The following is a 56820-nucleotide window of genomic DNA, read 5'->3' as shown; positions in this document are numbered from 1 at the left end:
TCTGTTCCGCAGGTCCTCCTGTTTTCGCTGCCGGATTCCCTTCGTATTTCTTTGAGCCAGATCCTCGTCCTTCTCACGGGTCATGATGACAAGGGCTCCCTGCTCCTGCAAATAGTCGCGGACTTTCAATGAAACGGAAAGGGCAATTTCCTTTTCCATTACCTCTTGTACATTCGCTCCGCCATCCATTCCTCCATGACCGGCATCAAGGACGATTACCTTACCTGCCAGGGGAAGGTTCCAGGAGTCCCATGAATCATCTTCAACAAATTTAAACGTTACAATTAAAAAAAGGACAAACAAACCCATGGCGATACCCGTATATTTCAGCTTTCTACGCATGACCGTTCCCCTTCCATGATCCCTATAATAATAAGGTATGGGACAAACCATGGAATTAGAACAATTAGTGCAATTTCATTTTATAACGTTTTTCACCAGTCTTGAAGCCATCCAGCCACCACTCGCCGACAAACCCCTCACAGCAATAAAATAATCCCTCATCGAAGGCGTTATTCGCTGTAACCTCCCGCCAATACAAAATAAAGTTGAACAGGGTATCGATCAAGAACTTTTCTTCCTTAAAGCATCTTGCCCTTACATCATCCTCCGACTCACCGTAATACCCAAACTTGCTGTAATTCGCCCCTAATAAAAAGGCTTCGATGGCAACATCAAAGTAGCCTTCCTCCAAAACTTCCATAAAATCCTGGCCGAAGTAGCGCTGGATCCGCCCCTTCATGTCTTCGATTGAAAGCTCCCTTAGTAACCTGCGCTCGAACTTCAATTGCCTTTCCCTCTGCATCTCCTGTAAACCCAATATTACAGCCATATTTCACCTCCGGGGCTTATCCCCTTATCCCAAATTATTTCCCAAGACATAATTTAGTTTTTGCGTTCTTAATCGAACCATTCATTGATTCCATTGGCAAAAATTAATGAGGATAATTTACTAACGCAGAGAATCGACATTCATGAATACTTATTGGCAAATGACTTAATTGCATCTTGTCCATAAGTTGCTCCCTACCGCCTTTATGCGGGACTAAAGATAAACTGTTCAGTCTCTTTTGTAAGGAAGCTTCATTCGGACAGGAAGCTGCCCAGGGCGCCAAGGACCACCTCGAGAAGCAAACCAATCAGCTTGCACCGGCATCCATCCCTATCTAATAAAGTGATGGAAACGGAATGCCCCCCCAATCCCATTTAAGCTTCTCTCCCGGACCGCCCCTTGAAAAACGATCAAAGTCAAACAATCTCAAACTGTGGGCAATTGGAGCTGTATTTTAATTCTTACGAAAAGATCGAGACTTCCGCTTATATATAAGTTCAGAAGACCCCAGATGCATGAGTTGGCCAATTTATTCCCGGGTTGTTTAGAAAACAGCGTAAAAAACGAGTCGAGCGCTAAATATGCGAGTAATGTGCTGAAGCTTGCGAGCAAAGCAGCTATACTCACGAGTAAGGAACTCACGCTCAGTCGCAAAGCTTGAAGGACGGACCAGCTCTGGATAAGGGGAAGCTCATAAACTGCGGGCAATATAATTAGATTTACCTACAGAAAAAAGCGCAGTCAAGATGACTGCGCTTCTTATCATGATCTGTTATATCAGAGGACAAGCTCAGGGAGCTTCCCGAGCTTGTCCTTTGTTCCATTCATTTTAAAAAGGTGTTTGTTTCCCCCTCTTATATCTGTCTCGCTCTCTGCTTTATGCGTCCTGCAAGCGGCACGACGATGATACCGGCCAGGACGACCTGCATCACGTTACCTGGGATGGAGCCAAAAGGCTGAATCCAGTTGCCATAGAGGATGACTTCGACGAAGTAGTAGCCGACGATTTTAATGATGAGTGCAACGGCAACGGCCAAAGTGTATACGACCACTCTTTTGCCCGGTACTTTTTCGGCTATGAAGCCGGCTAGAAACCCCATAGTACCGACAATGATGAATGTGAATGGCGCCCACGCTGCCCAGCCGGAGAAAAGATCGAAGAGGGCCATCCCGAAGGCTCCTGCTATCGCCCCGGTTTTTTTGCCGTAAACGAGTGCCGCTATAAACAGCGGAACGTTACCAAGGTGGATAAGGCCGCCGTTACCCATTATCGGGAGCTTAATATTGATGAACATTGTAGCTACAAGCGTCAATGCGATGAAAAGTGCGTTGATGACCAAGGTCCTTGTTTTAGTCGTTTCTACCGATGAGTATGCTGAATTCATGTGAAGTCCTCTTTCTGTTTTTTAAGTATTATCATACTCCTAAACAGAAAGTTAATAAATATGGATTTTACAAATAATTCAGTTTTACACAAATAAACTCAGGTGTAAACATATGGATTATGAAGATCGCCACCATCTGAACCGCGACAGCAGCAGCAAATTTAAATATCATAAGTGGCACATTTTTTAAGATTTGGTTTTGGGATGTATATTATTTTGGATTTACGCAGAGCAGGAAGCAATTGTCGATTTCGCTTTTGTTTTCGCGATAATTAACTCCATTTCAGCAAGATTATCTACTTTTTAATATTTCTGCACCGCACATTTCCGGGCAAAAAAAGACCCCCAACCAAAATGGCTGAGAGTCTTTTGAAACGGTAATGGAATTAACGTTTTGAGAACTGAGGTGCACGACGTGCGCCTTTAAGACCGTATTTTTTACGCTCTTTCATACGTGGGTCACGAGTTAGTAAACCAGCAGTTTTAAGAGACGGACGGTATTCTGGATCAACTTGAAGCAATGCACGAGCGATACCGTGACGGATTGCTCCAGCTTGACCAGTGTATCCTCCACCGCTAACATTTACTAGAATGTCGTAATTTCCAGTAGTTTCAGTTGCAACTAGTGGTTGGTTAACAACTTCACGCAATGCTGCGAAAGGAATATATTCATTAATGTCACGACCGTTAATAACGATGCGACCTTCGCCTGGTACTAAACGTACACGAGCTACTGAGCTCTTACGGCGACCAGTACCATAATATTGAACTTGTGCCAAGATAGTAACCTCCTTAGTAATTATCCGCGTAATTCGTATACTTCTGGTTGTTGAGCAGCGTGTGGGTGCTCAGCTCCAGCGTATACGTGTAATTTTTTGTAGATTTGACGTCCAAGAGAATTCTTTGGAAGCATACCTTTGATAGCAAGTTCAAGCATTCTCTCAGGGTAGTTTGTACGCATTTCAAGAGCAGTTCTAGTTTTAAGACCGCCTGGATGCATAGTGTGACGGTAATAAATTTTGTCAGTCAATTTTTTACCAGTCAGGTGGATTTTTTCAACATTGATTAAAATTACATGATCACCAGTGTCAATGTTCGGTGTAAAAGTTGGTTTATGTTTACCACGTAAGATGGATGCTACTTCAGTAGAAAGGCGACCCAAAGTTTTGCCTTCAGCGTCAATCACATACCATTTACGTTCTACTTCATTAGCTTTCGCCATAAATGTCGTACGCATGGTTAACCTCCTAAAAAACTTTTTAATTTTTTATATTTATTTTCAATCACAATAAACTTCCGGGGCTTATCGTGGGATTAAAATACATACCATATTATATTAACTTCTCCCAGATTCATTGTCAAGGGGATGTTACACTAGGATAAGTTGTCTATAAAACATTCGCTGCAACTCGATGAAAAGGACAATAAGGCGCAAAGCCGCTGCCATTACTGAGTTTCTCGGATTTGCCAGTTGTAAACAAACTGGAATTACATCAAAAATATTTTATTTGTAAAAAACTTTCCATAAATACAACCCTTGGGCTGGAGCCGTTTTCCCTGCAAAGCTGCGGTCTTTTTGGTTCAATATCCCGATTATATCCTGAGGGTCAATCTTGCCGCTGCCGACATCCAGGAGCGTCCCAACCAAAATACGCACCATATTATACAAAAAGCCTTCCCCGACGAAGCGAAAAACCAAGTAGCACCCGTTCTCTTCAAAATCGATTTCATCTATGGTCCGGACTTTATCGACCACTTCCGTCTTTGCCGAACAAAAACTCGTGAAGTCATGTGTCCCGATTAGATGGGAAGCTGCTTCCTTCATCTTCAGCTCATCCAAGGAATAAGGAAAATGATAGGCGTAGTTCCGCTTAAACGGATCCCGCAGTTTGGAGCGATCTATGATGTAACGGTATTCTTTCCCCGTCGTATGGAACCTCGCATGAAAATCGTCGGGAACGATATCGACTTTGAGCACGACAATGTCGTTCGGGAGCAGGGCGCTGAACGCTTTTACCCAATTTTCAGTAGGGAACGTAAGGGGTGAATCAAAATGAATGACCTGCCCCTTTGCATGGACCCCTGAATCTGTCCTGCCCGAAGCAGTCACTTTTATCATTGTACCTTTGTGCATTTGCGCTAAGACGGCCTCGAATTCACTTTGAATCGTGCGCTTCTCAGGCTGTACCTGATAGCCGGCGAATTCCGTGCCGTCATACGCAAGCACGCATTTATATTTTGGCATTGTTCTCTTCCTTATTATGAACGTAATAAAACCAACATAACCGTAAGAAGTCCTAGCGAGACCATCAAAAGGCTATCACTTGTCTTCCAACTCAATTGGCGGTATTTCGTGCGCCCTTCCCCGCCGCGGTATCCCCTGGATTCCATGGCGGTTGCCAATTCCTCAGCCCTCTTGAACGAACTCACAAATAAAGGAACAAGCAGCGGTACGATCGATTTAACCCTTTCCTTGATTGGACCTGAAGAAAAATCGACGCCCCTTGCCGTTTGGGCCTTCATGATTTTTTCCGTCTCCTCCATCAGCGTTGGGATGAAGCGAAGGGCAATGGACATCATCAATGCCAGCTCATGAACCGGCATTTTCCACTTTTTCAAAGGCCCCAACAGCTCCTCCATCCCATCGGTGATTGATATCGGTGTTGTCGTCAGCGTTAATAATGACGTAACAAGGATCAGTAAAGTAAATCTTATCGATATGAACAAACCTTGAATCAGACCGCCTTCATAGATTTCAAACCATCCGTATTCAAACAGCAATTCTCCTTCTTTCGTAAACAGGATATGAAGCAGGAATGTGAATACGATCAAGAAGAAGATGGGCTTCAACCCATTATACAGATAGCGGAGCGGGATCTTCGAAATGCTGATCAACAGGATGGTGAATACTGCAAGCAGGCCATAGGAAAAGAAATTATTAGCCAAAAACACGACACAGACAAACAGGAAGACGAGGAGCAATTTAGCCCGGGGATCCATCTTGTGCAACAGGGAATTGGCAGGGACATAACGCCCGATGATCATTTTATCAAGCATCAGCGGTTCCCCCGTTTCATCGCTTTATCTATTTCAATCGCCAAATCGCCAATATTAAGACAAGGATGATCAAACCGGACTCCGAGTTCTTTCTGAAGCTTCAGCTGAAAACGGACGGTATCCGGCACATCAAGGCCAAGGTCGAGCAGTTGCTCCGGATCGGAGAAGATCTCCTGTGGAGTGCCCTTTTTGAATACTGTGCCTTGGTGCATGATGATGATGTCATCGGCATACTTGGCGGCATCCTCCATGCTATGTGTGACGAGAATGGTCGAGATGCCCTCACGCTTATGAAGCTCATAAAACATGTCCATGATTTCTTTGCGTCCTCGCGGGTCTAATCCCGCCGTTGGTTCATCCAGCACCAATACCTCTGGCTCCATTGCAAGTACACCCGCTATGGCCACACGGCGCATCTGGCCACCAGATAAGTCAAAGGGTGACTTATCAAGGATTTCCTCACTCAAACCAACCTGCCCAATGGCCTTCCTTGCCAGTTGTTTCGCGTCGTTTTCGGACACGCCAAAATTCATTGGCCCGAAGCATATATCCTTTTCCACCGTTTCATCGAAAAGCTGATGTTCCGGGAACTGAAAAACGATTCCAACCTTTTGTCTGATCGGACGCAATGCCTTTTCTTTCTTTCCGGCCTCGATCGTACGGTCCCCGATTATAACCCGCCCCTTCGTCGGTTTTAAAAGGGCGTTCAAATGCTGAAGGAGCGTCGATTTACCGGAACCTGTATGCCCGATGATTGCGGTATAGGTACCCTGCTCCATAGAAATATTGACATCATGTAGGGCCAGATGTTCAAAAGGAGTATTCACCTGATAGCGATATTCTACATCATCGAGTGTAATTCGCATAAATCCTTCACCAACTCTTCCTCTGTCAAATGCCCATCAACCACACGGACACCATTCTTTTGTAACTCTTTCGTCAGCTTCACTGAAAAGGGAATATCGAGACCAAGGGCAATCAATTCTTCCTCTAATTCAAAAATATCCTGAGGTGTTCCTTCACGATATAACCGGCCTTGGTTCATGACGATCATTCGATCAGCTTTGGCAGCTTCCTCAAGATCATGGGTGATTGATATGACGGTAATTTCATTTTCCTGCTTTAATTCCCTGACTGTTTCAAGCACTTCTTCACGGCCTCTTGGGTCAAGCATGGAGGTTGCTTCATCTAAGATGATGATATCTGGCTGCAGGGCTATTACACCTGCTATGGCCACCCTTTGCTTTTGACCGCCGGATAGATGGTGCGGCTCTTGATTAAGAAAGGCATTCATTTTAACCTTATTTAACGCACCATGAACACGCTCCACCATAACCTGCTGAGAAACACCAGCGTTTTCTAAACCAAAAGCCACATCATCCTGAACTGTCGTGCCTACAAATTGATTATCTGGATTTTGAAAAACCATGCCGATCTTCCGGCGTACATCCCATACCGATTCTTCAGTCAATAGTTGATCATTGATTGTAATCGTACCAGAGTTAGCGAACTGAAGACCATTCAATAGTTTCGCTAATGTCGACTTGCCGGAACCATTATGTCCGACAATCGCAAGCCACTCCCCCTGATGAATATCAAATGAAACATCATCCAAGGCATTTCGAGACTGACCCTCATATTTAAAAATGATATTCCTTAAAGAAACCAGCTTCTTCCTCATGTGGCCCTCCTCATACTCGACTGCACTCATCTAAACTAAACTCTGCAAAATCAACGATAACAAGCGTTGACAAACACAGTCAATACTTCTGAAAATATAAAAAAACGCTGCACCCCTTCCACCGAAAGAATTTTCGGTAAATTAAGAGCAGCTTAGTGCGGGCCTGTTACGAAAAACAGGGTATCTTATAATCGCTTATCATAAGCGGGAAGGGATGCTTGAGCTAGACGTGAAGGCTCCCTTCATAAAAGGTTCCGCCAGCCATCGTAACACTCAATGCGAATTTCTAAAAAACAGAATTTCTATTATAAATAAAGAAAAAGGGCATAGAACAAGTGAGTATATTCATTTGTCCCGCCCTTTTTCATCGTTGTTATTAAACTAATTCAATAACCACGACTGGTGCACCGTCACCGCGGCGTGGACCAACTTTCATGATACGAGTGTATCCACCTTGACGTTCTTCATAACGTGGAGCAACGTCACTGAATAATTTTTGAAGGGCATCTGTGCCTTTCTCAGCGTCAGCGATTTCGTTACGGATGAATGCTGCAGCTTGACGGCGTGCATGCAAGTCACCACGTTTACCAAGAGTGATCATTTTATCTACTACAGAACGTAATTCCTTTGCACGTGCTTCAGTAGTTTCAATGCGCTCATGGATAATAAGATCCGTAGCTAAATCACGAAGTAATGCTTTACGTTGTGCGCTAGTGCGTCCTAACTTTCTGTAACCCATTAGAGATTCCCTCCTTTGTTGAAGTTCTATATTGTGTGTCTAAAACAAGGCTCACAACATAATGGATGATTCCGCCATGTTATCAGTCGTCTTTACGAAGACCTAAGCCTAATTCCTCTAGCTTCGCTTTCACTTCTTCAAGTGATTTGCGTCCTAGATTACGTACTTTCATCATATCTTCTTCCGTTTTATGAGCTAGCTCTTGAACGGTATTGATTCCAGCACGCTTCAAGCAGTTGTAAGAACGAACAGAAAGGTCTAATTCTTCGATCGTCATCTCAAGAACTTTTTCTTTTTGATCTTCTTCTTTTTCAACCATGATTTCAGCATTTTGAGCTTCATCGGTCAAACCGACAAAAATATTCAAATGCTCTGTTAAAATCTTAGCTCCAAGTGCTACCGCTTCTTGCGGACCAGTACTGCCATCAGTCCAAACATCGAACGTTAACTTGTCAAAGTTAGACAACTGTCCTACACGTGTATTTTCAACTTGGAAAGATACGCGTGAAACCGGAGTGTAAAGAGCATCGATTGGAATGACACCAATTGGCTGATCTTCTCTCTTGTTTTGAACAGCAGGAGTGTAGCCGCGGCCGCGACGTGCAGATAAACGCATACGCATATGACCGTTTTTACCAATTGTAGCAATATATAAATCCGGATTAAGAATTTCTACATCACTATCATGAGTGATATCAGCAGCCGTGATGACCCCGTCACCTTGAACGTCAATTTCCAGCGTCTTCTCTTCATCAGAGTAAATCTTAAGAGCTAGTTTCTTCACATTAAGAATGATAGATGTTACATCTTCCACGACGCCTTCAATTGTTGAGAACTCATGTAGCACTCCATCAATTTGTATAGCTGTGACAGCAGCACCTGGGAGTGAGGATAAAAGAATACGACGTAAGGAGTTACCCAATGTAGTACCATACCCACGCTCTAGTGGCTCTACGACGAATTTACCGAATTTGGTATCGTCGTTGATTTCAACCGTTTCGATTTTTGGTTTTTCTATTTCGATCATCAATAAACCCTCCTTCAAAACGTCAAAACCCCGGCAAGTAAACTAAGTCACTTAAGCCGAAATTCCCCATGTATACGTTCCCGCTGTGCGCAACAACTGAAAATTAATCCTCTGTAAGAACGCAAACTCAGTATTATATCCCATTATTGACAGGAATACAAAATCTATACAGAAAAATTAAACACGGCGACGTTTTGGTGGACGGCATCCGTTATGTGGAACTGGAGTTACATCTTTAATTGCAGTTACTTCTAGGCCAGCAGCTTGAAGCGCACGAATAGCAGCCTCACGTCCAGCACCAGGTCCTTTAACTGTAACTTCAAGAGTTTTCATACCATGTTCAATTGATGTTTTAGCAGCCGTTTCAGCAGCCATCTGTGCAGCGAATGGAGTGGATTTACGAGATCCACGGAATCCTAGAGCTCCAGCACTTGACCATGAAATAGCATTACCATGAGAGTCAGTGATCGTAACGATAGTGTTATTGAAAGTTGAACGAATATGTGCAATACCAGTTTCTATATTCTTTTTCACACGACGTTTACGTGTATTAGTTTTACGTGCCATGAAAAGTAACCTCCTTTACTAATTATTTTTTCTTGTTAGCTACTGTACGACGAGGTCCTTTACGCGTACGAGCATTGTTTTTTGTGTTTTGACCGCGAACAGGAAGACCACGACGGTGACGTAAACCACGGTAAGAACCGATTTCCATTAAACGTTTGATGTTTAGGGAGATTTCACGACGAAGGTCGCCTTCTACTTTAAGCTTGTCAATGATATCACGAATTTTGTTCAATTCGTCTTCCGTTAAGTCACGAACGCGAGTTTCTTCAGAAACGCCTGCTTCTGCAAGAACTTTCATCGCTGTTTGTTTTCCAATACCATATATATATGTTAATGAGATAACAATACGTTTGTCACGGGGAATATCTACTCCAGCAATACGTGCCATGCTTGAGTGCACCTCCTTCTATTTAGCCTTGTTTTTGTTTATGTTTAGGGTTTTCGCAAATAACCATAACTTTACCTTTTCTGCGGATAACTTTACACTTTTCGCAGATTGGTTTGACTGATGGTCTGACTTTCATTGCTATCTAACCTCCTTATACAGATCGGAGCGTAACCGGGATCATTTGAACCGGTATGTGATTCTGCCGCGAGTTAGATCATACGGGGAAAGCTCAACCGTAACTTTATCTCCAGGCAAAATGCGAATAAAGTGCATACGAATTTTACCGGATACATGAGCTAAAACAGTATGACCATTTTCTAATTCTACCTTAAACATTGCATTTGGCAAAGTCTCTTGTACTGTGCCTTCTACTTCAATTACATCATCTTTCGCCATTAAAGTGATTCTCCCTTCTCTATGCGTGAACCTATAAAAGGTACACATCTTTCCGTCAACATTACTACAGTCCAATTATCCTCATAAGTCTTAAAATTCTGCATCAAGTATTCACCATTTTGTAGAACCAGGCTTTAACTGAGGACCTTATCAGTTGGACCGAAATGAGGGTTTTATGCGTCCTCATGTAAGTCTTGACCGATTCCGTGACCGACATACTCTCGAAATAGAGAAGCAATTAGTCTCGACATAGGTTTGAATAGCATGGGAGATGTTTGAAAGGCGCACGCCTGACATAGCTTCTTTCAACTCTCTATATCACGACTCTTTAGGAATCCCAATAGAGTCACTGCATTTCTTCATCAATTTTGCCGACCGGATATGTCCGTGAAGATCACTTAAAAAGTAATCGCCCAATTCAGGGAATACCAAGTACAAGAACCTGATTAATAAATGTGCGAATGCTCTCGCGAAATCCATTATACCCTTTGTAATAAAGGAATGCACCAAGTTTAGATAGTAAGTTGTAAAATTGGTATGAATTTCTTAAATCAATCCAGACGATTAATTTTGCAAAGCACCAAGTAACACATCAATGTTTTCAAATACCTTATTAATATCTTGCTGTCCGTTAATGTTGACCAAGTATCCTTTTTCTCCGTAGAAATCAAGAAGTGGCTTGGTTTGTTTCAAATTCACATCTAAGCGATTTTGAACCGTTGCTTCATTATCGTCGGCACGTTGATATAATTCTCCGCCGCAGCGGTCGCATACATCATCTTTTGCTGGAGGATTGAATACAAGGTGATATGTCGCACCACAAGACTTGCAAATACGACGGCCTGTCAATCTTTCCATCAAGATGCTTTTATCCACATCGATATTAATGACAAAATTTATTTTGCGATCTAAATCAGTAAGGATGCCCTCAAGTGCCTCTGCTTGGGCCACGGTACGTGGAAATCCGTCAAGCAAAAATCCCTTAAGGCAGTCCTCCTTGCTTAAACGCTCACGTACAATGCCAATGGTAACTTCATCAGGTACCAATTCGCCTTTGTCCATGAATGATTTCGCCTTCAGACCTAATTCTGTTCCATCTTTTATAGCTGTTCGGAACATATCTCCAGTAGAGATATGAGGGATATTATATTTTTCTACGATTTGTTCAGCTTGAGTGCCCTTACCAGCACCCGGCAGACCCATTAAAACTAGATTCAAAATTTTCTTCCCCCTCAAACTCTATAATGGGTAAAGGGAACAAGTCGTTCCCAAAACTCATTACTTTATAAAGCCTTTATAGTGTCTCTTCACAAGCTGTGATTCAAGCTGCTTCATCGTATCAAGGGCAACCCCGACGACGATCAGCAAACTTGTGCCGCCAATCTGTGCAGATTGAGGCAGGTCAGCGAGCTTGATGAAGAATACCGGCAGAACGGCTATGATGGCTAAGAATATAGAGCCTACAAACGTTAAACGGTATAAAACACGTGTTAAATATTCTTGAGTACTCTTACCTGGACGAATCCCCGGCACATAGCCGCCTTGCTTTTTCAAATTCTCAGCCATTTGTTCAGGATTGACCTGAATGAATGCATAAAAATACGCAAAAGCAATGATAAGAGCGACATATATAACCATTCCAACAGGATGGGTATATGTCAGGTTTTCTGTAATCCAGCTAGTCACGCTGTTCTTTCCAAAGAAAGAAGCGATTGTAGTTGGAGTGATCAGAAATGCCATTGCAAAGATTACCGGAATAACCCCCGCAGCATTTACTTTCAATGGTAAATGAGTAGACTGGCCACCCATTTGTGTACGACCTGCCGCAGCACGTTTTGCATACTGAATAGGTATTTTACGTAATGCCTGCTGAATGAAGATGACAGCAACCACGATTGCTAATACTGCTAATACAATGAGGACAATCGATATGATTCGTAAGAATAATTGATCTCCGGCATTTTCGAATTGCTGTGCGTAAATCTGGTTTGCCGTATTTGGCAAGCTAGCAACGATACCAGCAAAGATTATGATGGAAATCCCATTACCCACACCCTTAGCAGTGATCAGCTCCCCTAACCACAAAAGAAAAGCTGTTCCTGCCGTCAAGACAGTTGCAATAAGCAAGTATGTTGCAATTCCAGGATTTTCAATCAACTGGTTATTTGACATATTATTGAACCCGTAAGACATACCCAAAGCTTGGATGAATCCTAGGATAATAGTGAAATAACGAGTGAATTGAGCTAATTTACGGCGCCCTGCTTCCCCTTGCTTAGACCATTCAGCGAACTTAGGAACGACGTCCATCTGTAATAGCTGAACGATGATGGATGCCGTGATATAAGGCATGATCCCCATCGCTAAGATTGAAAAGTTTTGCAGCGCCCCGCCGCCAAAGGTATTTAGAAGACCGATGACGCTCAGCTGGTCCTGTTGAGCAAGAAAATCGGCATTCACATGCGGTACAGGTATAAATGTACCGATGCGATAGACGATTAACATGAGAAGGGTAAAAATAATCTTGTTCCTTATTTCACCCACGCGCATAAAATTGGAGATCGTGCGAAACATTAGATCACCTCTGTTTTACCGCCAGCAGCTTCGATAGCTTCTTTTGCAGTAGAAGAGAATTTGTGAGCTTTAACAGTAAGCTTTTTCTCAATGTTTCCTTTGGCAAGAATTTTGATTCCTGCTTTTTCTTTACTTACAACTCCAGACTCAAGTAAAAGAGCTGGTGTTACTTCAGTACCGTCTTCGAAAAGATTTAACGTATCAAGATTCACGATAGCATAGTCTTTACGGTTAACGTTGGTAAATCCACGTTTAGGCAAACGTCTGAATAGAGGAGTTTGACCCCCTTCAAATCCAAGGCGTACACCGCCGCCTGAGCGAGCGTTTTGTCCTTTGTGTCCTTTACCTGCTGTTTTACCGTTACCAGATCCAATACCGCGACCTTTACGTTTACGTTCTTTACGAGAACCTTCTGCAGCTTTTAACTCATGAAGTTTCATGTTGGCACCTCCTTGTTAAGATAAAAATTATTTTATTGTTCTTTTACAGTAACAAGATGAGCAACTTTGGTAATCATACCGCGAATCGCAGGGTTATCTTCATGAATAACCGTTTGATGCATTTTGCGTAAACCCAAAGTGTTAACTGTAACACGTTGATCTTCAGGACGACCAATCAAGCTGCGAGTGAGGGTAATTTCTAATTTATTAGCCATAATTCGATTTCCCTCCTTATCCTAACAGTTCTTGTACTGATTTACCACGTAACTTAGCTACGTCTTCAGCACGTTTCAATTGCTTCAATCCTTCGATTGTTGCGCGAACCATATTAATAGGTGTATTAGTACCTAATGATTTAGACAAGATATCGCTAACTCCGCCTAATTCAAGTACCGCACGAACAGGACCACCAGCAATTACTCCTGTACCTTCAGAAGCTGGTTTCAATAGAATGTGACCTGCGCCATAGCGACCGTTCACAAGGTGAGGAATTGTAGTTCCAACCATTGGTACAGTAATTAGATTTTTCTTAGCATCCTCAATAGCTTTACGGATTGCATCCGGAACTTCTTGAGCTTTACCAGTACCAAATCCAACATGACCATTTTTATCACCAACAACAACTAGTGCAGTGAAACGGAAACGACGTCCGCCTTTAACAACTTTAGCTACACGATTTACTGTAACTACGCGTTCTTCAAGTTCTAATTTATTAGGATCAATGCTACGCATCTGTTATGTCCCTCCTTATCCATTAAAATTCTAAGCCGTTTTCACGAGCAGCGTCAGCCAATGCTTTAACACGACCATGGAAGAGGTAACCACCGCGGTCAAATACCACAGCTTTGAAACCTTTTTCAACAGCACGTTTCGCAATAAGTTCGCCAACTTTTTGAGCTGCTTCAGCATTGCTACTAGCTTCTATACTGATCTCTTTATCAAGAGTTGAAGCACTTGCTAATGTTACGCCTTTTGCATCGTCAATTAATTGTGCGTAAATGTGTTTGTTTGAACGAAACACATTTAAACGAGGACGAGCTTCTGTTCCAGAAAGCTTAGCACGTACACGTGCATGTCTTTTCTGACGAGTAGCATTTTTATCAAGCTTCGTAATCATTTACGTCACTCCTTTCGTTTACTTATGCGGCATTACTTACCAGTTTTACCTTCTTTACGACGAACGAATTCGCCTTCGTAACGGATCCCTTTACCTTTATACGGCTCAGGTGGGCGAACATCACGGATATTAGCTGCAAGAGCTCCTACACGTTCTTTGCTTGCACCTTTGATGATTACTTTCGTATTAGAAGGAACTTCGACTTCAACGCCAGCTTCTGGCTCTATTTCTACAGGGTGTGAGTATCCTACGTTAAGGATAAGCTTGTTACCTTGCTTTTGTGCACGGTACCCGACCCCGATAAGTTCAAGTGATTTTACGAAACCTGTAGATACACCTTCAACCATGTTGGAGATTAATGCGCGAGTAGTACCGTGTAAAGAACGGTGAGCCTTCTCGTCAGACGGACGTGTTACAGTCAACACGTTCTCCTCAACAGCGATTGTAAGGTCAGGACTGAATGATCTAGTTAATTCACCTTTAGGTCCTTTAACAGTTACATCACTTCCGTTAATAGTAACTGTTACGCCTGCAGGGATTTCAATAGGTTTTTTACCTATACGAGACATATTGTGCACCTCCATTCTTGTGAAAATGTATTACCAAACGTATGCTAAAACTTCTCCGCCAACTTGTTTAGAGCGAGCTTCCTTGTCTGTTAAAACTCCGTGAGAAGTAGAAACAATTGCGATACCTAAACCATTTAGAACGCGTGGAACCTCTCCAGTTTTTGCATATACACGCAAACCAGGTTTGCTGATACGTTTCAGACCAGTGATAACACGTTCGTTGTTTGCACCGTATTTTAAGAAGATACGGATGATACCTTGTTTGTTGTCTTCGATTAATTCAAAGTCACGTACGAAGCCTTCACGCTTTAAGATCTCAGCAATTTCTTGTTTGATCTTTGAAGCAGGAACTTCTAGTTTTTCGTGACGAACCATATTCGCATTACGGATGCGAGTAAGCATATCTGCAATAGGATCTGTCATGACCATTTTATTTTACCTCCTTCCCAAACTCGGGTTTTACCAGCTAGCTTTTTTAACGCCAGGAATTTGTCCTTTATATGCAAGTTCGCGGAAACAAATACGACAAAGTTTAAATTTACGTAATACTGAATGTGGACGTCCGCAACGTTCGCAACGTGTATATTCTTGTACTTTAAACTTCTGTTCGCGTTTTTGCTTTACGATCATAGACTTTTTAGCCACGATTTCGCCTCCCTTTATTTAGAGATTACTTTACTTTTGGAACGGCATTCCAACTTGAGTAAGTAGTTCACGAGCTTCTTCGTCAGTGTTGGCAGTCGTTACGATAACGATATCCATACCACGAACTTTGCTCACTTTATCGTAATCAATCTCAGGGAAGATAAGTTGTTCTTTAACACCTAATGTATAGTTCCCACGTCCGTCAAAGGATTTCTTTGAAACGCCGCGGAAATCACGTACACGTGGTAAAGATACAGATACTAGCTTATCAAGGAATTGATACATACGCTCTCCACGTAATGTAACTTTCGCTCCGATAGGCATACCTTCACGCAAACGGAAGCCTGCGATTGATTTTTTTGCTTTTGTTACAACAGGTTTTTGACCAGTGATCAATGTAAGCTCTTCAACAGCTGTATCTAAAGCTTTAGAGTTAGATACTGCGTCACCCACACCCATGTTAATAACGATTTTCTCAATGTTTGGTACTTGCATTACTGATTGATAGTTGAATTTACCCATCAACGATGGTGTAATTTCACTTTTGAATTTTTCTTTAAGGCGGCTCATTGCTTAGTGTACCTCCCTTCATTTATGACTTATTTATCTAAAGATTCACCTGATATTTTAGCTACGCGTACTTTTTTACCATTTTCGATCTTATATCCAACACGAGTCGGTTTACCTGATTTTGGATCAAGTGGCATAACATTGGATACGTGAATAGCAGCTTCTCTGCTGATAATTCCACCTTGTGGATTAAGTTGAGATGGCTTGGAATGCTTTTTCACGATGTTAATTCCTTCAACAAGCACACGATTTTGTTTCGGATATGCTGCAAGAATTGTTCCTTGTTTGCCTTTGTCCTTACCAGAGATGACTACGACTTTGTCACCTTTTTTAACATGCATTAGCTTGGCACCTCCTTGAAAGGCTTTATACAAATTTTACATATTATAGAACTTCTGGAGCAAGAGAAACGATCTTCATGAAGCTATTGTCACGTAATTCACGAGCAACAGGTCCAAAAATACGAGTTCCACGTGGGCTCTTATCGTCACGGATAATTACACATGCGTTTTCATCAAAACGAATGTAAGAACCGTCAGGACGACGCATACCACGTTTTGTACGGACAACAACAGCCTTAACGACTTCACCTTTTTTAACAACGCCTCCTGGTGTTGCCTGTTTAACTGTACAAACGATGATATCACCGATGTTTGCAGTTTTACGGCCAGAACCACCTAGGACTTTAATTGTTAGCACTTCACGAGCACCTGAATTGTCAGCGACTTTTAAACGAGATTCTTGTTGAATCATGTACGGTACCTCCCTTCGGAATTAGCTTAATCCGAACTATATTAAATGATTACTGCTTTTTCTACTACTTCTACAAGACGGAAGCGTTTCGTAGCTGAAAGTGGACGAGTTTCCATGATACGTACTACGTCGCCTGCTTTAGCTTCGTTTAGCTCGTCATGAGCTTTTAACTTTTTAGAGTATTTCACGCGTTTACCGTATAAAGAATGCTTTTTATAGGTTTCTACAACAACTGTAACTGTTTTATCCATTTTATCGGATACTACGCGGCCAGTGTAGATTTTGCGTTGGTTGCGTTCGCTCATTCTGCAAACCTCCATTCATTATCGATTAGTGACACCGATCTCTCTTTGACGAACAACTGTTTTCATACGAGCAATCGATTTGCGAACTTCACGGATGCGAGCTGTATTTTCAAGTTGTCCAGTAGCTAACTGGAAACGAAGATTAAATAGTTCTTCTTTAAGAGATTTTAGTTTTTGTTCAATTTCAGCAGTGGTTAGATCTTTGATTTCATTAGCTTTCATTTGTTTCACCACCAATTTCCTCTCTTTTTACAAACTTACATTTGATTGGAAGTTTGTGTGCTGCAAGGCGCAATGCTTCTCTTGCCACCTCTTCAGATACACCAGAGATTTCAAACAATACTTTGCCCGGTTTAACAACTGCTACCCAACCTTCAGGAGCACCTTTACCGGAACCCATCCGTACTTCTAGCGGCTTAGCTGTGTAAGGTTTGCTTGGGAAGATCTTGATCCAAACTTTTCCTCCACGTTTCATATAACGAGTCATCGCAATACGAGCTGCTTCGATTTGGCGGTTAGTGATCCAGGAAGCTTCTTGAGCTTGAAGTCCAAATTCTCCGAAGTGAACTTCAGTGCCGCCCTTAGCCATCCCTCTCATCTTACCGCGGTGTTCACGACGGTATTTTACGCGTTTTGGCAATAACATATTATTTTCCTCCTTCCTCAGATTTCTTCTTAGTAGGAAGAACTTCTCCACGGTAGATCCAAACTTTCACGCCTAGCTTACCGTAAGTAGTATCTGCTTCAGCATGAGCATAGTCTATGTCAGCACGAAGTGTGTGAAGTGGAACTGTTCCTTCGCTGTAATGTTCAGCACGAGCAATATCAGCACCGCCAAGACGACCAGAAACTTGAGTTTTGATTCCTTTAGCGCCAGAACGCATTGTGCGTTGGATAGCTTGCTTCTGAGCACGACGGAATGAAACACGGTTTTCTAATTGACGAGCGATGTTTTCAGCAACCAATTTTGCGTCAAGATCTGCTCTTTTAATTTCGATGATATTGATATGAACTCTTTTGCCAGTCAACTGGTTCAAAGCTTTACGAAGTGCTTCGACCTCAGTACCGCCTTTACCGATAACCATTCCTGGTTTAGCAGTGTGGACAGATACGTTGATACGGTTTGCTGCACGTTCGATTTCAACTTTGGACACTGAAGCATCGTTTAAGCGTTTCGCGATATATTCACGAACTTTGATGTCTTCATGCAAAAGAACTGCGTAGTCTTTATCAGCGTACCATTTGGATTCCCAGTCACGGATTATCCCGATACGCATACCGATTGGATTTACCTTTTGACCCACAGATTACCCCTCCTTCTTTTCTGATACAACGATTGTAATATGACTAGTACGTTTGTTGATTGCACTCGCACGACCTTGAGCGCGAGGACGGAAACGTTTTAATGTTGGTCCTTCGTTAACGTATGCCTCTGAAACGACTAGGTTATTAATATCCATTTCGTAGTTATGTTCTGCATTTGCGATAGCAGATTTCAGAATTTTTTCTACGACTGGAGAAGCAGATTTTGGTGTTAAGCGAAGAATCGCAACTGCTTCACCTACTTGTTTTCCTCGAATTAAATCTGCGACTAAACGCACTTTACGAGGAGCAATACGAACTGTTTTAGCGACAGCTTTAGCTTGCATGAGATGCCCTCCTCTCATTAACGTCTTGTTTTCTTGTCATCACTTGCGTGACCTTTATAAGTGCGTGTAGGCGCGAATTCGCCTAGTTTGTGTCCTACCATATCTTCTGTTACATAAACCGGCACATGCTTACGACCGTCATAAACAGCGATTGTATGTCCGATGAATTGCGGGAAGATTGTTGAGCGACGAGACCAAGTTTTAACTACCTGTTTCTTGTCAGCTTCATTTAACTTTTCAACTTTTACCAATAAATGATCATCAACAAAAGGCCCTTTTTTTAAGCTACGACCCATGCGAGTACCTCCCTTCGTGACTGTTCTACGGTTCGATTTATGAACCGTAGCTCAATCCCGTTATTTTTTACGACGACGTACGATAAATTTATCGGATTTGTTTTTCTTTTTACGTGTTTTGAATCCAAGAGTCGGTTTGCCCCATGGAGACATTGGTGATTTACGTCCGATTGGTGCTTTACCTTCACCACCACCGTGCGGGTGATCATTCGGGTTCATTACTGATCCACGAACTGTTGGGCGTTTACCTAACCAACGGTTACGTCCAGCTTTACCAATGTTGATAAGTTCATGTTGTTCGTTACCAACTTGACCGATTGAAGCACGGCAAGTAGCAAGAATCATACGAACCTCACCTGAGTTTAAACGTACAAGTACATAACGGCCTTCTTTACCAAGCACTTGTGCAGATGTACCTGCTGAACGGACTAATTGTCCACCCTTACCTGGTTTAAGCTCGATGTTATGGATTACTGTACCAACTGGGATGTTAATAAGAGGAAGAGCGTTACCCACTTTAATGTCAGCTTCTGGACCTGACATGATTTCCAAACCTACTTCTAGGTTTTTCGGAGCTAGGATATAACGTTTTTCTCCATCAACGTAATTAATTAATGCAATGTTTGCAGAACGATTTGGATCGTACTCAATAGTAGCAACGCGTCCTGGTATACCATCTTTATTCCGTTTGAAATCGATGATACGGTATTGACGCTTGTGGCCGCCACCTTGATGACGAACTGTTAACTTACCTTGGTTATTACGGCCGCCTTTGCTGTGTAAAGGAGCAAGTAATGATTTTTCCGGTTTGTCTGTAGTGATCTCAGCAAAATCGGAAGTTGTCATATTACGTCGACCGTTAGAGGTAGGTTTATACTTCTTAATCGCCATTTGTATTTCCCTCCTTCTCTAATGAATTAAGCCTCGAATAGCTCGATTTCTTTGCTGTCAGCAGTTAATTTAACAATAGCTTTACGGCGCTTGTTAGTATAGCCTGCGTGTTTGCCCATGCGTTTGAATTTACCTTTGTAGTTCATGATGTTAACTTTCTCAACTTTAACGCCGAAAATTTCTTGAACAGCATCTTTAACTTGAGTTTTGTTAGCTCTTACATCAACTTCAAATGTATATTTTTTTTCAGCCATTACGTCTGAAGAGCGTTCAGTGATTACGGGGCGCTTAATGATATCGCGTGCATCCATTATGCAAGCACCTCCTCTACTTTTTCGACAGCTGATTTAGTCAAGATCAATTTGTTGTGTGATACAACATCAAGAACATTAAGACCAACAGCTTCCACTACAGTAACACCAGGGATGTTACGTGCAGAAAGAGCAACTTTCTCATCTAAACCGTCAGTAACGATCAACGTTTTAGTATCAACGGAAAGGTTTTTAAGTACAGCTACAAATTCTTTTGTTTTTGGAGCTTCGAAAGACAAGCTATCAAGTACCAAAATGTTTTCTTCCAATGCCTTTGCAGACAATGCAGATTTAATAGCTAAACGACGAACCTTTTTAGGCAATTTGTAAGCGTAAGATCTTGGAGTTGGTCCAAAAACAACGCCACCGCCACGCCATTGTGGAGAACGGATAGAACCTTGACGCGCACGTCCAGTTCCTTTTTGTTTCCAAGGTTTGCGTCCACCGCCTGCAACTTCAGAACGGTTTTTAACTTTGTGAGTTCCTTGACGTAAGGAAGCTCGTTGCATGATGATTGCTTCAAATAATACATGATTATTAGGTTCGATACCAAAGATGGATTCATTCAGCTCGATGTCGCCAACTTGTGAACCTGTTTGGTTGAACAATGTAACTTTTGGCATTCTATTGCTCCTCCTTTCTTAGAAATTACTTTGCTTTAACAGCAGTTTTAACTTTGATCAACGCTTTTCTAGCACCTGGTACATTACCTTTGATCAATAGTAGGTTACGTTCAACATCAACCTTAACGATAGCTAAGTTTTGAACAGTAATTTGTTCCCCACCCATACGTCCTGGTAATAATTTACCTTTGAATACGCGGTTTGGAGCTACAGGACCCATTGAACCTGGGCGACGGTGGTAACGTGAACCGTGAGACATTGGTCCGCGAGATTGTCCATGACGCTTGATAGAGCCTTGGAAACCTTTACCTTTTGAGATTCCTGATACATCTACTAAATCGCCTTCAGCGAAAATACTTACATTGACTTCTTGACCGATCTCATATTCAGTAAGATCCGTTCCGCGGAATTCGCGAATGAAGCGCTTAGGAGTAGTATTTGCTTTTTCAACATGTCCCTTTTCAGGTTTGTTAGAAAGCTTTTCACGTTTGTTTTCAAAACCAACTTGAACTGCTTCATAGCCATCAGTTTCAACAGTTTTCTTTTGAAGAACCACGTTGTTAGCAGCTTCGATAACTGTTACCGGGATAAGTTCACCGTTTTCAGCAAAAACTTGAGTCATACCGATTTTTCTTCCTAAGATTCCTTTGGTCATAAGTCACACCTCCTAGAGTAATTGTTCATATTTATATGAATTATAATTTGATTTCGATGTCAACGCCTGACGGTAAATCTAAACGCATCAATGAATCAACTGTTTGTGGAGTTGGGTTAACGATGTCGATTAGACGTTTATGCGTACGCATTTCGAATTGTTCACGAGAATCTTTGTATTTATGAACCGCACGTAGGATCGTGTAAACCGATCTTTCAGTAGGTAATGGAATCGGACCAGATACAGCCGCACCAGAACGTTTTGCAGTTTCAACAATTTTCTCAGCAGATTGATCAAGGATTCTGTGATCATATGCTTTTAAACGGATACGAATCTTTTGTTTTGCCATAATTTTCCCTCCTTTTCGCCTATTTTAAAATAGACCTTCTCAATGGAAATTTCCCACACACTCGCCATGGCAAAGCGGCCGGGTGTGTCAGCAACCTTCCATATCATCGCAGTCAAAGACCAACATTGTCTATTATACATAAAGCACAAGTAGAAAGCAAGTATTACTTAGACTTTTCTTGTGCAACACACTTTTATTATTATACATACTATCTCAAGTATTTACAAGTACATTCTATAAGGTCTTTAAAATCCATTTTCTTCATATGGCCAAAGCTCAACATGATACTGAAAGCTACGTATCATTATCTCTATAATGGAGGGAAGTATAATCGTAAACACAAAAAAAAGCAGATGGCGTCCCATCTGCTCTTTTCGGAAGGCGTCCCTTCCCATATTGTTTTAGTGAATCAATTATTCTTGGATTGTAGCAACTACGCCAGCGCCTACAGTACGTCCACCCTCACGGATAGAGAATTTAGTACCTTCTTCGATAGCGATTGGAGCGATAAGTTCAACAGTCATTTCGATGTTGTCCCCAGGCATAACCATTTCTACGGCTTCAGGAAGGTTACAAATACCAGTTACGTCAGTTGTACGGAAGTAGAACTGAGGACGGTAGTTTGTGAAGAATGGAGTGTGACGTCCACCTTCTTCTTTAGAAAGAACATAAACTTCAGCTTTGAACTTTGTGTGCGGAGTGATTGTACCTGGTTTAGCAAGTACTTGTCCACGTTGGATATCTTCACGGGATACACCACGAAGTAGTGCACCGATGTTGTCACCAGCTTCAGCATAGTCAAGAAGTTTACGGAACATTTCAACACCAGTTACAGTTGTTGGTTTTGATTCTTCGTTGAAACCGATGATGTCAACAACGTCACCGACTTTAACTTGTCCACGCTCAACACGTCCTGTAGCAACAGTTCCGCGTCCAGTGATTGAGAATACATCCTCAACTGGCATCATGAATGGTTTTTCAGTGTCACGAGTTGGTTCTGGGATATACTCGTCAACAGCTGTCATTAATTCATGGATTTTTTCTTCCCAAGCAGCGTCTCCTTGAAGAGCTTTAAGGGCAGAACCTTTGATAACTGGAATGTCATCACCAGGGAATTCGTATTCAGAAAGAAGATCACGGATTTCCATTTCTACTAATTCAAGAAGTTCTTCGTCATCAACCATGTCGCATTTGTTCATGAATACTACTAGGTATGGTACACCTACTTGACGTGAAAGAAGGATGTGCTCACGAGTTTGTGGCATCGGGCCATCAGCAGCAGATACTACTAGGATTCCGCCGTCCATTTGAGCAGCACCAGTGATCATGTTTTTAACATAGTCAGCATGTCCTGGGCAGTCAACGTGTGCATAGTGACGAGTAGCTGTTTCGTACTCAACGTGTGCTGTAGAGATTGTGATACCACGTTCTCTTTCTTCTGGAGCACCATCGATTTGGTCATAAGCGCGAGCTTCTGCGCCACCAGATTTAGCAAGTACAGTTGTGATTGCAGCAGTTAGAGTTGTTTTACCATGGTCAACGTGACCAATTGTTCCAACGTTAACGTGCGGTTTTGAACGATCAAATTTAGCTTTTCCCATTAGGAATTCCTCCTTAGTATTATAAATAAAAGATTAAGTATATAAGGGCTGTGAAAGAAGACTAAATCTTCCATCACAGCTTACATAAGATAGTTATACTTTAATAAGAGATGAAAATCAATTATTCACCTTTATTTTTTTTGATGATTTCTTCAGAAATGCTCTTAGGTACTTCTTCATAGTGATCGAAGTGCATAGAGAATGTTCCGCGTCCTTGTGTGTTAGAACGTAAAGATGTAGCATAACCGAACATTTCAGATAGTGGAACCATCGCTTTAACCATTTGCGTGTTACCGCGAGCTTCCATACCTTCTACGCGTCCACGGCGAGATGTGATATCTCCCATGATGTCGCCTAGATAATCTTCAGGAATGACAACTTCAACCTTCATGACTGGTTCAAGGATAACCGGTTTACATTTAGAAGCAGCATTTTTAAGAGCCATTGAAGCAGCAATTTTAAATGCCATTTCGTTGGAGTCAACGTCATGGTAAGATCCGTCGAATAATTTTGCTTTGATGTCGACTAGCGGATACCCAGCAAGTACACCACGATCAAGTGAATCGACCAATCCAGCTTGTACAGCAGGAATGTATTCACGTGGTACTACACCACCGACGATAGCATTTTCAAATTCGAAGCCTTTACCTTCTTCGTTTGGACCAAATTCGATCCATACGTGTCCGAATTGTCCACGTCCACCAGATTGACGAACGAATTTACCTTCGACTTTAGCTGAACCACGGAAAGTTTCACGGTAGGCTACTTGAGGAGCACCAACGTTTGCTTCCACTTTGAATTCACGGCGCATACGGTCAACAAGGATGTCCAAGTGAAGCTCACCCATACCGGCGATGATCGTTTGACCAGTTTCTTGGTCAGTATGTGCACGGAATGTTGGATCTTCATCTTGTAGCTTTTGTAAAGCTTGAGACATTTTGTCTTGGTCTGCTTTTGATTTCGGTTCAACTGAAAGCGAGATAACTGGCTCTGGGAACACCATGGATTCAAGAATAACTTGGTTCTTGTCATCACATAGAGTATCACCAGTCGTCGTATCTTTCAAACCAACAGCTGCAGCGATATCCCCTGCGTAAACAGTAGATATTTCTTCACGGCTGTTTGCGTGCATTTGAAGGATACGTCCAATACGCTCACGTTTTCCTTTAGTTGAGTTGATTACATAAGATCCTGATTCCAATGTACCTGAGTACACGCGGAAGAATGTAAGTTTACCAACGTAAGGGTCAGTCATTACTTTAAACGCTAGAGCAGAGAACGGCTCAGAATCATCTGAATGACGTTCCACTTCATCTTCTGAATCCGGTAGAGTACCTTTGATAGCCGGTACATCCAATGGAGATGGAAGGAAGTCGATAACGTTATCAAGCATTAATTGAACACCTTTGTTTTTGAAAGCCGATCCACAGATAACCGGGAAGAACTCAACATTAACGGTAGCTGTACGGATGGCTGCTTTCAATTCAGCAATGCTGATTTCTTCGCCACCAAGGTATTTCTCCATTAAGTCTTCGTTAACTTCTGCTACTGCTTCGATTAGCTTTTCACGGTACTCTTCAGCCAATTCACGATGTTCTTCAGGAATTTCACCAACAGTGATATCAGTTCCTAGGTCATTACCATAAAAATGAGTTTTCATTTCGATAAGGTCGATGATTGCAGAGAATTGATCTTCAGCACCGATAGGTAACTGAACCGGGTGAGCATTTGCTTGAAGACGATCGTGGATTGTTCCTACTGAATAAAGGAAATCCGCACCGATTTTGTCCATTTTATTTACGAATACGACACGTGGTACACCATAAGTTGTAGCTTGGCGCCAAACTGTTTCAGTTTGAGGCTCAACACCTGATTGGGCATCAAGTACGGCTACAGCTCCATCAAGTACACGCAATGAACGTTCAACTTCAACTGTGAAGTCTACGTGTCCTGGCGTATCGATGATGTTTACACGGTGACCTTTCCACTGTGCAGTTGTTGCAGCGGATGTGATCGTGATTCCGCGTTCTTGTTCCTGTTCCATCCAGTCCATTTGTGATGCACCTTCGTGTGTTTCACCAATTTTATGGATTTTACCAGTGTAATAAAGAACACGTTCTGTTGTTGTCGTTTTACCAGCATCGATGTGAGCCATGATACCGATATTACGAGTGTTTGCTAAGGAGAACTCTCTTGCCATTTGTCTTTCTCCTTCCTTCTATAAGGATTTTATAGTGATTGATCTTACCAGCGATAATGAGCGAATGCTTTATTAGCTTCAGCCATTTTGTGTGTATCTTCACGTTTCTTAACAGCTGCTCCAGTGTTGTTGGCAGCATCCATGATTTCGTAAGCTAAACGCTCTTCCATCGTTTTTTCTCCACGAAGGCGAGAGTAGTTTACCAACCAACGAAGTCCTAAAGTCGATTTGCGGTCTGGGCGCACCTCAACTGGTACTTGGTAGTTAGCTCCACCCACACGGCGTGCTTTTACTTCTAATACAGGCATGATGTTTTTAAGTGCTTGATCGAAAACTTCGATTGGCTCATTGCCAGTACGTTCTTTGATTAAATCAAATGCAGAGTAAAGAATTTTTTGTGATTTACCTCTTTGTCCATCAACCATTAATTTGTTGATTAAGCGAGTCACAAGTTTTGAATTATAAATTGGATCTGGTAATACGTCTCTTTTCGTTACAGGTCCTTTACGAGGCATTATATTTCCTCCTTTCAAGAAAGTTCAATTTTTGTTTGAGATTATTTTTTAGCTGCTTTCGGACGCTTAGTACCGTATTTAGAACGGCCTTGCATACGATTGTTAACTCCAGCAGTATCAAGAGCACCACGTACGATATGGTAACGTACCCCTGGTAAATCCTTTACACGACCGCCACGGATAAGAACCACGCTGTGTTCTTGTAGGTTGTGACCGATACCTGGGATATAAGCTGTTACCTCGATACCGTTTGTTAAACGTACACGCGCATATTTACGTAACGCGGAGTTCGGTTTCTTCGGTGTCATAGTACCCACACGAGTGCAAACACCACGTTTTTGCGGAGATGATACGTTAGTTTGTGCTTTTTTAAAGCTGTTGTAGCCTTTGTTAAGTGCTGGAGATTTTGAGTTAACCTCTTTAGACTCGCGTCCTTTACGCACTAATTGATTAATAGTAGGCATTACATTTTTCCTCCCTTCACGTTTTCATTTCTAGTACCACACATCCAGGTGGTTCATAAATGGGTAAAAACAAAGTCTTTGCAAATAATATTGCAAAAACATTTTTACTTTTTAATGGCAACAGTTGCTGCTCCGACATCAATACCACATGCTTTGCCAAGCATTCTCATCGAATCAACATATGTGATAGGAACATCCAATTTCTTAGCGGTCTCAATGACGCGCCCAGTCAAGTATATATCTGCATCATCAGCGATGATAACCTCTTGAATTAAATTGTTTTTAAGAGCTCTAACTGCTTGTTTCGTTCCTATAATCACTGACTTTGCCTGTATTACTTTTTCATAAGACATGGTCCATATCCTCCAAAGTTACAGGGTAACATAGGAGCACCTTTGCTATAGTATCATTATAAGTCGGATACTGTCAACTTCTTTCAAAAAATTAATTAAAAGCAAAAGGTTTTCCATACATATTTCTATAAAGATTTGCAAATTGCTTTAGCGAAATATTAAGTCTGAATCCTCATCAGGCTCTCGGGCATGATGGGTAATTAAGGGAGACCAGCGCAATGATTTCCTGATCATCGGCTCCGCTGGATGGGAGCACCATATTCAGGTATCGTCATTGAGCTGGTCCGTTATTACTTAGTCAACAGATACTGTCTCGGTGTTTTCATCACCAACAACGACAGGGTTTGCTTTTCTGTAGCGAAGCATTCCTGTACCCGCTGGGACAAGTTTACCGATGATAACATTTTCTTTAAGGCCGAGCAACTCATCACGTTTTCCTTTGATTGCTGCATCTGTCAAGACTCTTGTAGTTTCTTGGAACGATGCGGCGGACAAGAACGAATCCGTTTCGAGAGATGCTTTAGTGATACCCAATAATACAGGGCGTCCTGTTGCCGGTAATTTGTTAGTCAATAATGCATCGGTATTTGCTGTAGTGAACTGGTTAACATCCAATAATGTTCCTGGAAGCACTTCCGTTTCACCCGCATCAAGCACACGGACTTTACGCATCATTTGTCTAACCATTACTTCGATATGTTTATCACCGATTTCAACCCCCTGCATCCGGTATACTTTCTGCACTTCATGCAGCAGGTATTCCTGAACGGTAAGTACATCGGTAACTTTCAGCAATTCTTTCGGGTCGATCGATCCCTCTGTCAACTCTTCACCGCGACGGACAGGAGTGTCGACAGTAACTCTTAGGCGCGCTGTGTACGGTGCAGTATATGTGCGAGACTCCACTGCTCCTTGAACAACGATTTCCTGTTGTTTATCCCTGATTTCGTTAATTGAAACAACCGTACCTTCAATTTCGGAAATGACAGCTTGACCTTTAGGGTTCCTTGCTTCGAAAATCTCTTGGATACGCGGAAGACCTTGTGTGATATCGTCTCCGGCAACCCCTCCGGTATGGAATGTACGCATCGTTAACTGTGTACCAGGTTCCCCGATTGATTGCGCCGCGATGATACCGACAGCTTCGCCCACTTCAACCTCTTGGCCGGTAGCCAAGTTGCGTCCGTAACATTTCTTACATACACCATGGCTGGTGTTACATGTAAAGGCAGAACGGATCCACGCTGTTTCTATACCTAGAGATTCAATATAATGAGCAAGATCTTCAGTGATAAGACCATTTTCAGGTACGATCACTTCACTTGTTTCTGGATGTCTGATCGCTTTTCTTGCATAACGGCCCACCAGGCGCTCTTCAAGATGCTCGATTATTTCAGTACCTTCTCTCAAGGCTGAAATTTTCAAGCCGCGGTCCGTTCCACAATCGTCATCACGGATGATGACATCTTGGGCAACGTCAACAAGTCGACGAGTAAGGTAACCGGAGTCGGCCGTTTTAAGTGCTGTATCGGCAAGACCTTTACGCGCACCATGTGTAGAGATGAAATACTCCAACACTGTTAAACCTTCACGGAAACTTGATTTGATCGGTAACTCAATGATCCGTCCAGCCGGGTTGGCCATCAATCCGCGCATACCCGCAAGCTGCGTGAAGTTAGAGGCGTTACCACGGGCACCGGAGTCACTCATCATGAAGATCGGGTTGCGGCGATCCAATGAGTCCATAAGTTTAGACTGAATCGTATCCTTTGCAGCACTCCAGATCGAGATGACGCGATCATAACGCTCATCCTCAGTGATCAAACCACGTCTGAATTGTTTTAAGACGTTATCCACTTTAGTTTGAGCTTCGGTGATGATTTCTTGTTTTTCTTTCAATACGACGATATCAGCCACACCAACAGTAATACCGGCTTTTGTCGAATATTTGAATCCAAGATCCTTCATCCTGTCAAGCATTTTGGATGTTTCGGTAATTTTAAAGCGTTTAAAGACTTCTGCGATGATATTTCCAAGAATTTTTTTCTTGAATGGATCAATAGCAGGCTGAGCCTCGATCAATTCAGGGATATTAGCGCCTTTTTCCACGAAATACTTTTCTGGAGTTTTCGTTTCCAGGTTATATCGAGTCGGTTCGTTAATATACGGGAATGATTTTGGTAAGATTTCATTGAAAATCAATTTACCGACAGTCGTAATTAACAACTGGCCGTTTTGCTCTTCAGTGAAAGTTTCATTATTTAGTGACGATGCATGGACGGCACAACGGGAATGCAGGTGAACATATCCGTTTTGGTACGCAAGCAACGCTTCACTTGTATCTTTAAAGATCATACCCTCGCCGATTGCGCCTTCTCTTTCCAACGTTAAGTAATAGTTACCTAAAACCATATCTTGGGAAGGTGTAACGACTGGTTTACCATCTTTAGGGTTCAAGATGTTCTGTGCAGCCAGCATGAGCATGCGTGCCTCAGCTTGGGCTTCAGATGAAAGCGGAACGTGAACCGCCATTTGGTCACCGTCAAAGTCAGCATTGTAGGCTGTACATACGAGCGGGTGCAAACGAATTGCGCGACCTTCGACCAAGGTTGGCTCAAATGCTTGGATACCAAGCCTATGAAGTGTCGGTGCACGGTTCAATAGTACTGGATGCTCCCTGATCACTTCTTCAAGCACATCCCAAATTTCAGGAGATAAACGTTCAATTTTACGCTTGGCGGATTTAATGTTATGCGCCAAACCTCTTTGAACCAATTCCTTCATGACGAATGGTTTGAATAACTCGATCGCCATTTCCTTCGGAAGACCGCATTGGTACATCTTTAAGTTTGGTCCTACTACGATAACCGAACGTCCAGAGTAGTCAACACGTTTCCCAAGAAGGTTTTGACGGAAGCGGCCTTGTTTACCTTTTAACATATGAGATAAGGATTTTAATGGGCGGTTACCAGGTCCTGTTACCGGACGGCCACGACGGCCATTATCGATAAGAGCATCGACAGCTTCTTGAAGCATACGCTTTTCGTTTTGAACGATAATGCTTGGCGCACCAAGGTCTAGCAGTCGTTTTAACCGGTTATTACGGTTGATGACACGACGGTATAAATCATTTAAATCAGACGTAGCGAAGCGTCCGCCGTCAAGTTGTACCATTGGGCGAAGTTCCGGTGGAATGACCGGCAGCACGTCAAGGATCATCCATGAAGGTTCATTACCGGAGTTACGGAATGCTTCCAGCACTTCCAAGCGTTTGATAGCACGGGTCCTGCGTTGTCCTTGAGCTGTTTTAAGCTCCTCTTTCAACGACTCTACTTCCTTTTCCGTATCTATATCTTGTAAAAGTTTTTTAATAGCTTCCGCACCCATTGCAGCTTGGAACTTCTTACCGTATTTTTCACGGTATGTACGATATTCCTTTTCGGAAAGAAGCTGTTTCTTTTCTAAAGTTGTATCGCCCGTTTCAGTTACTACGTAAGATGCAAAGTAAATGACTTCTTCCAGAGCACGTGGGGACATATCAAGTACAAGTCCCATACGGCTAGGGATTCCTTTGAAATACCATATATGTGAAACTGGCGCTGCCAGTTCAATATGACCCATACGTTCGCGACGCACTTTGGCACGAGTGACTTCGACGCCACAACGGTCACAGACTACACCTTTATAACGAACACGTTTATATTTTCCGCAATGGCATTCCCAGTCCTTTTGAGGTCCGAAGATTCTCTCACAGAATAAACCGTCTTTTTCAGGCTTTAACGTACGGTAGTTGATTGTTTCTGGCTTCTTCACTTCTCCATGGGACCAAGAACGAATCTTGTCTGGTGAAGCAAGACCGATTTTCATATACTCAAAATTATTAACGTCTAACAAGGGGCCTACCTCCCTTTTAATCTCCAGGTTTAACCCTTGATCACCGGAATTTATCAGGCAATCTACACCGGATGATGGTTGATTGAATCAATAAGGCTCTAACATGGCAGCAAGGTCTTCAAAGAAACTTCTTGCTGCCAGTCAGAGCGGATCATATATAACTAGATATGTTTATATTTAATTATTCTTTGACAGGTGCCCCTACTTCGGAGGCAACCATATCTTTTGTATCGGCATCAAGGCTTAATTTATCTGCTTGGTTGGCTTCTTCTTCATCTTCCAAATCACGCATTTCAATCTCGCGGTCTTCGGCATTAAGAATTTTAACATCCAATCCTAAACTTTGAAGCTCCTTGATCAATACTTTGAATGATTCAGGAACGCCAGGCTCAGGGACATTTTCACCTTTGACAATCGCTTCGTATGTTTTAACACGGCCCACGACATCATCCGATTTAACGGTTAGGATTTCTTGTAATGTATAAGCAGCACCGTATGCTTCAAGTGCCCATACTTCCATTTCACCGAAACGCTGTCCACCGAATTGCGCCTTACCACCAAGCGGCTGCTGCGTAACCAGTGAGTAAGGTCCAGTTGAACGTGCATGAAGCTTATCATCGACCATATGCGCCAGTTTGATCATATACATGACACCGACTGATACACGGTTATCGAATGCTTCACCTGAACGGCCGTCATATAAAACGGTCTTTGCATCACGGGACATCCCGGCTTCTTCAATCGTACCCCAAACATCTTCCTCGGTGGCACCATCGAAAACAGGTGATGCTACATGAATGCCAAGAGCGCGTGCAGCCATACCTAAGTGGAGCTCCAGCACCTGACCGATGTTCATACGTGAAGGTACACCAAGTGGATTCAACATGATGTCGACTGGTGTGCCGTCTGGTAAATATGGCATATCTTCCTCAGGAAGGATCCTGGAAATTACCCCTTTGTTACCATGTCGCCCAGCCATTTTATCGCCTTCATGGATTTTACGTTTTTGTACGATATATACACGAGCCAATTGGTTTACACCTGGAGGCAGTTCATCGCCATCTTCTCTGTTAAACACTTTAACATCAAGGACGATACCGCCGCCGCCGTGAGGTACGCGAAGCGATGTATCCCTGACTTCACGTGCTTTTTCACCGAAAATTGCATGTAATAGACGTTCCTCGGCAGTCAATTCCGTTACACCTTTAGGCGTGACTTTACCAACTAGAAGATCTCCGTCTTTCACTTCGGCACCGACACGGATGATTCCGCGTTCGTCAAGGTTACGAAGTGCATCTTCCCCGACGTTAGGGATATCACGAGTGATTTCTTCAGGCCCTAATTTTGTGTCGCGAGATTCAGATTCATATTCTTCAATATGGATAGAAGTGTACACATCATCCTTGACCAGACGTTCACTCATGATGATGGCATCTTCATAGTTGTACCCATCCCATGTCATGAAGGCTACCAATACGTTACGTCCAAGGGCTAATTCGCCTTTTTCCATTGAAGGGCCATCAGCAAGGATTTCACCTTTTACGACATTGTCGCCTACACTTACGATCGGGCGTTGATTATAGCACGTTCCTTGGTTGGAACGAATGAATTTTAATAGACGATACTTATCCAAGTTGCCTTTTACTTGCTGTCCGTCAACTTCACTAACCCGTCGGACCCATACTTCACGTGATTCAACGTGCTCTACGATACCAGGGTGTTTACAAATGACAGCTGCACCGGAATCTTTAGCCGAAACATATTCCATACCCGTTCCAACTCGAGGTGCTTCCGGTTGTAGCAATGGAACTGCTTGACGTTGCATGTTCGCTCCCATAAGGGCACGGTTGGAGTCATCGTTTTCCAAGAAAGGAATACATGCTGTCGCAGCAGAAACGACCTGTTTAGGAGATACATCCATGTAATCTACGCGGTCACGCGGAACAACGGTATTTTCACCGCGGAAACGTGCAACAACATCATTATCAAGGAAGGATCCGTCATCTGAAAGACGAACATTCGCTTGGGCAACTACATAGTTATCTTCTTCATCGGCTGTTAAGTAGTCGATTTGACTCGTAATTCTTCCAGTTTCCGGATCCACACGACGATATGGTGTTTCGATGAAACCATACGGGTTTACCTTTGCAAAACTGGAAAGCGAGTTAATCAACCCGATATTCGGTCCCTCAGGCGTTTCAATCGGACACATACGGCCATAGTGGGAATAATGAACGTCACGCACTTCAAAACCAGCACGCTCACGTGTCAAACCACCAGGTCCCAATGCAGAAAGACGACGTTTATGTGTCAATTCGGCCAACGGGTTCGTTTGATCCATGAACTGAGAAAGCTGTGAGCTTCCGAAAAACTCTTTGATGGATGCAATAACAGGACGAATGTTGATTAGTTGCTGCGGTGTGATCGTATTCGTATCTTGAATGGACATCCGTTCACGAACGACACGCTCCATACGCGATAAACCAATTCTGAATTGGTTTTGCAGCAATTCACCAACAGACCGCAGACGACGGTTACCCAAGTGGTCAATATCATCCGTGATTCCCACACCATGCAGTAAGTTAAAGAAATAGCTGATGGAAGAAATAATATCTGCCGGCGTAATGTTTTTGACCTTATCCGTCACATACGCATTACCGATGATATTGATTACTTTTTCACCTTCAGCATCATTTGGCGCAAAAACTTTGATAGGCTGAAGAAGGGTCTCTTCTTCCACCACGCCACCAGAAGGATGGAATGTTTTGAATCCGATTCCAGCTTCAATATGAGGTAGGATCCTATCAAGTGTACGGCGGTCTAGCATTGTACCTTTTTCGACGATGATTTCCCCCGTTTCAGGATCGATCAAAGTCTCTGCAATGCGTTGTCCGAACAGACGGTTCTTGATATGCAGTTTTTTGTTTATTTTATAACGACCTACGTTAGCTAAATCATAACGTTTTGGATCAAAAAAGCGTGAAACTAAAAGACTTTTCGCGTTTTCGACAGTAGGTGGTTCACCTGGGCGTAGACGCTCATAGATTTCCAGCAATGCTTTTTCGACACTCTCGGTATTGTCCTTCTCAAGAGTGTTGCGAAGGTATTCGTTGTCTCCGATCAAGTCAATAATTTCCTGATCAGTTCCAAATCCAAGGGCACGCATCAATACTGTAATAGGTAATTTCCTCGTGCGATCGATTCGAACATACACAACATCCTTGGCGTCTGTTTCATATTCAAGCCAGGCGCCACGGTTCGGAATAACGGTCGCAGAGAATCCTAACTTACCGTTTTTATCCATTTTACCGTTGTAATATACGCTAGGTGAGCGCACTAATTGGGATACAATGACCCGTTCGGCACCATTGATGACAAATGTACCTGTTTCCGTCATCAACGGGAAGTCACCCATAAATACATCTTGGTCTTTAACTTCCCCTGTTTCTTTGTTAACAAGGCGCACTTTCACACGAAGTGGTGCAGAATACGTAACATCGCGTTCTTTTGTTTCTTCCACAGAATACTTCGGCTCAGCTAAGCTGTAATCGATGAATTCTAACGATAAATTACCTGTAAAATCTTCAATAGGAGAAATATCCTGGAACATTTCCTTTAAACCTACATCTAGAAACCATTGATAAGAAGCTGTTTGAATTTCAATAAGATTCGGAAGATCCAAAACCTCACTGATTCTTGCATAACTTCTACGTTGGCGGTGTCGTCCATACTGAACAAGTTGACCTGTCAACTGATTCACCCCTTAAATCAAGCGTTATAAGGATCCATTTGCCTCGGAAAAGAAATCCTTTCCATAGACAAAAAGAAAATGGTTTTTATTTTAAAAACCACTATTTCTCATAAAACGAACTATTATTTATATATTTTTCCCATATTATCCATTGGTTATACACCAATGGTATAAAAATTGCATAGTTACGGAATTATATATATGCATTTTATAATACTAACATAGCGAAAATTTAGAGTCAAACCTTTTTGGATAATAGTATATAGTAACCTTTCTTCTTCAACGGCACTTCAACATTTCCAAATAATTGCTCCATTTTATCCATGGCGGATGGCGCGCCTTGTTTTTTTTGTATGACCACCCATAATTCTCCACCAACTGCCAAACTGCGATAGCCTTCTTCTAAGATTTCGTGGACTACACTTTTACCTGCGCGAATGGGAGGATTCGTAAGAATTGCAGCGAATTGATTGGAGCCTACTTTGTCAAAACGGTCGCTTTCAAAAATCTTCACATTTGCAATCCCATTAGAAGCGGCATTTTCTTTTGACAAATCAACAGCCCTGCTATTGATATCAATCATTTCTATCGTTCTCTCGGGATAAGACGCCGCGATTGATATTCCGATTGGCCCGTATCCGCAGCCTACATCGAGAATATTTCCATCCACAGCTTCATTAAGGGTGAAGCTCTCAACTAAAAGGCGCGATCCGAAATCGACTTCCTTCTTTGAAAATACACCATTATCACTTTTGAAGCGAAAGGTACGTCCCTTTAATGTAAAATCCCAAAATTTCGGATCGCTTACGACATCCGGTTTTTGTGAGTAGTAATGCTCTGTCAGAGTCATCTCCCCCTATCAGAAAGGAATATTGAAGATTTATGAGAGAAGATATTTGAAGAAGGGATGCTTGCATGCCGGAAGTTCGACGGCCAAGGCCCATCAACCAAACATTCAACGGCAGATTTCCGTCATTTCTTAAAAATGAAGAGAAAAAAGCCCGCCAGTGATAGCGAGCTTTTTGTTTATGCAAGATTACTTAACTTCAACGCCAGCTCCAACTTCTTCAAGTTTAGCTTTGATTTCTTCAGCTTCTTCTTTAGAAGCAGCTTCTTTGATTGCTTTTGGAGTGTTGTCAACAAGTTCTTTTGCTTCTTTAAGTCCAAGGCCAGTTACTTCACGAACAGCTTTGATGACTTTGATTTTTTGATCTCCAGCAGATGTAAGGATTACATCGAACTCAGTTTTTTCTTCAGCAACAGCGCCGCCAGCAGCAGCTACAGCTACAGGTGCAGCAGCAGTTACGCCAAATTCTTCTTCGATTGCTTTTACAAGGTCGTTTAATTCTAAAACAGTCATGTTTTTAACTGCTTCAATGATTTGATCTTTAGTCATTGTTATTTCCTCCTCGAAATGGTTGGTTTTTTTTGTTTCAATAGGCAGGTTAAGCGATTAGCTTACGCGCCTTGTTCTTCTTTTTGTTCTGCAACTGCTTTTGTAGCAAGAGCAAGTCCGCGCATAGGTGCTTGTAGCACGCTGAGTAGCATTGAAAGTAGGCCTTCGCGTGAAGGTAGTTCTGCAAGAGCTTTGATTTCTTCAGCAGTTGCAACGTTTCCTTCGATAACTCCAGCTTTGATTTCTAACGCTTCATGTTTTTTCGCAAAATCGTTAAGGATTTTTGCTGGCGCAATAACATCTTCAGTCGAGAATGCAATTGCGTTTGGTCCTGTTAATGATTCGTTCAAAGCGCTAAGTTCAGCACTTTCAGCAGCACGGCGAGTTAAAGAGTTTTTGTAAACTTTAAACTCAACGCCAGCTTCACGAAGTTGCTTACGAAGTTCTGTTACTTGAGCAACAGTCAATCCACGGTAGTCAACAACTACTGTTGATTGGCTTGCAGTCAGTTTCTCAGAAATCTCAGCAACGATCTTTTGCTTTTGTTCAATAATTGCGTTCATCCTTACACCTCCTGTAGATTTGCTTGAAAACATTTATACCGTTTCAAAGAAAAAGCCTTCATCTCTATTGCAGACATGAAGGCAGTAATTTCAAAGGTCATAGTCAACGACTATTATTATCGAATTACCTCGGCAGGGAATTAAGCTCTTATAGGAGCACCTACTGTCTACGGTACAAATGATATTCATTTATTAACAACAAAACTTATTATAACCATAATAGTTTTGGTATGTCAATTATTTATTGAAAGTTGAAGGATCCACTTTCACGCCAGGGCCCATTGTAGTCGTTACAGAAACGTTTTTCATGTAAGTTCCTTTAGCAGCCGCAGGTTTAACTTTAAGCAATGTATCATAGATAGTAGTGAAGTTTTCCACTAGCTTAGCATCTTCGAAAGATACTTTACCGATTGGAGCATGGATGTTACCAGCTTTATCTACGCGGTATTCAACTTTACCAGCTTTGATTTCATTTACTGCTTTCGTAACGTCAAATGTTACTGTACCAGTTTTAGGGTTAGGCATTAAACCTTTTGGTCCTAAAACACGTCCAAGTTTACCAACTTCACCCATCATGTCTGGAGTCGCTACGATTACATCGAATTCGAACCATCCTTGTTGGATTTTGTTGATGAAGTCAGATTCGCCAACGTAGTCAGCACCAGCAGCTTCCGCTTCTTTTGCTTTTTCGCCTTTAGCGAATACTAATACGCGTTGAGTTTTACCAGTACCATTCGGTAGAACAACCGCTCCACGAATTTGTTGGTCAGCTTTCTTAGGGTCTACGCCTAAACGGAAAGCAACTTCAACAGTCGCATCGAATTTTGCGAAGTTAGCTTTTTTAGCCACTTCAATTGCTTCAGTTACAGCATAAGCCTTAGATACTTCTACAAGCTTAGCTGCTTCAAGATACTTTTTACCTTTTTTTGCCATGATATAAATCCTCCTAAATTGTGGTTTTAACGGAATGACCTCCCACGAATAAAGGTTGCGAGTATCAATCGCAACCCCGTAGAAACAAATAGCAATTACATGGATTAGTCTTCGATGACAATACCCATGCTGCGAGCAGTACCTTCAACCATACGCATTGCAGCTTCAACGTTTGCAGCGTTTAGGTCAGGCATTTTAGTTTCAGCAATCTCGCGCACTTGATCACGCTTGACTGTAGCAACTTTATTACGGTTAGGTTCACCAGAACCAGACTCGATACCTGCTACTTTCTTAAGCAATACTGCAGCCGGTGGAGTTTTTGTAATGAATGTAAATGAACGGTCTTCAAATACCGTGATTTCAACAGGAATAATTAGACCAGCTTGATCTGCTGTACGAGCGTTGAACTCCTTACAGAATCCCATGATGTTTACACCAGCTTGACCTAATGCAGGACCGACTGGCGGTGCCGGATTCGCTTTACCAGCAGGAATTTGCAATTTAACCATTTTAATTACTTTTTTAGCCACGAGACACACCTCCTTATAAGTCCGTGATGTGGTAATAGGGGTATACCCTCCCACTCATCTTGAATTCTTTATATATTAATAAAGAATGCTTGTATCGTTGAGGCCTAAAAATTGAAACATACTGACCTTTGAAATTTTACCACTTTCAAATGGCAATTTCAAGTTTTTTTCCGTTTATAATTTTTCCACTTGGTTAAAATCAAGTTCTACCGGTGTATCACGACCGAACATATTGACTAGCACCCTTACTTTTCCTTTATCTTTATCAAGTTCTTCTATCGGTCCTGCAAAGGTTGCAAATGGCCCTTCTTTAACTTGAACGGTGTCTCCGAGTTCAAAATCAACTTCGAATTTGCTTTCATCAACGCCCATTCGCTTAAGAACGACTTCAATTTCTTCCGGAAGTAACGCAGTCGGTTTGGAACCGGCTCCAGACGAACCTACGAAACCTGTTACACCAGGCGTATTCCGGACTACATACCAGGAGTCATCCGTCATGATGATTTCCACCAGTACATATCCTGGAAATACTTTCTTTTTGGTTACTTTCTTTTTACCATCTTTAATTTCTGTTTCTTCTTCTTCAGGAACTACAACCCGGAAGATCTTATCTTCCATCCCCATCGTTTCAACACGTTTTTCCAAGTTAGCTTTAACCTTGTTTTCATAACCTGAATAGGTGTGAACTACATACCAATTCTTTTCCATGTGTTAGGACTTTAACGTCCTTCCCTCCCTGCAATCGATCATTTTTCTTTATTGAGCTTTATCTTTGAACGTTTTAGCCAAAAACCCAGTTCCGGCGTCATCCCGACTTAACTAGAATATTTTGTGGTGATTCATGGTGCAGCAGTGCGCGATTTTGAACTTATTAAAAAAGACAAATTAAAAAACCCGTTTCCGGGCTTTTCTGCTGACACATATTATTCTATCACTATTATACCTTATTTTCGAATCTCTTATTCAATAACTAAGCGAATTAATTCGGAAATGCCCAAATCGACCACTGTAAAGAATAAAGCCATAAATATTACAGTCGTTACTACCACGATTGTATATTTGGTAAGCTCCTTGCGTTTTGGCCAGCTTACTTTTTGCATTTCGCGAACGACACCGCTGAAAAATTCGGTAAAACGTTTCATGAATGTATCCTCCAAGCATTAGACAGCTTCTGTCAATCTATTTATAAAACATTTATTTCGTTTCTTTATGAATTGTATGTGCATTGCATGTACTGCAAAACTTCTTGATTTCCAGGCGTTCGCCGCTTGTCGATTGTTTGCTTTCATAACTGTAATTTCTTGAACCGCAATCCGTGCAGGCAAGAACGATTTTTTTGGGCATTTAGATACACCTTTCCTATCTACTATATCCCTAAAACCTTATCACGGCTGTCTTTTATTGTCAATATCAAAGCGGGATTCACCCAGTACGGATACCGTTCGGGCGCGACTTCGGTTTCCTGACATCCATTTAAATAATTTAGTGAAAATTAAATTTCCAAGTGGAGAAGGGACAGATGAAATTAAGCGGAAAAAGCGGAGGGATTATAAACTGATTTCCCTTACTTCCAAATAGCGCTCGAGCTTTCTTTTCACCCGCTGAAGGGCGTTGTCGATTGACTTAACATGCCTGTTCAACTCTTCAGAAATTTCCTGGTAGGTTTGTCCATCCAGGTAAAGAGCCAATACTTTTCTCTCAAGATCACTCAGGAGCTCGGCCATTTTCAATTCGATATCGTCAAACTCTTCTTTGTTGATGATCAGTTCTTCCGGGTCCAGAACTTTCGTACCCGATATAATATCCATAAGAGTTCGGTCCGATTCCTCATCATAAATGGGCTTGTCCAGGGAAACATAGGAATTGAGCGGAATATGTTTTTGACGTGTTGCCGTTTTAATAGCGGTAATGATTTGCCTCGTAATGCATAGTTCTGCAAATGCTTTGAAGGAAGATAACTTATCGCCCTTGAAATCACGGACAGCTTTATACAGGCCGATCATACCTTCTTGCACGATGTCTTCCTTATCTGCACCAATCAAGAAATAAGTCCTTGCCTTTGCTCTTACGAAATTACGATACTTTTGGATCAAATAATCCAGCGCTTCACTGTCACCAGTGTGAACCAACCCTATCAATTCATCATCATCAAACTGCAGATACTTTTCGTTCAGCTTCATTCCGAATTTGAGACCCACATTATATCCCCCTGACCTGACTCAGATAGAAATATTATACAGCAGGTAAAATTTACCCGTCAATGGTTCAAATTTTCCCGCGGCGCCATTTTTCAAAAATTTCTGCCACTTCTTCACTCAAAGGAATTTTGCCAGACGGTTTTATCGTTGTCGTTTTTCTGACATCTTTCTTGATTTCCCCTTGGATTTCTTCCATTTCAATAAGCAGTTCACGCGCTGATTTCCTTAGAGCCCCTTGGCCAAAGATCACCCACTGCTCGGTGAAGTCGGAGGTGGCCACTTGAATCTGCGTTTTGACATTATTCAGCTCAATGGCCATCTTTTCTATTCTCTCATCCGCGGTTTCATTTTCTTTTGTAAAAATTACGTCAACTTTATGATTTTTGAAAATACGGGCGATTCCCTGAACATATTGGGCGTCGAATACGACAATTACCCGCGATCCGGTAAATGCCTGATATTCCGCCATCATTTCAATCAATCTATCTCTTGCGGCAGCAAGGTCCCGTTCTTTTAATTCTCTCAGTTCCGGCCAGGCCCCTATAATGTTATAACCGTCCACCAACAGAATATCCATCCCATTATTGTCCTAAAGGATTTCTTTTGCGATAGACCTCATACATCAGTAATCCGGCTGCGACTGATGCATTTAACGACGTTACTTGGCCAGCCATAGGCAAACGGATGAGGAAATCGCATTTTTCTTTCATTAACCGGGCCATCCCTTTTCCTTCACTTCCGATGACGAGGCCGATCGGCATCTTTCCATCCATGTTACGGTAGTCATCGCTGCCTTTCGCGTCAGTACCGACAATCCATACACCGCGCTCTTTCAACTCTTCCACCGCTCTCGCCAAATTGGTGACGCGTGCCACCGGGATATACTCAATCGCACCCGTCGAAGCCTTCGCCACGGTTGCCGTTAAGCCCACCGCTCTTCTTTTCGGAATAATGATTCCATGGGCCCCGACTGCATCAGCCGTTCTCATGATCGAACCTAAATTATGGGGATCTTCTACTTCATCAAGAATCATGAAAAAAGGTGCTTCTTCCCGTTCTGCCGCTTTTGCGAATAAGTCATCCAATTCCACATATTCATATGCCGCAACTTGTGCGACAACTCCTTGATGGATGCCTTCAACCATTTGGTCAATTTTTTTCTTCGGGACGATCTGCATGAATACCTTCTTTTCCTTCGCCAAACCAATTAGCGGCTGCATCGAGCCTTTTTGCGACCCCTCCGCTATCCAAATTTTATTAATATCCCGTTCGGAGCGAAGAGCTTCCAAAACGGGGTTCCTGCCGATGATATATTCTTCACTCATGGGTTCCGCCCCTTTTCTTCTTCAATGTATTCAATAGCTTTTTTTATGAGTTCTTCCATTCTTTCAATTCGGCCCGATAAATATAAATAGCCCATCAGTGCCTCAAAGGCTGTACTGTAGCGATACGTTTGCACATCCGTATTCTTCGGGACAGAACCGGATTTCGCATTTCGGCCCCGCCGAACGACAGCTGATTCCTCTTCCGATAACCAATCCGACTCCAAGAAAAAATGGATGATTTTATTTTGAGCTTTAGCCGCTACAAAAGACGTAGCTTTCTTGTGCAGCAGATTGGGCTTGACCGCTCCGTTTTGAATGAGGTGATGCCGGATATACGTTTCGTATACGGCATCACCTATATAAGCTAAAGCAAGACTGTTCAGCATTTTTGCATCTATCTTACTATCGTAATGAAGCATTCCTTACCCTCTTTTCCATCTTGTACCTTGAGGGGTATCCTCTAATATGATATTCATGCTTTTCAAGCGGTCACGAATTTCATCAGATAGCCCGAAGTCACGGTCCTTACGCGCTTGTATTCTTTGCTGGATCAAGCCTTCGATTTCTTCATCCAACAGCCCCTCCTCTTCCAGGGACAGACCCAGGACAGAAAATAGGGTACTGAATTTTTCAAGGAAAGCATCAATGACTTCCTTATGTGTATTTTTCTCCATCAAGTAATAATTTGCCTGTTTGGATAGTTCAAAAAGGATGGAAATCGCATTGGCTGTATTGAAGTCATCGTCCATTTCAGCAATGAACTGGTCTTGTAATTCATTAACCTTCGCGATCCAGGCCTCATTGTTTTCGGTCAATCCGTCGCTTGCCTGAAGACGGTGCTTTAAGTTTTGATAAGATGTCCTCAGACGATCGAGGGCTGCCTTGACATTTTCAAGCACCTCTTCACTATAATTGATGGGATGGCGATAATGGACCGATAACATGAAGAACCGTAACACTTGTGGATCATGATTCTTGATGATGTCATGAACAAGAACGAAATTCCCTAACGATTTAGACATTTTTTCATTATCAATATTTATATACCCATTATGCATCCAATAATTCGCAAAGGTCTTGCCTGTCAGTGCTTCAGATTGGGCAATCTCATTTTCATGATGCGGGAAGGCAAGGTCTTGACCTCCAGCATGAATGTCGATTGTGTCGCCCAAATACTTTTTGACCATTGCGGAGCATTCGATATGCCAGCCAGGACGTCCGCTTCCCCAAGGGCTTTCCCAAGAAATTTCACCATCCTTGGCCGCCTTCCACAAGGCGAAATCAAGGGCATCTTGTTTTTTCTCGCCGATTTCAATACGGGCCCCCACTCGCAGCTCATCGATCGACTGGTGCGAAAGCTTGCCATAGCCGTCAAACTTACGAGTCCGGAAATACACGTCCCCCTCGGATTCATAAGCGAATCCTTTTTCAATCAGTGTCGAGATGAAATCAATGATAGCATCCATGTTCTCGATTACGGTAGGGTGGGCATCCGCCTTTTTGCAACCCAGTGCAGATACATCTTCGAAATAAGCCTCGATGAAGCGCTTGGATATGGTCGGGACATCTTCCCCCAACTCTTTTGCCGCGCGGATCAGTTTATCGTCGACATCCGTGAAATTGGAAACGAAATGAACATCATATCCACGGTAATCCAAATACCTGCGAACCGTATCAAACACGATTGCCGGTCTGGCATTGCCAATATGGATGTAATTATAGACAGTTGGACCGCATACATACATTTTCACCTTACCCTCTTCCATCGGGACGAAGGTCTCTTTTTTTCTGGTAGCCGTGTTATAAATTTTAATCGTCATATTATAAACTCCTTTCTTCCTGCTTCTGTTCGGCCATTTTCGCTTTCAGGAACCTGATTTCACTTTCCATTTCCTTGAAGCGGTCGGCGATCGGATCCGGAAGATCACAATGATTTAAGTCTTTTTTGATTTTGATGCCATCTTGAATGACCACTTTGCCTGGAATGCCAACCACGGTTGAATTAGGCGGAACTTCCTTTAAAACGACCGATCCCGCACCGATTTTGGAGTTCTCCCCGATAGTGATCGAACCCAGAACCTTTGCTCCTGTTGCAATCAGCACATTATCCTTTATCGTCGGATGACGTTTCCCCTTTTCCTTTCCTGTCCCGCCAAGGGTTACCCCTTGAAAGACAGATACATTATCACCAATCTCGCACGTCTCGCCGATGACGATTCCCATTCCGTGGTCGATGAAGAAGCGTCGGCCGATGGTGGCCCCTGGATGGATTTCGATCCCGGTAAAAAAGCGGCTGACTTGGGATATGCTTCTCGCCAGGAAAAAAAACTTCTTCTTAAACAGGGCGTGTGCCATCCTATGACTCCAGATTGCATGTAAACCCGCATAAGTCAAGATGACCTCCAAATAGCTGCGCGCAGCAGGGTCTTGATCAAAAACCACTTCGATATCCTCTTTAAACATCTTGAACAAAATGATCCCCCCTATGTTCCGTACTTCTCCTGCATCTCCCATTAGCTTTTTATGCATATAAAAAAGCGTCTCTGTCGAAATAGACAGAGACGCTTCAAGCGCGGTTCCACTCTGTTTGGCATGTACGAAGCAGGTTCATCATAACCCTGTCTTTCCATCCCCAACTTTAATCCTTGTAACGGAGGACATTCCGCCTGTGCCTACTATAAGTTAGTTCAGCAAAGGACTCAAGGGTGCATTTCGGAAAACGAGAGGCTTAAACCACTTTCAGCAGGTTATGGTTCTCTCTAAAAAGCATCGTTTCCTTACTTCTCCCCATCTACGCGTTCTTTTGTAAGATTATTAAATACTATATTACATTTTTGACTAATTGTTAATATAAAATACTCTGTAGCCGTTGTTTAATTTTTTCCTTACCCAATAACGATATCGCCTTAGGCAAATCAGGACCATGTGTTTGACCGGTAACGGCAGCCCGAATTGGCATGAATAGCTTTTTCCCTTTATGGCCGGTGCTTTTTTGGACCGCTTTAATCGACTTCTTGATTTCATCGGCACTAAACTCTTCCAGACCCTCGATTTCCTGAAGGAAAGCCTTCATGACCTCCGGTACTTGTTCCTCTGCCAGCACTTCCTTCGCTTCCGCTTCGAACTCGACCTCATCCTTGAAAAACAGTTGGGATAGCTCAACGATTTCCGCCCCGAAGCTCATCTGCTCTTGATAAAGGGACACAAGGCCATGTACCCACTCTTTCTCATCTGCTGTCATTGATTCGGAAACCTTTCCGGCTTCAATCAAGTGGGGCAATGACAATTCCACTGCCGAATCAGCATCCAGTTGCTTCACATACTGATTATTCATCCACGTAAGCTTTTGCTTATCGAAAAGTGCCGGTGATTTGGACAATCGATCTGCATCGAAAATATTAATGAATTCTTCCTTCGTGAAGATTTCTTCTTCCCCGACCGGAGACCAGCCAAGTAATGTAATGAAATTGAATAAGGCCTCAGGCAGGTAACCAAGTTCTTCATATTGCTCAATGAATTGAATGATCGATTCATCCCGTTTACTTAGCTTCTTCCTGCTTTCATTCACGATCAGTGTCATATGGCCGAATACCGGCGGCTCCCAGCCGAATGCTTCATAGATCATCATTTGCTTCGGCGTGTTGGAAATATGATCATCCCCGCGAAGTACATGGGATATCTTCATCAAGTGATCATCGACAGCTACCGCAAAGTTATAAGTCGGAACGCCATCCTTTTTGACGATGACAAAATCACCAAAACCATCCGTTTCAAACGAAACGTCATCCTTGACCATATCCTTGAAAGTAAGGACTTCCCCTGCAGGAACGGCAAAACGGATGCTAGGCTTTCTTCCTTCAGCAACTAATTCCGCTTGCTCCTCCTCGGTTAAGTGCTTGCACTTTCCTGAATACTTCGGTGTTTCATTGCGCTCGACCTGACCTTCGCGTTCTGCTTCAAGCTCCTCTTCCGTGCAATAGCATTTATAAGCCAAGCCCTTATCCAAAAGCTCCTGATACAACTCCTGATAAAGGTCATTCCTTTCAGACTGACGATACGGACCATATTCGCCGCCGACATCAACGCCTTCATCCCATTCGATGCCAAGCCACTTTAAATATTTAAGCTGGCTTTCCTCGCCGCCTTCAATATTTCTTTTTTGGTCGGTATCTTCAATGCGGATGATGAATTTCCCGCCCTTGTTTCGTGCGTATAGATAATTGAATAATGCCGTCCGTGCATTCCCTATATGTAAATGTCCAGTCGGACTCGGTGCATAGCGAACTCGAATATCGCTGCTCATGATATAAATAGACCTCCCAGTCGTTCTTTTCTATTGTTCATTTTATCATTTATGGACGATTGGATAAAGGCATCCACTCTAAAAACGAATTTAGTTTGATTTAACCAATAAGACGACAGCTTGTGCCGCTATCCCTTCGCTTCTGCCCGTAAAACCAAGTTTCTCCGTAGTGGTCGCCTTTACATTGATTCTATCTGTCGTGGTATCGAGAAGCTCCGCTATCCTGACCCTTATATCCTCAATATGCGGTGCCATTTTTGGACTTTGGGCGATGATTGTACAGTCGGCATTGCCCAGTTCATATCCTTCTTTCTTTACGATTGCCCAAACATGGCGCAGCAACTTTGCCGAATCGGCATCTTTAAATTCCGGATCGGTATCCGGGAAATGCTTACCGATATCCCCTGCTCCAATTGCCCCTAGGCAGGCATCGGCAACTGTATGCAAAAGAACATCCGCATCGGAATGTCCTAACAGCCCCTTCTCATACGGGATCGTAATGCCGCCGATAATTAGTGGCCTTCCCTCAACAAGTTGATGAACGTCATATCCTTGTCCAATTCGAAACATATCAATATCCCCAATCATTTTCTTTTTTGTTTATGTAAAATCGCATCTGCAAAATAAAGATCTTCCTGAGTCGTAATTTTAATATTATCATAATTGCCCTCAATAATAACTACCTGTTCATCGATCCGTTCTAGCAAACTTGCATCGTCCGTCCCTAAAAAGGCTTCTGCCTCCGCCTGTTCATGCGCCCGCTTCAAGATGGATGCACGAAAAGCTTGTGGAGTTTGTACCGCCCACAAGCTTGATCGTTCCACCGTTTCCAATACCTTATTATCCGTCGCCCTTTTAATCGTATCCTTAACGGGGACAGCAATGACTGCTCCGCCATGAAGGGAAGCCGCTTCACATAAATCACTGATCTGCCCTTGATTGATAAAAGGACGGGCCCCGTCATGCACAAGGACGATTTCTTCTCCTGCATGCTGCAGCCCATTATAAACGCTTTGCTGGCGCTCCCCGCCGCCTTTGACGAGTTCCTTGACCTTCTTAATCCCGTAAGCGGCCATCAACTGGTTGAAATGATCCTTTTCAGCCGGGTTTATCGAAAGGATGATTTTTCGGCAGTTGGGATCATCTTCAAAGACACGGAGCGTATAGACAATAATCGGGATGCCCGATAGTTCAATAAACAGTTTATTCTTGCCAGCCTTCATTCGTTTCCCTTGTCCAGCTGCAGGTATCACTACATCATAAAACATAACGGTTTCTCCTACTCTTCTTATAATGCTTTTTCTAATAGTTTCGGTTTAGCGAATATCATTCGGCCTGCAGATGTTTGCAGTACACTTGTGACAAGGACATCAATGCGTTTTCCGATATGGTCACGTCCGCCCTCGACCACGATCATCGTACCATCATCTAAATAGGCAATGCCTTGGTTCTGCTCTTTACCATCCTTAATGACTTGTACATTCATCTCTTCGCCAGGAAGTACAACAGGTTTAACCGCATTGGCCAGGTCATTGATATTAAGGACTGCCACATTTTGAAACTCGCATACTTTATTTAAATTGAAATCGTTTGTAACGACCATTCCGCCTGATATTTTGGCAAGCTTCACAAGTTTGCTGTCCACTTCCTGAATGTCTTCAAAGTCACCTTCGTACATTTCAACCTTAATCGGAAGGTCTTTCTGAATCCTATTCAGGATATCCAAGCCTCGTCTGCCGCGATTCCTTTTCAAGGCATCCGATGAATCTGCAATATGCTGCAGTTCATTCAAAACGAATTGAGGGATGACGATCGTGCCCTCCAGAAAGCCCGTTTGACAGATATCCGCAATCCTGCCGTCGATGATGACGCTTGTATCGAGAATCTTCAGCCGCTTGCTATACCCTTCCTCATCCTCACCTGCCTCACCATCGGCATTCTTTTTCTTATTACTTTTCGTGAATAAATTCAATAGCTCATCGCGTTTTTTAAAGCCGACCTGGAACCCGAGATATCCGAACAAAAGCGTAAGGATGATCGGAACGACCGTATTTAAAATGGGAACACCGATGGCACTGAACGCGTAGCCAACCAAGAACGCCGCGAGCAGTCCGACCAAAAGACCGACACTGCCAAAAATGATGTCCGTAATCGGTATCTTAACGAGCTGTTCCTCCAGCCACTTCATAAAATAGATCACATGATCTACTGCCCAAAAAGTAATAAGATAAAAGATAATGGCACCCAACAGTACACTTACATAAGGATTGTTTAATAAAGCAATATCATCTGCATGTAAAACAACTAATAATTCAGGAATGAGTATCATACCAAGAGTTCCGCCGACTATTAAGAAGCATGCTTGTATAATGCGTTTTAACATCCCTTTCACCTCCCTCTACTCATTATTGACCAATAAAATAAAATGAAACCTTCGAAAATTCGTTTTCATTATATACGTGAAATTCACTTAAGGATTTAGTGGATTTACAAATATGACTCTTCTCTTTTTCGTAATATTAGCCTAGCACCCTGGGTTTTGGGTGTCAAAAATAAGCGCCAATCAATTTCAAGCTAATATAGGAATTTTTTGAAGTTAAGCTTTACATCCTTCTATTTGTGACCAGCTGGTTTTTTAAAATGCGAAGACCCTCTTTAATTTTATTGGCACGGACTTCCCCAATGCCTTCAACATCATCAAGGTCTTCAACCGAAGCTTTGTTGACTTCGCTAAAGCTTTCGAACTGATTCACTAAATTTTCGATGATCAATACCGGCAGCCGCGGGATTTTATGGAGGATGCGATAACCGCGGGGATGCACGGCTTCATCAAGGTGTATATATCCATGATAGCCCAAAACCTTAAGGAGGATGCTTTCATCCAGTTTTTCCTGCATGGCCAGTTCTTGAAGCCGATAAATGATTTCTTCAGGTTTTTCGTCATTTCTGGAGGTATAATCCTTGATGAGCCATTTTCCCTCCGTTTCTATATCTGCCAGGATTTCATTCATTTGCAGACGGATCAGCCTTCCTTCGGTACCAAGCTCATTCAGGTAGGTAAGCAGCTCCGCCTTGATCCTGAGAACCATTACATAGCGGTGAAATACCTGCAAAAGATCGGCATAGGTCACGATTTCCTCAAATTCGAGCGCTCCCAATACCGAGATGCTCTGCTGGAGGACCACCTTGTATTTTTCCAAGGTTTGAATGGCTAGATTGGCCTTGGCCAGTATGACTCCTATATCTTTGAGGGCATACCGGAAATTCCCCTGATATAACGTGATGACATTGCGCCGTTGGGAGATCGCAATGACCAACGACTTGGTTTCCCTTGCGACGCGTTCCGCCGTCCGGTGCCGCATCCCCGTTTCAGTCGAGGGTGTACTATTATCCGGCACCAATTGGGCATTGGCAAAGATGATCGTATCGGCTTTCTCATTCAAAATGATGGCCCCGTCCATTTTCGCCAGCTCATACAATGTGCTCGGCGTACAGGAACAGTTGATTTGGAAGCCGCCATCCACGATCATTCGCACCTTCTCGTTATATCCCACGACGATCAAGCCGCCCGTGTTTGCTCTCAGTACATTTTCAATGCCCTCCCGGAGCGGGGTGCCTGGAGCCACGATTTGCAGAATCTCCAGCTTTGTTTTTTCATACCCTTTTTTATCTGTCATACTTAACCCCCTAACGAATGTTGAAGAGCCTCCGAAACCGATGAAACCCCGACGATCTTGATACCTTTCGGCGCGGTCCATCCCCCGATATTATTAGCGGGAATTATCACCCGGTTAAATCCAAGCTTTGCCGCTTCCTGCACTCTTTGCTCTATTCGCGAAACCCTTCTCACTTCCCCTGTGAGCCCCACTTCCCCAATGATGCAATCGGTTGGGTTCGTTGGTTTATCACGGAAGCTCGAAGCGATGCTGATCGCGACAGCCAGGTCGATTGCCGGCTCATCGAGCTTAACGCCGCCAGCCACCTTTAAGTACGCATCCTGGTTTTGCAGCAGCAAGCCCACCCTTTTTTCCAGGACTGCCATGAGAAGCGAAACACGATTATGGTCGATTCCTGTCGCCATTCTCCTTGGATTTCCAAAGCTCGTAGGTGAAATCAACGCCTGAATTTCTACCAGCACCGGCCTGGTTCCTTCCATCGAGGCAACGACGGTGGAACCTGACGCTCCTTGGGACCGTTCTTCAAGGAATATTTCCGATGGATTGGCCACTTCCTCCAAACCATGTTCTTTCATTTCAAAGATCCCCATCTCATTCGTCGAACCAAAACGGTTTTTGACCGCCCGGATAATTCGATATGTATGGTGCCTTTCGCCTTCGAAATATAATACGGTGTCCACCATATGCTCAAGCAGACGCGGGCCTGCAATCGCCCCTTCCTTCGTTACGTGCCCGACGATGAAAATAGCCACTCCATTCGTTTTAGCGATGCGCATCAGTGAAGCTGTGCATTCGCGCACTTGCGATACACTTCCCGGCGCAGATGTAACCTCCGAATGGTACACCGTTTGGATGGAATCAATAATCACCAAATCCGGTTTCACCTCTGAAATCGCCTGTTGGATATAGTCCATATCCGTTTCCGCATACACGTACAGGTTTTCCGACATGCTCCCCAGCCGGTCGGCCCTCAATTTGGTCTGCTTGACTGATTCTTCACCAGATATATACAGCACTTTTTTCTGCTTATGTGCCAATTGGGAAGATACCTGCAGAAGGAGTGTCGATTTCCCGATACCCGGATCACCTCCAATCAAAACAAGCGACCCCTGGACGATCCCGCCGCCAAGGGCACGATTCAGTTCCATTAAATCCGTCTTGATCCGCGGTTCTTTTTCAGACTGAATGGTCGTTATCGGCGCAGCCTTCTCACGTTCCCCAGAGGTTCTAACCTCCGAATGGGTGAAGGCGCCTTTCCTCGCCGGTTTCACGATTTCAGTTTCCTCGACCATCTTGTTCCACTCACCGCAGCCTGGGCATTTCCCCATCCATTTCGCAGATTCATATCCGCAAGACTGACACATGAATTTGGTTTTCTTCTTCACTGCCATAATAACTCCTCTTCCTTTTTGAAAAATGCCTATAGTAAGGATATTATATCTTTGTTTTATTTAATCCTTCTTAACGTTAAGTTTTTTAAAAAAACACCCTATGTGCCCTGTTCTTTTATGCTCATTTCTACCTATGGATAAAAAACAGAGGTACACGGCAAAAATATCTGCGTGTACCTCGAAGTTAGGAATATGGTTATTCACTTACGTTGACAGGCTCGCCTTGCCTGATGGCAAATTCATTATTCACAACGTCCATCACGACCGTTTGCCCTTTTTTCACGTTCCCTTTAAGCAGCTCTTCGGAAAGGTAATCCTCTACATGCTTTTGAAGCGCCCTGCGGATTGGCCGTGCCCCATATTCTGGATCGAAGCCTTCCGTCGCAATTTTTTCCCTGGCCGCATCCGTCAGCTCCAAGAAAATTTCCTGCTCTTTCAAGCGGTTCGTCAGTTGATTGGACATTAAGGTCACGATTTGTTTTAAATGATCCTTCTCCAGTGAGTGGAAAACGATGGTTTCATCGATACGATTCAGGAATTCAGGACGGAATGCTCGTTTAAGCTCCTCTATCACTTTGCCCTTCATATTTTTGTAATCCTGGCCAGTATCCTGGATGTTGAACCCGACATACTTATCGGTTTTTAGTGCAGACGCCCCTACATTCGATGTCATGATCAGGATCGTATTCCTGAAATCGACAGTGCGTCCCTTCGAATCTGTCAGCCTTCCGTCCTCCAGTACTTGCAGAAGGATATTGAAGACATCGGGATGTGCCTTTTCTATTTCATCAAGCAGAACCACGGAGTATGGTTTCCTTCGCACTTTTTCGGTTAATTGTCCGCCCTCTTCGTATCCAACATATCCTGGAGGCGATCCAACCAGGCGCGAAGTCGAATGTTTCTCCATATATTCGGACATATCAATGCGGATCATGGCATCTTCATCCCCAAAGATGGATTCAGCTAAAGCACGGGCAAGTTCGGTTTTACCGACCCCTGTAGGCCCAAGGAAGATGAACGAACCAATTGGGCGTTTAGGATCCTTCAAGCCTGCTCTTGCACGACGTACTGCTTTAGAAACGGCAATGACGGCCTCTTCTTGACCAATCACGCGATCGTGGAGGATCGATTCCATGTTAAGCAGTTTATCGGACTCCGTTTGGGCCAGTCTCGTAACAGGAACACCGGTCCAGCTGGATACGACGTGGGCAATATCATCCACGGTCACTTCACTGTTCTCTTGCCCTTGTTTTTCTTTCCAAGTCTTTTTCGTTTCTTCCAATTGTTCTCTTAAGCGTTGTTCCGTATCGCGAAGCGAAGCAGCTTTTTCGAATTCCTGGCTCTGAACGGAAGCATCCTTTTCCTTCCGGACATCATCCAGCTTCACTTCAAGTTCCTTTAAGTTTGGCGGCGTTGTGTATGAGCGCAGCCGAACCTTGGATCCGGCTTCATCAATCAAGTCAATCGCTTTATCCGGTAAAAACCGATCCGAAATGTAACGGTCTGATAACTTGACTGCTGCATCGATCGCTTCATCAGTAATCGATACGCGGTGATGGGCTTCATAACGGTCACGCAGCCCCTTGAGGATCTGAATCGATTCTTCCATCGTCGGTTCATCAACTTGGATCGGCTGGAAGCGGCGTTCAAGCGCTGCATCCTTTTCGATATACTTACGGTATTCATCCAAAGTTGTCGCCCCGATACATTGCAATTCACCGCGGGCCAAGGATGGTTTAAGGATATTGGAAGCATCGATGGCACCCTCTGCCCCGCCGGCACCAATCAGTGTATGCAATTCATCGATGAATAAAATGATATTGCCAGCCTGGCGGATTTCATCCATTACTTTCTTCAATCTATCTTCGAATTCACCGCGGTATTTCGTACCAGCGACAACGGTACCCATATCGAGTGTCATAACGCGTTTATCACGCAGGATTTCCGGTACTTCATTATTGATGATCTGTTGGGCAAGGCCTTCGGCGATGGCCGTTTTACCCACCCCTGGTTCACCGATCAAGACAGGGTTGTTTTTTGTACGACGGCTCAATACTTCTATGACACGCTGAATTTCCTTGCTTCGGCCAATCACCGGATCCAGGCTTCCTTCCCGTGCAATCGTCGTTAAGTCGCGAGCGAGGCCATCCAGTGTCGGCGTGCTTGCATTGGAAGCCGCTGAACCTTGATGACCGCCGGATTCGTTGCTGCCCAAAAGCTGGAGAACTTGTTGACGGGCTTTATTCAGGCTCACTCCGAGATTATTCAATACTCGGGCTGCCACACCTTCGCCTTCTCTTATCAGACCAAGCAGTACATGCTCTGTCCCCACGTATGAATGACCTAACTTTCTAGCTTCATCCATGGAAAGCTCAATGACCTTCTTGGCTCTTGGAGTGTAATGGATCGTTTGCGCCGCATCCTGTCCGCGGCCTATCAAATTTTCCACTTCTTTTTGAATTTTTTCCGGCCCCAGACCGAGCGCATATAACGCTTTGGCGGCAATGCCATCGCCTTCTCGTACCAAGCCAAGCAAAATATGTTCCGTGCCGATATTATTATGTCCTAAGCGGATTGCCTCTTCTTGCGCCAATGCTAATACTTTCTGGGCTCTTTCAGTAAAACGACCAAACATCATAGGGAATTCCTCCTTAAGAATTTTTCGTTTTGAATTAAATTGCTGACAATCCTCTAAGTAATGGCAGGGGCTGCTGCTTCCCCCGCATCCATTACAGGAATATAGGTACTCACTCTAGGTCAAGGACCTCAAGAGGAGGAAGTTTCCGTGAAATTCAAGCGTTCTCGAATGAGTGCTGCCCTACGGATATCCCTTTCGTGGGATTTTAAAGATCCACCCGCGTACTTTTGTAAAAATCCTGGCTGTGTCAAAATCATCAACTCATTTAGTATGCTTTTGGAAATATTTTTTATATACCCTAAATCTATACCTAGCCTAACATCCGAGATACAGGTAGCAGCTTCCTTCGTTTCAATGATGCGAGCATTGGATAATATCCCATAGGAGCGAAAGACCCGATCTTCTAATTGTATGTGAGACGTCCTCGCTAATGCATCCCTTGCAGACCGTTCCTGGGCAATGATTTGTTGGACGACACTGGTTAGATCTTCAACGATATCCCTTTCGGACTTCCCAAGGGTAATTTGGTTGGAAATTTGAAAGATATTCCCTAATGCCTGGCTGCCCTCCCCATATATCCCCCGGACCACCAATCCCAGTTGGTTGATCGCCGGTATGATATGATTCATTTGCTGCGTTAGCACAAGGCCCGGCAGATGCATCATGACCGAAGCCCTTAACCCTGTACCCACATTGGTTGGGCAACTCGTTAGGTATCCCCTTTCTTCATCATATGCATAGTCTATGGATTCTTCAATCCAATCGTCAAGAAGATTTGCAATCTTTAATGTTTCCTTCAGCTGCAAGCCCGACTTTAAGCACTGGATGCGAAGATGATCCTCTTCGTTTATCATGATGCTTATTTCTTCATTTTCCGAAAGAAGACAAGCACTTTTGGCTGATCCTTCAACTAAATTGGGACTGATTAGATGTTTTTCGACCAGTACACGCTTTTCCAGTGGCTGCAGCTGGTCAATTTCCAGAAGCTCCAACTTGCCAATCTCAGGAGTGACTTCCTCTTCAATTCTTTTTTTCACCAATTCAATGATTTTTTTAGCTTCTTCATTAGAAAAGGAGGTTGGGAAGGTAAAGTCTTTGAAATTTCGGGCCAATCGAATCCTTGAACTCAATACAATATCGATTTCAGGTCCTTCTGCACTCATCCAGGAGCTCAAGGCATTTTCTACAAACTTTTCCAAGCTCATATTTCCTCGCCTCCCTCTTGTGCTTCATACCTTTTTTCAAGGGAGCGAATTTTATCCCTGACCTCTGCCGCCTTTTCGAACTCCTCTTGGTCGATGTGACCCTTTAATACGTCTTTCAGATCGAGAATTTGCTTTCGCAGATATATGGTGCCACCAACCCGTTTTGGGATTTTTCCTATGTGGGCTGTATTGCCGCTGTGCACCCTCTTTAAAATGGGGTTTAACTGTTCATTGAATGTTTGGTAACATTCAGCACAGCCGAACTTTCCGATATGGACAAATTCCTTATAGGATCGATGACAATGCGGGCAACGCCTCTCTTCCGTTTTAGAAAATGCATTTGCCTTTGTCTGTTGAATATTCGACTCGATATTCAACAATCCTGCTAATAAATTATTTATTGAAAAACCATGGCCTCCTGCATCCACGACCATCTCACCTTTTTCCTGAGCACATTTCTCGCAAATCATGATTTCAGTCTTTTTTCCATTGATGATTTTGGTGAAGTGTAGGGTAGCAGGCCTTTGATGACATTCTTGGCAAATCATCCTTCATCACCTCTGCCATTTTCATTTATATTTTAAAGTCGTAAGCATCGCCGTTATAATTCTTGCCCGAAGTTCATCACGGTCAGGAAGGTCGATATAAATCACCGATCTATCAATCACGCTCATCATGATCTTTGCTTCCCTTTCATTAATGACTTCCTCATTCATCAGCCGGGCTATTACTCCTTCGGCCATGGATTGAGTGACCCTGGGACCTATAAGTGATAATAATTGGTTGATAAGCTGCACGTAATCTTGTGACTCCACTTTCATGATCCGGATATAACCGCCGCCTCCACGCTTACTCTCTACAACATAACCTCTTTCGATCGTGAACCTGGTATTGATTACGTAATTGATTTGAGAAGGAACACACTGAAATTTATCCGCTATTTCACTTCTTTTAATTTCCAAGATATCTTTTTGACTTATTTCCAGTACTTGCTTTAAATAAGTTTCGATAACATCAGATATGTTTCTCACTCAGCCTCCTCCAATCTGACTTTGACTATATTTGACTATTATTATACAACGAAAAATGCATTTTGCAACTTAAACGCACTTTCTTTCTTTACTATCCATTTTCTCCAAATTATATGTAATTGCATACTCCGTTGGACACGAAAAATTAAATATCTTACATGCTTACCCTAATCCTTCAAATCAAAAACCTCAAATTTTCATCTCTTTTATCGTTTCATCTGCTAGAAATGGGAAATATCTACCCGAAATATTCAAATCAAAACGAAAAAAGACCAGCCGAGGTGGCTGATCTTTTTTCTAATGGCTTGGCGGCGTCCTACTCTCACAGGGGGAGACCCCCAACTACCATCGGCGCTGAAGAGCTTAACTGCCGTGTTCGGAATGGGAACGGGTGTGACCTCTTCGCTATCGCCACCAAACATATGAGGAACGTTGTTCCTTCAAAACTAGATAATAAGAAGGCCTTTCATTTTTTAAAGCGTTGGTTAAGTCCTCGATCTATTAGTATCAGTCAGCTCCACATGTCGCCACGCTTCCACCTCTGACCTATCAACCTGATCATCTTTCAGGGATCTTACTAGCTTGCGCCATGGGAAATCTCATCTTGAGGGGGGCTTCATGCTTAGATGCTTTCAGCACTTATCCCGTCCGCACGTAGCTACCCAGCTATGCCTTTGGCAAGACAACTGGTACACCAGCGGTGCGTCCATCCCGGTCCTCTCGTACTAAGGACAGCTCCTCTCAAATTTCCTGCGCCCGCGACGGATAGGGACCGAACTGTCTCACGACGTTCTGAACCCAGCTCGCGTACCGCTTTAATGGGCGAACAGCCCAACCCTTGGGACCGACTACAGCCCCAGGATGCGATGAGCCGACATCGAGGTGCCAAACCTCCCCGTCGATGTGGACTCTTGGGGGAGATAAGCCTGTTATCCCCGGGGTAGCTTTTATCCGTTGAGCGATGGCCCTTCCATGCGGAACCACCGGATCACTAAGCCCGACTTTCGTCCCTGCTCGACTTGTAGGTCTCGCA

General features: G+C 43.1%; 70 protein-coding genes, 2 rRNA genes and 1 other annotated feature (2 of these 73 running past the window's edge). All 72 genes read right to left on the bottom strand.

Annotated features, from left to right (window positions below; all coding sequences use genetic code 11):
- Positions 1 to 342, bottom strand: partial view of an N-acetylmuramoyl-L-alanine amidase CwlD gene (cwlD, locus tag MHI53_RS00895; RefSeq protein ID WP_061141117.1) — the 5' portion only. The gene continues 375 nt to the left of window position 1, outside the view; the window shows 342 of its 717 coding nt (coding positions 1-342); it begins with the start codon at positions 340 to 342; the stop codon falls past the left edge of the window.
- A gap of 64 nt (positions 343 to 406) precedes the next feature.
- On the bottom strand, positions 407 to 832 hold the full coding sequence (locus tag MHI53_RS00890; RefSeq protein WP_061141116.1) for a DUF2521 family protein: 426 nt from the start codon (positions 830 to 832) through the stop codon (positions 407 to 409).
- 251 nt (positions 833 to 1083) lie between these two features.
- Positions 1084 to 1206 (bottom strand): hypothetical protein, encoded by a 123-nt coding sequence (locus MHI53_RS00885; RefSeq protein WP_260320121.1) that lies wholly within the window; start codon positions 1204 to 1206, stop codon positions 1084 to 1086.
- Positions 1207 to 1686: 480 nt separating this feature from the next.
- Positions 1687 to 2217, bottom strand: a complete 531-nt coding sequence (locus tag MHI53_RS00880) for an ECF transporter S component (protein ID WP_061141115.1) — start codon at positions 2215 to 2217, stop codon at positions 1687 to 1689.
- A 386-nt stretch (positions 2218 to 2603) separates the two neighbouring features.
- Positions 2604 to 2996, bottom strand: a complete 393-nt coding sequence (rpsI, locus tag MHI53_RS00875; RefSeq protein WP_057915234.1) for a 30S ribosomal protein S9 — start codon at positions 2994 to 2996, stop codon at positions 2604 to 2606.
- Positions 2997 to 3016: 20 nt separating this feature from the next.
- Positions 3017 to 3454 (bottom strand): 50S ribosomal protein L13, encoded by a 438-nt coding sequence (gene rplM, locus MHI53_RS00870; RefSeq protein WP_034304960.1) that lies wholly within the window; start codon positions 3452 to 3454, stop codon positions 3017 to 3019.
- A gap of 267 nt (positions 3455 to 3721) precedes the next feature.
- On the bottom strand, positions 3722 to 4462 hold the full coding sequence (gene truA / locus MHI53_RS00865) for a tRNA pseudouridine(38-40) synthase TruA (protein ID WP_061141114.1): 741 nt from the start codon (positions 4460 to 4462) through the stop codon (positions 3722 to 3724).
- Between the two features lie 14 nt (positions 4463 to 4476).
- A complete protein-coding gene (locus MHI53_RS00860; RefSeq protein WP_061141113.1) occupies positions 4477 to 5274 on the bottom strand; it encodes an energy-coupling factor transporter transmembrane protein EcfT in 798 nt (265 codons plus the stop codon).
- Positions 5274 to 6140: an energy-coupling factor ABC transporter ATP-binding protein gene (locus MHI53_RS00855; protein WP_061141112.1), complete on the bottom strand. Its 867-nt coding sequence runs from the start codon at positions 6138 to 6140 to the stop codon at positions 5274 to 5276. The genes MHI53_RS00860 and MHI53_RS00855 overlap by 1 nt, the downstream gene beginning before the upstream one ends.
- On the bottom strand, positions 6116 to 6955 hold the full coding sequence (locus MHI53_RS00850; RefSeq protein WP_340372570.1) for an energy-coupling factor ABC transporter ATP-binding protein: 840 nt from the start codon (positions 6953 to 6955) through the stop codon (positions 6116 to 6118). The genes MHI53_RS00855 and MHI53_RS00850 overlap by 25 nt, the downstream gene beginning before the upstream one ends.
- A 376-nt stretch (positions 6956 to 7331) precedes the next feature.
- The gene (gene rplQ, locus MHI53_RS00845) at positions 7332 to 7694 is read right to left on the bottom strand and encodes a 50S ribosomal protein L17 (protein WP_057915229.1); all 363 of its coding nucleotides are present in this window, start codon (positions 7692 to 7694) and stop codon (positions 7332 to 7334) included.
- 82 nt (positions 7695 to 7776) lie between these two features.
- Entirely contained in the window at positions 7777 to 8721 is a 945-nt protein-coding gene (locus tag MHI53_RS00840) for a DNA-directed RNA polymerase subunit alpha (protein ID WP_053349049.1), read from the bottom strand.
- Between the two features lie 177 nt (positions 8722 to 8898).
- On the bottom strand, positions 8899 to 9288 hold the full coding sequence (gene rpsK, locus MHI53_RS00835; protein WP_028390438.1) for a 30S ribosomal protein S11: 390 nt from the start codon (positions 9286 to 9288) through the stop codon (positions 8899 to 8901).
- Between the two features lie 22 nt (positions 9289 to 9310).
- Positions 9311 to 9676 (bottom strand): 30S ribosomal protein S13, encoded by a 366-nt coding sequence (gene rpsM, locus MHI53_RS00830; protein ID WP_057915228.1) that lies wholly within the window; start codon positions 9674 to 9676, stop codon positions 9311 to 9313.
- A gap of 22 nt (positions 9677 to 9698) precedes the next feature.
- On the bottom strand, positions 9699 to 9812 hold the full coding sequence (gene rpmJ / locus MHI53_RS00825; protein ID WP_003156543.1) for a 50S ribosomal protein L36: 114 nt from the start codon (positions 9810 to 9812) through the stop codon (positions 9699 to 9701).
- Between the two features lie 41 nt (positions 9813 to 9853).
- Complete coding sequence (infA, locus tag MHI53_RS00820) at positions 9854 to 10072, bottom strand: translation initiation factor IF-1 (protein ID WP_028390440.1); 219 nt, start codon at positions 10070 to 10072, stop codon at positions 9854 to 9856.
- Between the two features lie 564 nt (positions 10073 to 10636).
- Positions 10637 to 11290, bottom strand: coding sequence for an adenylate kinase (locus MHI53_RS00815; protein ID WP_061141110.1), 654 nt, complete (start codon positions 11288 to 11290; stop codon positions 10637 to 10639).
- A 60-nt stretch (positions 11291 to 11350) separates the two neighbouring features.
- Positions 11351 to 12646 (bottom strand): preprotein translocase subunit SecY, encoded by a 1296-nt coding sequence (gene secY, locus MHI53_RS00810; protein ID WP_340372569.1) that lies wholly within the window; start codon positions 12644 to 12646, stop codon positions 11351 to 11353.
- Positions 12646 to 13086 carry a 50S ribosomal protein L15 gene (rplO, locus tag MHI53_RS00805; RefSeq protein ID WP_061141108.1) on the bottom strand — a complete coding sequence of 147 codons (441 nt, stop codon included), beginning with the start codon at positions 13084 to 13086 and terminating at the stop codon, positions 12646 to 12648. Before rplO ends, secY begins: the two co-directional genes overlap by 1 nt.
- A 32-nt stretch (positions 13087 to 13118) precedes the next feature.
- Entirely contained in the window at positions 13119 to 13301 is a 183-nt protein-coding gene (gene rpmD, locus MHI53_RS00800; protein ID WP_057915223.1) for a 50S ribosomal protein L30, read from the bottom strand.
- Positions 13302 to 13317: 16 nt separating this feature from the next.
- A complete protein-coding gene (gene rpsE, locus MHI53_RS00795) occupies positions 13318 to 13818 on the bottom strand; it encodes a 30S ribosomal protein S5 (RefSeq protein ID WP_034304987.1) in 501 nt (166 codons plus the stop codon).
- Positions 13819 to 13840: 22 nt separating this feature from the next.
- Positions 13841 to 14203, bottom strand: a complete 363-nt coding sequence (gene rplR / locus MHI53_RS00790; RefSeq protein WP_063235799.1) for a 50S ribosomal protein L18 — start codon at positions 14201 to 14203, stop codon at positions 13841 to 13843.
- A gap of 32 nt (positions 14204 to 14235) precedes the next feature.
- Entirely contained in the window at positions 14236 to 14772 is a 537-nt protein-coding gene (gene rplF, locus MHI53_RS00785) for a 50S ribosomal protein L6 (RefSeq protein WP_061141107.1), read from the bottom strand.
- A 30-nt stretch (positions 14773 to 14802) separates the two neighbouring features.
- Positions 14803 to 15201 (bottom strand): 30S ribosomal protein S8, encoded by a 399-nt coding sequence (gene rpsH, locus MHI53_RS00780; RefSeq protein ID WP_061141106.1) that lies wholly within the window; start codon positions 15199 to 15201, stop codon positions 14803 to 14805.
- Positions 15202 to 15231: 30 nt separating this feature from the next.
- The gene (locus MHI53_RS00775; RefSeq protein ID WP_034304998.1) at positions 15232 to 15417 is read right to left on the bottom strand and encodes a type Z 30S ribosomal protein S14; all 186 of its coding nucleotides are present in this window, start codon (positions 15415 to 15417) and stop codon (positions 15232 to 15234) included.
- A 30-nt stretch (positions 15418 to 15447) separates the two neighbouring features.
- Positions 15448 to 15987, bottom strand: a complete 540-nt coding sequence (rplE, locus tag MHI53_RS00770) for a 50S ribosomal protein L5 (RefSeq protein ID WP_053349058.1) — start codon at positions 15985 to 15987, stop codon at positions 15448 to 15450.
- A gap of 29 nt (positions 15988 to 16016) precedes the next feature.
- Positions 16017 to 16328 (bottom strand): 50S ribosomal protein L24, encoded by a 312-nt coding sequence (rplX, locus tag MHI53_RS00765; protein ID WP_061141105.1) that lies wholly within the window; start codon positions 16326 to 16328, stop codon positions 16017 to 16019.
- A 43-nt stretch (positions 16329 to 16371) separates the two neighbouring features.
- On the bottom strand, positions 16372 to 16740 hold the full coding sequence (gene rplN / locus MHI53_RS00760) for a 50S ribosomal protein L14 (protein ID WP_034305005.1): 369 nt from the start codon (positions 16738 to 16740) through the stop codon (positions 16372 to 16374).
- 41 nt (positions 16741 to 16781) lie between these two features.
- Positions 16782 to 17045: a 30S ribosomal protein S17 gene (rpsQ, locus tag MHI53_RS00755; protein WP_034305007.1), complete on the bottom strand. Its 264-nt coding sequence runs from the start codon at positions 17043 to 17045 to the stop codon at positions 16782 to 16784.
- An 18-nt stretch (positions 17046 to 17063) separates the two neighbouring features.
- The gene (gene rpmC, locus MHI53_RS00750) at positions 17064 to 17267 is read right to left on the bottom strand and encodes a 50S ribosomal protein L29 (protein WP_034305010.1); all 204 of its coding nucleotides are present in this window, start codon (positions 17265 to 17267) and stop codon (positions 17064 to 17066) included.
- Positions 17257 to 17691: a 50S ribosomal protein L16 gene (rplP, locus tag MHI53_RS00745; protein ID WP_053349061.1), complete on the bottom strand. Its 435-nt coding sequence runs from the start codon at positions 17689 to 17691 to the stop codon at positions 17257 to 17259. The genes rpmC and rplP overlap by 11 nt, the downstream gene beginning before the upstream one ends.
- A 1-nt stretch (position 17692) precedes the next feature.
- Positions 17693 to 18349 carry a 30S ribosomal protein S3 gene (gene rpsC / locus MHI53_RS00740; protein WP_034305014.1) on the bottom strand — a complete coding sequence of 219 codons (657 nt, stop codon included), beginning with the start codon at positions 18347 to 18349 and terminating at the stop codon, positions 17693 to 17695.
- Positions 18350 to 18352: 3 nt separating this feature from the next.
- Positions 18353 to 18694 (bottom strand): 50S ribosomal protein L22, encoded by a 342-nt coding sequence (gene rplV / locus MHI53_RS00735; protein ID WP_034305017.1) that lies wholly within the window; start codon positions 18692 to 18694, stop codon positions 18353 to 18355.
- Between the two features lie 17 nt (positions 18695 to 18711).
- Positions 18712 to 18990, bottom strand: a complete 279-nt coding sequence (gene rpsS, locus MHI53_RS00730) for a 30S ribosomal protein S19 (protein ID WP_034305018.1) — start codon at positions 18988 to 18990, stop codon at positions 18712 to 18714.
- Between the two features lie 60 nt (positions 18991 to 19050).
- Positions 19051 to 19881: a 50S ribosomal protein L2 gene (gene rplB, locus MHI53_RS00725; RefSeq protein WP_057915218.1), complete on the bottom strand. Its 831-nt coding sequence runs from the start codon at positions 19879 to 19881 to the stop codon at positions 19051 to 19053.
- Between the two features lie 26 nt (positions 19882 to 19907).
- Complete coding sequence (gene rplW / locus MHI53_RS00720; protein ID WP_057915217.1) at positions 19908 to 20192, bottom strand: 50S ribosomal protein L23; 285 nt, start codon at positions 20190 to 20192, stop codon at positions 19908 to 19910.
- Positions 20192 to 20815, bottom strand: coding sequence for a 50S ribosomal protein L4 (gene rplD, locus MHI53_RS00715; RefSeq protein ID WP_340372568.1), 624 nt, complete (start codon positions 20813 to 20815; stop codon positions 20192 to 20194). Before rplD ends, rplW begins: the two co-directional genes overlap by 1 nt.
- A gap of 25 nt (positions 20816 to 20840) precedes the next feature.
- Positions 20841 to 21470: a 50S ribosomal protein L3 gene (gene rplC / locus MHI53_RS00710; RefSeq protein WP_034305028.1), complete on the bottom strand. Its 630-nt coding sequence runs from the start codon at positions 21468 to 21470 to the stop codon at positions 20841 to 20843.
- Between the two features lie 40 nt (positions 21471 to 21510).
- Entirely contained in the window at positions 21511 to 21819 is a 309-nt protein-coding gene (rpsJ, locus tag MHI53_RS00705; protein ID WP_019244375.1) for a 30S ribosomal protein S10, read from the bottom strand.
- A gap of 413 nt (positions 21820 to 22232) precedes the next feature.
- Positions 22233 to 23420: an elongation factor Tu gene (gene tuf, locus MHI53_RS00700; RefSeq protein ID WP_340372567.1), complete on the bottom strand. Its 1188-nt coding sequence runs from the start codon at positions 23418 to 23420 to the stop codon at positions 22233 to 22235.
- 121 nt (positions 23421 to 23541) lie between these two features.
- Positions 23542 to 25620, bottom strand: coding sequence for an elongation factor G (gene fusA / locus MHI53_RS00695; RefSeq protein WP_061141101.1), 2079 nt, complete (start codon positions 25618 to 25620; stop codon positions 23542 to 23544).
- A gap of 44 nt (positions 25621 to 25664) precedes the next feature.
- Positions 25665 to 26135: a 30S ribosomal protein S7 gene (gene rpsG / locus MHI53_RS00690; protein WP_048677878.1), complete on the bottom strand. Its 471-nt coding sequence runs from the start codon at positions 26133 to 26135 to the stop codon at positions 25665 to 25667.
- Positions 26136 to 26176: 41 nt separating this feature from the next.
- Positions 26177 to 26599, bottom strand: coding sequence for a 30S ribosomal protein S12 (gene rpsL / locus MHI53_RS00685; protein ID WP_034305038.1), 423 nt, complete (start codon positions 26597 to 26599; stop codon positions 26177 to 26179).
- A gap of 104 nt (positions 26600 to 26703) precedes the next feature.
- Entirely contained in the window at positions 26704 to 26952 is a 249-nt protein-coding gene (locus MHI53_RS00680) for a 50S ribosomal protein L7ae-like protein (RefSeq protein WP_061141100.1), read from the bottom strand.
- Positions 26953 to 27246: 294 nt separating this feature from the next.
- On the bottom strand, positions 27247 to 30846 hold the full coding sequence (rpoC, locus tag MHI53_RS00675; protein ID WP_061141099.1) for a DNA-directed RNA polymerase subunit beta': 3600 nt from the start codon (positions 30844 to 30846) through the stop codon (positions 27247 to 27249).
- A 181-nt stretch (positions 30847 to 31027) separates the two neighbouring features.
- A complete protein-coding gene (gene rpoB, locus MHI53_RS00670; RefSeq protein ID WP_061141098.1) occupies positions 31028 to 34597 on the bottom strand; it encodes a DNA-directed RNA polymerase subunit beta in 3570 nt (1189 codons plus the stop codon).
- A gap of 238 nt (positions 34598 to 34835) precedes the next feature.
- On the bottom strand, positions 34836 to 35441 hold the full coding sequence (locus tag MHI53_RS00665) for a class I SAM-dependent methyltransferase (RefSeq protein ID WP_061141123.1): 606 nt from the start codon (positions 35439 to 35441) through the stop codon (positions 34836 to 34838).
- Positions 35442 to 35633: 192 nt separating this feature from the next.
- Complete coding sequence (rplL, locus tag MHI53_RS00660) at positions 35634 to 35993, bottom strand: 50S ribosomal protein L7/L12 (RefSeq protein ID WP_061141097.1); 360 nt, start codon at positions 35991 to 35993, stop codon at positions 35634 to 35636.
- Between the two features lie 62 nt (positions 35994 to 36055).
- The gene (rplJ, locus tag MHI53_RS00655; RefSeq protein WP_061141096.1) at positions 36056 to 36556 is read right to left on the bottom strand and encodes a 50S ribosomal protein L10; all 501 of its coding nucleotides are present in this window, start codon (positions 36554 to 36556) and stop codon (positions 36056 to 36058) included.
- Positions 36557 to 36595: 39 nt separating this feature from the next.
- Positions 36596 to 36747, bottom strand: a sequence feature (ribosomal protein L10 leader region).
- Positions 36748 to 36793: 46 nt separating this feature from the next.
- On the bottom strand, positions 36794 to 37489 hold the full coding sequence (rplA, locus tag MHI53_RS00650; RefSeq protein WP_061141095.1) for a 50S ribosomal protein L1: 696 nt from the start codon (positions 37487 to 37489) through the stop codon (positions 36794 to 36796).
- Between the two features lie 104 nt (positions 37490 to 37593).
- Positions 37594 to 38019 carry a 50S ribosomal protein L11 gene (rplK, locus tag MHI53_RS00645; protein WP_061141094.1) on the bottom strand — a complete coding sequence of 142 codons (426 nt, stop codon included), beginning with the start codon at positions 38017 to 38019 and terminating at the stop codon, positions 37594 to 37596.
- 174 nt (positions 38020 to 38193) lie between these two features.
- Entirely contained in the window at positions 38194 to 38727 is a 534-nt protein-coding gene (gene nusG, locus MHI53_RS00640) for a transcription termination/antitermination protein NusG (protein WP_061141093.1), read from the bottom strand.
- Between the two features lie 251 nt (positions 38728 to 38978).
- Entirely contained in the window at positions 38979 to 39161 is a 183-nt protein-coding gene (gene secE / locus MHI53_RS00635; protein ID WP_061141092.1) for a preprotein translocase subunit SecE, read from the bottom strand.
- A 52-nt stretch (positions 39162 to 39213) separates the two neighbouring features.
- Positions 39214 to 39363 (bottom strand): 50S ribosomal protein L33, encoded by a 150-nt coding sequence (gene rpmG / locus MHI53_RS00630; RefSeq protein WP_057915203.1) that lies wholly within the window; start codon positions 39361 to 39363, stop codon positions 39214 to 39216.
- Between the two features lie 203 nt (positions 39364 to 39566).
- Positions 39567 to 40199, bottom strand: coding sequence for an RNA polymerase sporulation sigma factor SigH (gene sigH, locus MHI53_RS00625; RefSeq protein ID WP_100531088.1), 633 nt, complete (start codon positions 40197 to 40199; stop codon positions 39567 to 39569).
- An 85-nt stretch (positions 40200 to 40284) separates the two neighbouring features.
- Positions 40285 to 40794 (bottom strand): NYN domain-containing protein, encoded by a 510-nt coding sequence (locus MHI53_RS00620; protein WP_061141090.1) that lies wholly within the window; start codon positions 40792 to 40794, stop codon positions 40285 to 40287.
- A gap of 4 nt (positions 40795 to 40798) precedes the next feature.
- Entirely contained in the window at positions 40799 to 41542 is a 744-nt protein-coding gene (rlmB, locus tag MHI53_RS00615; protein ID WP_061141089.1) for a 23S rRNA (guanosine(2251)-2'-O)-methyltransferase RlmB, read from the bottom strand.
- The gene (locus tag MHI53_RS00610) at positions 41539 to 41961 is read right to left on the bottom strand and encodes a Mini-ribonuclease 3 (protein WP_061141088.1); all 423 of its coding nucleotides are present in this window, start codon (positions 41959 to 41961) and stop codon (positions 41539 to 41541) included. Before MHI53_RS00610 ends, rlmB begins: the two co-directional genes overlap by 4 nt.
- Positions 41962 to 41964: 3 nt before the next feature.
- Positions 41965 to 43362 (bottom strand): cysteine--tRNA ligase, encoded by a 1398-nt coding sequence (cysS, locus tag MHI53_RS00605; protein ID WP_061141087.1) that lies wholly within the window; start codon positions 43360 to 43362, stop codon positions 41965 to 41967.
- A gap of 1 nt (position 43363) precedes the next feature.
- Positions 43364 to 44014 carry a serine O-acetyltransferase gene (cysE, locus tag MHI53_RS00600; protein ID WP_061141086.1) on the bottom strand — a complete coding sequence of 217 codons (651 nt, stop codon included), beginning with the start codon at positions 44012 to 44014 and terminating at the stop codon, positions 43364 to 43366.
- Positions 44015 to 44387: 373 nt separating this feature from the next.
- Positions 44388 to 45845 (bottom strand): glutamate--tRNA ligase, encoded by a 1458-nt coding sequence (gltX, locus tag MHI53_RS00595; protein WP_061141085.1) that lies wholly within the window; start codon positions 45843 to 45845, stop codon positions 44388 to 44390.
- Between the two features lie 90 nt (positions 45846 to 45935).
- Positions 45936 to 46415 (bottom strand): 2-C-methyl-D-erythritol 2,4-cyclodiphosphate synthase, encoded by a 480-nt coding sequence (gene ispF, locus MHI53_RS00590; RefSeq protein WP_061141084.1) that lies wholly within the window; start codon positions 46413 to 46415, stop codon positions 45936 to 45938.
- A 14-nt stretch (positions 46416 to 46429) separates the two neighbouring features.
- Positions 46430 to 47113, bottom strand: a complete 684-nt coding sequence (ispD, locus tag MHI53_RS00585) for a 2-C-methyl-D-erythritol 4-phosphate cytidylyltransferase (RefSeq protein ID WP_061141083.1) — start codon at positions 47111 to 47113, stop codon at positions 46430 to 46432.
- A 20-nt stretch (positions 47114 to 47133) separates the two neighbouring features.
- Entirely contained in the window at positions 47134 to 48228 is a 1095-nt protein-coding gene (locus tag MHI53_RS00580; RefSeq protein WP_061141082.1) for a PIN/TRAM domain-containing protein, read from the bottom strand.
- A 220-nt stretch (positions 48229 to 48448) separates the two neighbouring features.
- Complete coding sequence (disA, locus tag MHI53_RS00575) at positions 48449 to 49522, bottom strand: DNA integrity scanning diadenylate cyclase DisA (protein ID WP_061141081.1); 1074 nt, start codon at positions 49520 to 49522, stop codon at positions 48449 to 48451.
- A 2-nt stretch (positions 49523 to 49524) separates the two neighbouring features.
- Positions 49525 to 50913, bottom strand: a complete 1389-nt coding sequence (gene radA, locus MHI53_RS00570; RefSeq protein WP_100530404.1) for a DNA repair protein RadA — start codon at positions 50911 to 50913, stop codon at positions 49525 to 49527.
- Positions 50914 to 51109: 196 nt separating this feature from the next.
- A complete protein-coding gene (clpC, locus tag MHI53_RS00565) occupies positions 51110 to 53551 on the bottom strand; it encodes an ATP-dependent protease ATP-binding subunit ClpC (protein WP_340372566.1) in 2442 nt (813 codons plus the stop codon).
- Positions 53552 to 53679: 128 nt separating this feature from the next.
- The gene (locus MHI53_RS00560; RefSeq protein WP_061141078.1) at positions 53680 to 54756 is read right to left on the bottom strand and encodes a protein arginine kinase; all 1077 of its coding nucleotides are present in this window, start codon (positions 54754 to 54756) and stop codon (positions 53680 to 53682) included.
- Complete coding sequence (locus MHI53_RS00555; protein ID WP_061141077.1) at positions 54753 to 55304, bottom strand: UvrB/UvrC motif-containing protein; 552 nt, start codon at positions 55302 to 55304, stop codon at positions 54753 to 54755. Before MHI53_RS00555 ends, MHI53_RS00560 begins: the two co-directional genes overlap by 4 nt.
- 21 nt (positions 55305 to 55325) lie before the next feature.
- A complete protein-coding gene (locus MHI53_RS00550) occupies positions 55326 to 55787 on the bottom strand; it encodes a CtsR family transcriptional regulator (protein WP_061141076.1) in 462 nt (153 codons plus the stop codon).
- A gap of 303 nt (positions 55788 to 56090) precedes the next feature.
- Positions 56091 to 56206, bottom strand: a 5S ribosomal RNA gene (rrf, locus tag MHI53_RS00545).
- Between the two features lie 62 nt (positions 56207 to 56268).
- Positions 56269 to 56820, bottom strand: a 23S ribosomal RNA gene (locus MHI53_RS00540) (it continues 2381 nt past the right edge of the window).

The organism is Peribacillus sp. FSL E2-0218, from assembly GCF_037992945.1.
Lineage (GTDB): Bacteria > Bacillota > Bacilli > Bacillales > DSM-1321 > Peribacillus > Peribacillus simplex_B.
This window is presented reverse-complemented; position numbering and strand designations above follow the sequence as displayed.

Coding starts and splice junctions, on each gene's coding strand:
- rplV (WP_034305017.1), bottom strand. CDS start 18,694: ATGCAAGCTAAAGCTGTCGCTAAAACAGTTCGTATTGCTCCTCGTAAA.
- disA (WP_061141081.1), bottom strand. CDS start 49,522: ATGACAGATAAAAAAGGGTATGAAAAAACAAAGCTGGAGATTCTGCAA.
- MHI53_RS00555 (WP_061141077.1), bottom strand. CDS start 55,304: ATGATTTGCCAAGAATGTCATCAAAGGCCTGCTACCCTACACTTCACC.
- MHI53_RS00860 (WP_061141113.1), bottom strand. CDS start 5,274: ATGCTTGATAAAATGATCATCGGGCGTTATGTCCCTGCCAATTCCCTG.
- rplJ (WP_061141096.1), bottom strand. CDS start 36,556: ATGAACGCAATTATTGAACAAAAGCAAAAGATCGTTGCTGAGATTTCT.
- rpmC (WP_034305010.1), bottom strand. CDS start 17,267: ATGAAAGCTAATGAAATCAAAGATCTAACCACTGCTGAAATTGAACAA.
- secE (WP_061141092.1), bottom strand. CDS start 39,161: ATGAAACGTTTTACCGAATTTTTCAGCGGTGTCGTTCGCGAAATGCAA.
- rplM (WP_034304960.1), bottom strand. CDS start 3,454: ATGCGTACGACATTTATGGCGAAAGCTAATGAAGTAGAACGTAAATGG.
- ispF (WP_061141084.1), bottom strand. CDS start 46,415: ATGTTTCGAATTGGACAAGGATATGACGTTCATCAACTTGTTGAGGGA.
- rpmJ (WP_003156543.1), bottom strand. CDS start 9,812: ATGAAAGTCAGACCATCAGTCAAACCAATCTGCGAAAAGTGTAAAGTT.
- rpmD (WP_057915223.1), bottom strand. CDS start 13,301: ATGGCTAATAAATTAGAAATTACCCTCACTCGCAGCTTGATTGGTCGT.
- rpsE (WP_034304987.1), bottom strand. CDS start 13,818: ATGCGTAGCATTGATCCTAATAAATTAGAACTTGAAGAACGCGTAGTT.
- MHI53_RS00560 (WP_061141078.1), bottom strand. CDS start 54,756: ATGAGCTTGGAAAAGTTTGTAGAAAATGCCTTGAGCTCCTGGATGAGT.
- tuf (WP_340372567.1), bottom strand. CDS start 23,420: ATGGGAAAAGCTAAATTTGATCGTTCAAAACCGCACGTTAACGTTGGA.
- rpsK (WP_028390438.1), bottom strand. CDS start 9,288: ATGGCACGTAAAACTAATACACGTAAACGTCGTGTGAAAAAGAATATA.
- rplN (WP_034305005.1), bottom strand. CDS start 16,740: ATGATTCAACAAGAATCTCGTTTAAAAGTCGCTGACAATTCAGGTGCT.
- MHI53_RS00610 (WP_061141088.1), bottom strand. CDS start 41,961: ATGCTTCATTACGATAGTAAGATAGATGCAAAAATGCTGAACAGTCTT.
- rplD (WP_340372568.1), bottom strand. CDS start 20,815: ATGCCAAAAGTTACATTGTTCAACCAAACAGGTTCACAAGTTGGCGAC.
- rpsQ (WP_034305007.1), bottom strand. CDS start 17,045: ATGAGCGAACGCAACCAACGCAAAATCTACACTGGCCGCGTAGTATCC.
- rlmB (WP_061141089.1), bottom strand. CDS start 41,542: ATGAGTGAAGAATATATCATCGGCAGGAACCCCGTTTTGGAAGCTCTT.
- rplR (WP_063235799.1), bottom strand. CDS start 14,203: ATGATTACGAAGCTTGATAAAAATGCTACTCGTCAGAAAAGACATGCA.
- MHI53_RS00855 (WP_061141112.1), bottom strand. CDS start 6,140: ATGCGAATTACACTCGATGATGTAGAATATCGCTATCAGGTGAATACT.
- radA (WP_100530404.1), bottom strand. CDS start 50,913: ATGGCAGTGAAGAAGAAAACCAAATTCATGTGTCAGTCTTGCGGATAT.
- MHI53_RS00840 (WP_053349049.1), bottom strand. CDS start 8,721: ATGATCGAAATAGAAAAACCAAAAATCGAAACGGTTGAAATCAACGAC.
- cysS (WP_061141087.1), bottom strand. CDS start 43,362: ATGACGATTAAAATTTATAACACGGCTACCAGAAAAAAAGAGACCTTC.
- MHI53_RS00880 (WP_061141115.1), bottom strand. CDS start 2,217: ATGAATTCAGCATACTCATCGGTAGAAACGACTAAAACAAGGACCTTG.
- rpsG (WP_048677878.1), bottom strand. CDS start 26,135: ATGCCTCGTAAAGGACCTGTAACGAAAAGAGACGTATTACCAGATCCA.
- infA (WP_028390440.1), bottom strand. CDS start 10,072: ATGGCGAAAGATGATGTAATTGAAGTAGAAGGCACAGTACAAGAGACT.
- rpmG (WP_057915203.1), bottom strand. CDS start 39,363: ATGCCCAAAAAAATCGTTCTTGCCTGCACGGATTGCGGTTCAAGAAAT.
- MHI53_RS00885 (WP_260320121.1), bottom strand. CDS start 1,206: ATGGGATTGGGGGGGCATTCCGTTTCCATCACTTTATTAGATAGGGAT.
- rplP (WP_053349061.1), bottom strand. CDS start 17,691: ATGTTATTGCCAAAACGCGTAAAATACCGTCGTGAACACCGCGGTAAG.
- gltX (WP_061141085.1), bottom strand. CDS start 45,845: ATGAGCAGCGATATTCGAGTTCGCTATGCACCGAGTCCGACTGGACAT.
- rpsJ (WP_019244375.1), bottom strand. CDS start 21,819: ATGGCAAAACAAAAGATTCGTATCCGTTTAAAAGCATATGATCACAGA.
- rpsM (WP_057915228.1), bottom strand. CDS start 9,676: ATGGCACGTATTGCTGGAGTAGATATTCCCCGTGACAAACGTATTGTT.
- rplL (WP_061141097.1), bottom strand. CDS start 35,993: ATGACTAAAGATCAAATCATTGAAGCAGTTAAAAACATGACTGTTTTA.
- fusA (WP_061141101.1), bottom strand. CDS start 25,620: ATGGCAAGAGAGTTCTCCTTAGCAAACACTCGTAATATCGGTATCATG.
- rplF (WP_061141107.1), bottom strand. CDS start 14,772: ATGTCTCGTATAGGTAAAAAACCTATTGAAATCCCTGCAGGCGTAACA.
- sigH (WP_100531088.1), bottom strand. CDS start 40,199: ATGAAGCTGAACGAAAAGTATCTGCAGTTTGATGATGATGAATTGATA.
- MHI53_RS00580 (WP_061141082.1), bottom strand. CDS start 48,228: ATGTTAAAACGCATTATACAAGCATGCTTCTTAATAGTCGGCGGAACT.
- MHI53_RS00890 (WP_061141116.1), bottom strand. CDS start 832: ATGGCTGTAATATTGGGTTTACAGGAGATGCAGAGGGAAAGGCAATTG.
- rplO (WP_061141108.1), bottom strand. CDS start 13,086: ATGAAACTTCATGAGTTAAAAGCTGCAGAAGGTTCTCGTAAAGAACGT.
- rpsL (WP_034305038.1), bottom strand. CDS start 26,599: ATGCCTACTATTAATCAATTAGTGCGTAAAGGACGCGAGTCTAAAGAG.
- ispD (WP_061141083.1), bottom strand. CDS start 47,113: ATGTTTTATGATGTAGTGATACCTGCAGCTGGACAAGGGAAACGAATG.
- rplX (WP_061141105.1), bottom strand. CDS start 16,328: ATGCATGTTAAAAAAGGTGACAAAGTCGTAGTCATCTCTGGTAAGGAC.
- truA (WP_061141114.1), bottom strand. CDS start 4,462: ATGCCAAAATATAAATGCGTGCTTGCGTATGACGGCACGGAATTCGCC.
- MHI53_RS00620 (WP_061141090.1), bottom strand. CDS start 40,794: ATGGATATTCTGTTGGTGGACGGTTATAACATTATAGGGGCCTGGCCG.
- nusG (WP_061141093.1), bottom strand. CDS start 38,727: ATGGAAAAGAATTGGTATGTAGTTCACACCTATTCAGGTTATGAAAAC.
- secY (WP_340372569.1), bottom strand. CDS start 12,646: ATGTTTCGCACGATCTCCAATTTTATGCGCGTGGGTGAAATAAGGAAC.
- rplC (WP_034305028.1), bottom strand. CDS start 21,470: ATGACCAAAGGAATCTTAGGAAGAAAAATCGGTATGACTCAAGTTTTT.
- rpsS (WP_034305018.1), bottom strand. CDS start 18,990: ATGGGTCGTAGCTTAAAAAAAGGGCCTTTTGTTGATGATCATTTATTG.
- rpsH (WP_061141106.1), bottom strand. CDS start 15,201: ATGGTCATGACAGATCCTATTGCAGATATGCTTACTCGCATCCGTAAT.
- MHI53_RS00680 (WP_061141100.1), bottom strand. CDS start 26,952: ATGTCTTATGAAAAAGTAATACAGGCAAAGTCAGTGATTATAGGAACG.
- rplE (WP_053349058.1), bottom strand. CDS start 15,987: ATGAGCCGCCTTAAAGAAAAATTCAAAAGTGAAATTACACCATCGTTG.
- rplB (WP_057915218.1), bottom strand. CDS start 19,881: ATGGCGATTAAGAAGTATAAACCTACCTCTAACGGTCGACGTAATATG.
- clpC (WP_340372566.1), bottom strand. CDS start 53,551: ATGATGTTTGGTCGTTTTACTGAAAGAGCCCAGAAAGTATTAGCATTG.
- rplW (WP_057915217.1), bottom strand. CDS start 20,192: ATGGATGCACGCGATATCATTAAGCGCCCCGTAATCACTGAACGCTCT.
- MHI53_RS00850 (WP_340372570.1), bottom strand. CDS start 6,955: ATGAGGAAGAAGCTGGTTTCTTTAAGGAATATCATTTTTAAATATGAG.
- rplQ (WP_057915229.1), bottom strand. CDS start 7,694: ATGGGTTACAGAAAGTTAGGACGCACTAGCGCACAACGTAAAGCATTA.
- rplA (WP_061141095.1), bottom strand. CDS start 37,489: ATGGCAAAAAAAGGTAAAAAGTATCTTGAAGCAGCTAAGCTTGTAGAA.